The organism is Virgisporangium aurantiacum (assembly GCF_016863635.1).
Taxonomy (GTDB): domain Bacteria; phylum Actinomycetota; class Actinomycetes; order Mycobacteriales; family Micromonosporaceae; genus Virgisporangium; species Virgisporangium aurantiacum.
In genome coordinates, this window is sequence record NZ_BOPG01000083.1 from 57,672 (window position 1) to 103,925 (window position 46,254).

42 protein-coding genes and 1 pseudogene (1 of these 43 cut by a window edge) are annotated in these 46,254 nt (G+C 69.1%); 21 read left to right on the plus strand and 22 right to left on the minus strand.

The genetic code is table 11. The annotated features are described in order from the left end of the window. The 3 genes from Vau01_RS51515 to Vau01_RS51525 form a co-directional block, all read left to right on the plus strand. Positions 1 to 206, plus strand: partial view of an aldo/keto reductase gene (locus tag Vau01_RS51515; RefSeq protein WP_204008709.1) — the 3' portion only. It extends 628 nt beyond the left edge of the window; the window shows 206 of its 834 coding nt (coding positions 629-834); its start codon lies off the left edge, out of view; its stop codon occupies positions 204 to 206. A 22-nt stretch (positions 207 to 228) separates the two neighbouring features. Continuing rightward, complete coding sequence (locus Vau01_RS51520; RefSeq protein ID WP_204008711.1) at positions 229 to 2,154, plus strand: S9 family peptidase; 1,926 nt, start codon at positions 229 to 231, stop codon at positions 2,152 to 2,154. Positions 2,155 to 2,250: 96 nt separating this feature from the next. Further along, positions 2,251 to 2,886: a GNAT family N-acetyltransferase gene (locus Vau01_RS51525; RefSeq protein ID WP_204008713.1), complete on the plus strand. Its 636-nt coding sequence runs from the start codon at positions 2,251 to 2,253 to the stop codon at positions 2,884 to 2,886. 43 nt (positions 2,887 to 2,929) lie between these two features. On the opposite strand, the gene Vau01_RS51530 is transcribed toward Vau01_RS51525, so the two are convergent. The 5 genes from Vau01_RS51530 to Vau01_RS51550 all read right to left on the minus strand — a co-directional run bounded on the left by Vau01_RS51530 (position 2,930) and on the right by Vau01_RS51550 (position 6,432). Then, positions 2,930 to 3,436: a GNAT family N-acetyltransferase gene (locus tag Vau01_RS51530; RefSeq protein ID WP_204008715.1), complete on the minus strand. Its 507-nt coding sequence runs from the start codon at positions 3,434 to 3,436 to the stop codon at positions 2,930 to 2,932. Positions 3,437 to 3,577: 141 nt separating this feature from the next. Beyond that, the gene (locus Vau01_RS51535; protein WP_239152646.1) at positions 3,578 to 4,390 is read right to left on the minus strand and encodes an SAM-dependent methyltransferase; all 813 of its coding nucleotides are present in this window, start codon (positions 4,388 to 4,390) and stop codon (positions 3,578 to 3,580) included. A 30-nt stretch (positions 4,391 to 4,420) separates the two neighbouring features. After that, the gene (locus Vau01_RS51540; protein WP_204008718.1) at positions 4,421 to 5,659 is read right to left on the minus strand and encodes an RNA polymerase sigma factor; all 1,239 of its coding nucleotides are present in this window, start codon (positions 5,657 to 5,659) and stop codon (positions 4,421 to 4,423) included. Then, positions 5,656 to 5,979, minus strand: a complete 324-nt coding sequence (locus Vau01_RS51545; RefSeq protein ID WP_204008720.1) for a YciI family protein — start codon at positions 5,977 to 5,979, stop codon at positions 5,656 to 5,658. The genes Vau01_RS51540 and Vau01_RS51545 overlap by 4 nt, the downstream gene beginning before the upstream one ends. Before the next feature lie 45 nt (positions 5,980 to 6,024). Continuing rightward, on the minus strand, positions 6,025 to 6,432 hold the full coding sequence (locus tag Vau01_RS51550; protein WP_204008722.1) for a ribosomal maturation YjgA family protein: 408 nt from the start codon (positions 6,430 to 6,432) through the stop codon (positions 6,025 to 6,027). Positions 6,433 to 6,523: 91 nt separating this feature from the next. On the opposite strand from Vau01_RS51550, the gene Vau01_RS51555 reads away from it, so the two are divergent. Continuing rightward, entirely contained in the window at positions 6,524 to 7,948 is a 1,425-nt protein-coding gene (locus Vau01_RS51555; protein WP_204008724.1) for a glycoside hydrolase family 43 protein, read from the plus strand. 13 nt (positions 7,949 to 7,961) lie between these two features. On the opposite strand, the gene Vau01_RS51560 is transcribed toward Vau01_RS51555, so the two are convergent. Next, positions 7,962 to 8,129, minus strand: coding sequence for a hypothetical protein (locus Vau01_RS51560; protein WP_204008726.1), 168 nt, complete (start codon positions 8,127 to 8,129; stop codon positions 7,962 to 7,964). Positions 8,130 to 8,215: 86 nt separating this feature from the next. Then, positions 8,216 to 10,801 carry a hemopexin repeat-containing protein gene (locus tag Vau01_RS51565; protein ID WP_204008728.1) on the minus strand — a complete coding sequence of 862 codons (2,586 nt, stop codon included), beginning with the start codon at positions 10,799 to 10,801 and terminating at the stop codon, positions 8,216 to 8,218. A 478-nt stretch (positions 10,802 to 11,279) separates the two neighbouring features. Between Vau01_RS51565 and Vau01_RS51570 the strand changes: the two genes are divergently transcribed. Then, positions 11,280 to 12,314: a helix-turn-helix domain-containing protein gene (locus Vau01_RS51570; RefSeq protein WP_204008730.1), complete on the plus strand. Its 1,035-nt coding sequence runs from the start codon at positions 11,280 to 11,282 to the stop codon at positions 12,312 to 12,314. 96 nt (positions 12,315 to 12,410) lie between these two features. On the opposite strand, the gene Vau01_RS51575 is transcribed toward Vau01_RS51570, so the two are convergent. Next, the gene (locus tag Vau01_RS51575) at positions 12,411 to 14,477 is read right to left on the minus strand and encodes a cellulase family glycosylhydrolase (RefSeq protein WP_204008732.1); all 2,067 of its coding nucleotides are present in this window, start codon (positions 14,475 to 14,477) and stop codon (positions 12,411 to 12,413) included. Between the two features lie 297 nt (positions 14,478 to 14,774). Here Vau01_RS51575 and Vau01_RS51580 point away from each other — a divergent pair, with 297 nt between their 5' ends. The 3 genes from Vau01_RS51580 to Vau01_RS51590 all read left to right on the plus strand — a co-directional run bounded on the left by Vau01_RS51580 (position 14,775) and on the right by Vau01_RS51590 (position 16,752). Beyond that, on the plus strand, positions 14,775 to 14,927 hold the full coding sequence (locus tag Vau01_RS51580; RefSeq protein ID WP_239152649.1) for a beta-xylosidase family glycoside hydrolase: 153 nt from the start codon (positions 14,775 to 14,777) through the stop codon (positions 14,925 to 14,927). Beyond that, positions 14,920 to 15,921, plus strand: coding sequence for a LacI family DNA-binding transcriptional regulator (locus tag Vau01_RS51585; protein WP_204008734.1), 1,002 nt, complete (start codon positions 14,920 to 14,922; stop codon positions 15,919 to 15,921). Before Vau01_RS51580 ends, Vau01_RS51585 begins: the two co-directional genes overlap by 8 nt. A 66-nt stretch (positions 15,922 to 15,987) precedes the next feature. Then, entirely contained in the window at positions 15,988 to 16,752 is a 765-nt protein-coding gene (locus Vau01_RS51590) for an AfsR/SARP family transcriptional regulator (protein WP_204008736.1), read from the plus strand. Here Vau01_RS51590 and Vau01_RS51595 read toward each other — a convergent pair. From Vau01_RS51595 to Vau01_RS51640, 10 genes are all read right to left on the minus strand, one after another. Further along, positions 16,703 to 19,513, minus strand: a complete 2,811-nt coding sequence (locus tag Vau01_RS51595; protein WP_204008738.1) for an AfsR/SARP family transcriptional regulator — start codon at positions 19,511 to 19,513, stop codon at positions 16,703 to 16,705. The genes Vau01_RS51590 and Vau01_RS51595 overlap by 50 nt on opposite strands. Positions 19,514 to 19,687: 174 nt before the next feature. Further along, positions 19,688 to 20,506 (minus strand): HpcH/HpaI aldolase family protein, encoded by an 819-nt coding sequence (locus Vau01_RS51600; protein ID WP_204008740.1) that lies wholly within the window; start codon positions 20,504 to 20,506, stop codon positions 19,688 to 19,690. Then, on the minus strand, positions 20,491 to 21,276 hold the full coding sequence (locus Vau01_RS51605; protein WP_204008747.1) for a fumarylacetoacetate hydrolase family protein: 786 nt from the start codon (positions 21,274 to 21,276) through the stop codon (positions 20,491 to 20,493). Before Vau01_RS51605 ends, Vau01_RS51600 begins: the two co-directional genes overlap by 16 nt. A gap of 28 nt (positions 21,277 to 21,304) precedes the next feature. Beyond that, positions 21,305 to 21,994: a GntR family transcriptional regulator gene (locus Vau01_RS51610; RefSeq protein ID WP_204008749.1), complete on the minus strand. Its 690-nt coding sequence runs from the start codon at positions 21,992 to 21,994 to the stop codon at positions 21,305 to 21,307. Then, positions 21,976 to 22,668, minus strand: coding sequence for an RraA family protein (locus Vau01_RS51615; protein ID WP_204008751.1), 693 nt, complete (start codon positions 22,666 to 22,668; stop codon positions 21,976 to 21,978). Before Vau01_RS51615 ends, Vau01_RS51610 begins: the two co-directional genes overlap by 19 nt. Then, a complete protein-coding gene (locus tag Vau01_RS51620) occupies positions 22,661 to 23,926 on the minus strand; it encodes a DUF3500 domain-containing protein (RefSeq protein WP_204008753.1) in 1,266 nt (421 codons plus the stop codon). Before Vau01_RS51620 ends, Vau01_RS51615 begins: the two co-directional genes overlap by 8 nt. Before the next feature lie 9 nt (positions 23,927 to 23,935). Then, entirely contained in the window at positions 23,936 to 24,988 is a 1,053-nt protein-coding gene (locus Vau01_RS51625) for an amidohydrolase family protein (protein ID WP_204008755.1), read from the minus strand. Then, positions 24,985 to 26,550 (minus strand): sugar ABC transporter ATP-binding protein, encoded by a 1,566-nt coding sequence (locus tag Vau01_RS51630; RefSeq protein WP_204008757.1) that lies wholly within the window; start codon positions 26,548 to 26,550, stop codon positions 24,985 to 24,987. Before Vau01_RS51630 ends, Vau01_RS51625 begins: the two co-directional genes overlap by 4 nt. Further along, positions 26,547 to 27,689 carry a sugar ABC transporter substrate-binding protein gene (locus tag Vau01_RS51635; protein WP_204008759.1) on the minus strand — a complete coding sequence of 381 codons (1,143 nt, stop codon included), beginning with the start codon at positions 27,687 to 27,689 and terminating at the stop codon, positions 26,547 to 26,549. Before Vau01_RS51635 ends, Vau01_RS51630 begins: the two co-directional genes overlap by 4 nt. A 12-nt stretch (positions 27,690 to 27,701) precedes the next feature. Next, positions 27,702 to 28,691, minus strand: coding sequence for an ABC transporter permease (locus Vau01_RS51640; protein ID WP_204008761.1), 990 nt, complete (start codon positions 28,689 to 28,691; stop codon positions 27,702 to 27,704). Positions 28,692 to 28,873: 182 nt separating this feature from the next. On the opposite strand from Vau01_RS51640, the gene Vau01_RS51645 reads away from it, so the two are divergent. The 12 genes and pseudogenes from Vau01_RS51645 (at position 28,874) to Vau01_RS51705 (ending at position 40,533) form a co-directional block, all read left to right on the plus strand. Next, on the plus strand, positions 28,874 to 30,133 hold the full coding sequence (locus Vau01_RS51645) for an FAD-dependent monooxygenase (RefSeq protein ID WP_204008762.1): 1,260 nt from the start codon (positions 28,874 to 28,876) through the stop codon (positions 30,131 to 30,133). Continuing rightward, on the plus strand, positions 30,130 to 30,531 hold the full coding sequence (locus tag Vau01_RS51650) for a YybH family protein (RefSeq protein WP_204008764.1): 402 nt from the start codon (positions 30,130 to 30,132) through the stop codon (positions 30,529 to 30,531). Before Vau01_RS51645 ends, Vau01_RS51650 begins: the two co-directional genes overlap by 4 nt. Continuing rightward, positions 30,528 to 31,379 (plus strand): fumarylacetoacetate hydrolase family protein, encoded by an 852-nt coding sequence (locus Vau01_RS51655; protein ID WP_204008765.1) that lies wholly within the window; start codon positions 30,528 to 30,530, stop codon positions 31,377 to 31,379. The genes Vau01_RS51650 and Vau01_RS51655 overlap by 4 nt, the downstream gene beginning before the upstream one ends. Beyond that, positions 31,376 to 31,756 (plus strand): RidA family protein, encoded by a 381-nt coding sequence (locus Vau01_RS51660; protein WP_204008766.1) that lies wholly within the window; start codon positions 31,376 to 31,378, stop codon positions 31,754 to 31,756. Before Vau01_RS51655 ends, Vau01_RS51660 begins: the two co-directional genes overlap by 4 nt. Next, entirely contained in the window at positions 31,753 to 33,228 is a 1,476-nt protein-coding gene (locus Vau01_RS51665; protein WP_239152651.1) for an NAD-dependent succinate-semialdehyde dehydrogenase, read from the plus strand. Before Vau01_RS51660 ends, Vau01_RS51665 begins: the two co-directional genes overlap by 4 nt. Further along, positions 33,225 to 34,388, plus strand: a complete 1,164-nt coding sequence (locus Vau01_RS51670; protein WP_204008768.1) for a DUF3500 domain-containing protein — start codon at positions 33,225 to 33,227, stop codon at positions 34,386 to 34,388. Before Vau01_RS51665 ends, Vau01_RS51670 begins: the two co-directional genes overlap by 4 nt. Positions 34,389 to 34,568: 180 nt before the next feature. Then, on the plus strand, positions 34,569 to 35,453 hold the full coding sequence (locus Vau01_RS51675) for a helix-turn-helix transcriptional regulator (protein ID WP_204008769.1): 885 nt from the start codon (positions 34,569 to 34,571) through the stop codon (positions 35,451 to 35,453). Between the two features lie 102 nt (positions 35,454 to 35,555). Beyond that, positions 35,556 to 36,590 carry a zinc-binding dehydrogenase gene (locus Vau01_RS51680; protein ID WP_204008770.1) on the plus strand — a complete coding sequence of 345 codons (1,035 nt, stop codon included), beginning with the start codon at positions 35,556 to 35,558 and terminating at the stop codon, positions 36,588 to 36,590. Then, positions 36,587 to 36,967 (plus strand): DUF2255 family protein, encoded by a 381-nt coding sequence (locus Vau01_RS51685; RefSeq protein ID WP_204008772.1) that lies wholly within the window; start codon positions 36,587 to 36,589, stop codon positions 36,965 to 36,967. The genes Vau01_RS51680 and Vau01_RS51685 overlap by 4 nt, the downstream gene beginning before the upstream one ends. A 92-nt stretch (positions 36,968 to 37,059) precedes the next feature. Next, complete coding sequence (locus Vau01_RS51690) at positions 37,060 to 38,076, plus strand: aldo/keto reductase (protein WP_204008774.1); 1,017 nt, start codon at positions 37,060 to 37,062, stop codon at positions 38,074 to 38,076. A 29-nt stretch (positions 38,077 to 38,105) separates the two neighbouring features. Then, positions 38,106 to 38,950: pseudogene (locus Vau01_RS64075) on the plus strand (aldo/keto reductase). Further along, the gene (locus Vau01_RS51705) at positions 38,947 to 40,533 is read left to right on the plus strand and encodes an MFS transporter (RefSeq protein WP_239152653.1); all 1,587 of its coding nucleotides are present in this window, start codon (positions 38,947 to 38,949) and stop codon (positions 40,531 to 40,533) included. The pseudogene Vau01_RS64075 and the gene Vau01_RS51705 overlap by 4 nt, the downstream one beginning before the upstream one ends. Positions 40,534 to 40,741: 208 nt before the next feature. Here Vau01_RS51705 and Vau01_RS51710 read toward each other — a convergent pair whose 3' ends face one another. Continuing rightward, the gene (locus tag Vau01_RS51710; RefSeq protein ID WP_308440522.1) at positions 40,742 to 41,323 is read right to left on the minus strand and encodes an NUDIX domain-containing protein; all 582 of its coding nucleotides are present in this window, start codon (positions 41,321 to 41,323) and stop codon (positions 40,742 to 40,744) included. Continuing rightward, positions 41,263 to 41,688 (minus strand): hypothetical protein, encoded by a 426-nt coding sequence (locus Vau01_RS65100; protein WP_308440523.1) that lies wholly within the window; start codon positions 41,686 to 41,688, stop codon positions 41,263 to 41,265. The genes Vau01_RS51710 and Vau01_RS65100 overlap by 61 nt, the downstream gene beginning before the upstream one ends. Before the next feature lie 179 nt (positions 41,689 to 41,867). On the opposite strand from Vau01_RS65100, the gene Vau01_RS51720 reads away from it, so the two are divergent. Beyond that, positions 41,868 to 42,722: an SDR family oxidoreductase gene (locus Vau01_RS51720; RefSeq protein WP_275424042.1), complete on the plus strand. Its 855-nt coding sequence runs from the start codon at positions 41,868 to 41,870 to the stop codon at positions 42,720 to 42,722. 263 nt (positions 42,723 to 42,985) lie between these two features. Here the strand turns inward: Vau01_RS51720 and Vau01_RS51725 are convergent, their stop codons facing one another. Continuing rightward, the gene (locus tag Vau01_RS51725; protein ID WP_204008782.1) at positions 42,986 to 43,861 is read right to left on the minus strand and encodes a DMT family transporter; all 876 of its coding nucleotides are present in this window, start codon (positions 43,859 to 43,861) and stop codon (positions 42,986 to 42,988) included. A 34-nt stretch (positions 43,862 to 43,895) separates the two neighbouring features. Beyond that, positions 43,896 to 45,041, minus strand: a complete 1,146-nt coding sequence (locus tag Vau01_RS51730) for an NsdA family TPR-like regulatory protein (RefSeq protein WP_506020375.1) — start codon at positions 45,039 to 45,041, stop codon at positions 43,896 to 43,898. Positions 45,042 to 46,254 lie beyond the last annotated feature (1,213 nt).

Sequence of the window (46,254 nt, forward strand, 5' to 3'; positions counted from 1 at the left end):
GGCACGGCCGCACGCCGGCGCAGGTGGTGCTCCGCTGGCACATGGACCTCGGGCTGACCGCCGTCCCCAAGTCGAGCGACCCGACGCGGCTGAAGCAGAACCTCGACATCTTCGACTTCGCGCTGTCGGCCGACGAGGTGGCCGCGATCTCGGCGCTGGACCGGGGCGACGCCGCCGGCGCCGACTCGGACGCGTTCGGCCACTGACCCCGGCACCTATCATGCATTGATGCGACCCGATGACATCGCGAAGTTCCGGGTCCCGGACACCCCCACGATTTCGCCGGACGGCACGGACATGGTGTTTTCGCTCAACCATCTCGAGCTGAGCCCGGACGAGTACCGATCGCAGTTGTGGACGGTACCGGCAAACGGTTCCGCCGAACCGAGAAGGTTGACCCACGGCCCGGCCGATGCGGATCCCGCATATTCGCCCGACGGCCGATGGCTCGCATTCTGTCGGACCGTCGAGGGCGGCGTGCCTCAGCTGTGGGTCATGCCGACCGGGGGCGGTGAGCCCCGGTGCCTGACCGACGCGACACTCGGCGTCTCCTCGCCGTTGTGGAGTCCGGACTCGAAGTACATCGCGTTCAGGTCCCGGGTGCCGGAACCGGGTCGTTACGGAACCGCGGAAGGCGTGACCCCGGACCGGGAGCCTCCGCGGCGGGTCACCTCGTTCACCTACCGTGCCAACGGCACGGGCTTCGTCGTGGACCGACCGGCGCATGTCTTTGTCATCGATCCGCATACGGAAGGGTCGGCTCCGGTTCAGGTGACAGCCGGCTCCTTCGATCACGGACGCGCGGCCTTCAGCCCGGATTCGCAGCGCCTGGTATTCGTCGCGGCCCGCCACGACGGCGCGGGTGACGACCTCCGGGTCGACGTCTGGACCTGCGCCACCGACGGCACCGATCTCCGCGCCCTGACCTCGGGCGGGCTGCGCGCCAGGACCGCGTTGTTCACGCCCGACGGCAGGAACGTCTGCTTCGTCGCGCTGGACCTGGCGCAGGTCGACGGCGAGGCTCCGTCGCTGCGGTCGTACAGCGTCTGGATCGTTCCCGCGGACGGTTCCGGTGCCCCCTCGGAACTGACGGACCCGGCGGATACCCACGTGCTCCGGTGGGCGGCCGAGCCGATCGCCACGGTCGCCGACGGAGTGGTGTACGCCAACGAGAATCGCGGCGCCGTCGACCTCGTGCTGGCTCCCTACGACGGTGGCCCAGCGCGCACGCTTGTCGGAGGACGCCGGCAGGCGTACGGATTCACGGTCACCCGTGACCTGACGGCGGTGGTCGCGGCCGTCGGTAGCGACACCTGCCCCGGCGAGATCGTGGTGCGGGAGGCCGACGGCACCGAACGGACGCTGACCGGGTTCGCGGATTCTCTCCGCGACGTGCGGTTGGCCCCGATGGAAGAGGTGACGGCAACCGCTCCGGACGGATATCCCGTGCACGGGTGGATCGTGCGTCCGGCCGGCTCCGGGCCGCATCCCGTGGTCCTTCTCGTCCACGGCGGGCCGCACACGCAGTACGGCTGGGAACTGTTCGACGAGGCGCAGGTCTATGCCGGCGCGGGCTACGCCGTCGTGATGGGCAACCCGCGCGGCTCGTCCGGCTACGGGCGAGCCCACGGCCAGGCCGGCGCGCGCGATTTCTGTACCGCCTCGGTGGCACCCGACCTGCTGGCGCTCCTGGACGCGGCACTGCTGGACAGCGACCTCGACGGTGACCGGGTGGGCGTGATGGGGGGTTCCTACGGCGGGACGATGACGGCGTGGCTCGCCGCGCACCACGGCGGCCGCTTCCGTACGGCCGTCACCGAGCGCGGTATGTACGCGTTCGACAGTTTTGCCGCGACCTCCGATCACGGCTGGTGCATCGTGAACGACCTGGACGCAAGCAGATGGCCCGAATGCAGTCCGCTCACCTATGCCGGCAACATCGGCATTCCGACGCTGATCATCCACTCCGAGCAGGACCTGGTCTGCCCGCTGGAGCAGGCACAGCGGCTGTTCTTCGCCCTGAAACGGGCCGGAACCGCGGTAGAGTTGATCATCTTTCCGGGGGAGGGGCACGAGCTTTCCCGATCGGGCCTACCGAGTCATCGGATCTCCCGGTTCGAGGTGATCCTCGACTGGTTGGCGCGTCATCTCTAGAGGAGGACCTGTGACAACCACCGCCGAGGCGCCGCTGCGTCAGGCCCGCAACTCCGCGGCGTTCTGGGCCGCGACCGGCCGCTCAGCGGTCACGAGGTGATCCGCCGCCCCGGCTTCCTCGCCGTCGCCGGTGACGAGCGGGCCGGCCTGCGCGTCCTGATCCAGGAGGCGGGCGTCGACACAGACGAGATCACCGACCTGGCGAAACAGGCCGCCGGGCCGGTCGACATCGAGGACCCGTTCAGCTCGACCGACCTGAGCCACCTCGGCCTGCGCAACTGGCAGATGCCGGTGATGCTGCGCCAGGCCGGGCCGGCCCCCGAACCGGACATGGACGTCGTCCGGGTGCGCGACGAGGAGCATCTCGAAGCGGCCGAGCGCGCGGTGATCGCCGGCTTCGAGCTGACCCGGTTCGAGCCCCACCGCGCCGGCGAGATGTTCCCGATGGCGCTGCTGGACGAACCGGGTGTGGACGTGTACGTCGCGCGCATCGACGGCGAGGTCGCCGGTGCGTGCGTCACGGTCGTCGACAACGGACTCGGCAGCCACTACTGGGTCGGGACGCCGGCCGAGTTCCGCTCCCGGGGCGTCGGACGCGCGGTGATGCTCGGCTCCCTCGCCGATCTGGTCGACGTGCCGGTCACGCTCACGGCGTCGCGGCTGGGCCGGCCGCTGTACGAGTCCCTGGGCTTCGTCGCCGCGTCGCCGGCCACGTGGTGGTCGTCGACGTGACTCCCGGCGCCCGGCCATGACCGGGCGCCGGAATCTCACGGCATTATCGCCGCGCGGCGTCGTACCGGGCGGTGTTCGCCTCGATGTCGGTATGTGACCGATCGAAGCCGGCCTTCTCCAACACGCTGACGGAGGCCGGATTCGACAGGTCCACGGTGGCGAAGACCGTGTGGACGCCCGGCGCGGTGAGGGCGTGCGCGGTCAGGGCACGGGTGGCCTCGGCGGCGTACCCGCGCCCGCGCCGGCTCGCCACGATGCCGTACCCGATCTCGATCGCGCCGTCGTCGGGCGGCCAGAACAGGCCGATGGAGCCGACCACCAGGCCGCTGTCGCGCTCGATGATCTGGCGGTGGCCGTAGGGGCCGAGCCACCCGGGATGGTGGGCGAACAGGCCGGCGATGACCTGGTCGCCCTCGGCGGGGAAGTCGCCGGCCCAGTGCGCGGGCCGGGCGGTGTCACCGAGGACGGCGGCGACCTCGCCGGTGGTCCACGGGCGCAGGACGAGGCGGTCGGTGGCCAGATCGGCACCGGTGATGAACGAAGAAGACACGTGACACTCCTGGTCGAATGGGAACGACCCGGACCGCGGCTACCGTCGCGCGGCCCGGACGAGGGCATGCTGAAGACGGCTGGTGGCAGCCATATTCATCAAACTCCCTCGTCCGCGAGTGATCTTGCTGTGCGGGCGACGTTAGCCCCCGGTCGCACCGCCGGCAACCGGTTTGATGGCGACGGCACCGAGCAGTTCGCGTTGCGGCTTCTCGTCGTCGTCGGGACGCCACTCGCTGACCGCGACCAGGCCGGGCTCGACCGGCTCGAACGGGTGGATCAGCGGAAGGACCTGCGCGGGGGTGCGCAGGTGCAGGGGCGTCGGTGTCTTCGTGTAGATCCGGCGGACGGTCTCGGCGTCGGACCCCCTGTCGGTCGGCGGGGTGCCGTGGGAGAGGGCGAGGTAGCTCCCGGCCGGCACGGCGTCGTGGAGGGTGCGGACGATCGCGGCCGGGTCGTCGTCGTCACCGATGAAGTGCAGCACCGCGAACAGCAGGACCGCGACCGGCTGCGAGAAGTCGAGCCGGTCCCGCGCCACGTCGAGGATCTCGTCGGGTTTCCGGAGGTCGCCCTGGATCGCGTCCGCGCCGGGGTTGTCGACGAGCATCGTTCTGCTGTGGGCCACCGCGATCGGATCGGTGTCGACGTAGAGCACGCGCGCGCCCGGCGCCACCCGCTGCGCGACCTCGTGGACGTTGCCGAGCGTCGGTATGCCCGAACCGATGTCGAGGAACTGCCGGACGCCGGTGCCCGCCAGCCACTGCACGACCCGGCGCAGGAACGCCCGGTTGGCGTGCGCGATCTGCCGGGCGCCCGGCATCGCCGCCTCGGCCTGCTCGACGAGGGCCCGGTCGACCGCGAAGTTGTGGGACCCGCCGAGCGCGTAGTCGTACATGCGGGCCGCGTTCGGCCGGTCGACGTCGACCCCGTCGGGCACCCAGTTCGGACGTTCCATCGCACCTCCCATTCATTCAGGAGGACGAATTTATCCCAGTTGGTCGCGACGGCGGGTCAGGTGGGCCCGCTCCGCCGTGTTGCCCGCCAGTTCGATGGCCCGGTCGTAGGCCGCCCGCGCGTCCCGGCCGCGGCCCAGCCGGCGCAGCAACTCGGCGCGGGTCGCGTGGTACGCGTGGTAGCCGGCCAGCGTGTCCGGAAGCCGGTCGACGATCGCCAGCGCCACCTCCGGCCCGTCGAGCTCGGCGACCGCGATGGCCCGGTTGAGCGCGACGACCGGCGACGGGTCGACGCGGACGAGTTGGTCGTAGAGCGCGACGACCTGTGCCCAGTCGGTGTCGCGCACGTCGCGGGCGGACGTGTGCACGGCGTTGATCGCCGCGAGGATCTGGTAGCGGCCTGGCGCCGCCTCGCCCGCGGCCACGGCGGCCAGGCGCTCGCGCACCATCCGGTGACCCTCGGCGATCAGCGCCGCGTCCCAGGCGCCCCGGTTCTGCTCGGAGAGGGCGACCAGTTCGCCGCTGGCCGAGACCCGGGCGGTGCGCCGCGCCTCGGTGAGGAGCATCAGAGCCAGCAGCCCGGCGACCTCGCCGTCGTGGGGCAGGAGGGTGCGGATCAGACGGGTGAGCCGGATCGCCTCGGCGGTGAGGTCGTGCCGGAGGGGATCGGTGTCGGGGCCGGTCGCCAGGTAGCCCTCGTTGAAGACGAGGAAGAGCACGGCGAGCACGCCGGACACCCGTCCCGGAAGATCTTCCGCGGCGGGCACCCGGTACGGGATGCGGTTCGCCTTGATCTTGGCCTTCGCGCGGGTGATCCGCTGGCCCATGGCGGTCTCCTGCACCAGGAACGCACGAGCGATCTCGGCGGCGGTGAGGCCGCCGACCATGCGCAGCGTCAGCGCCACCCGGCTCTCCGGCGCGAGCGCCGGGTGGCAGCAGGTGAAGATGAGCCGGAGCCGCTCGTCGTCGATGGCGCCGAGAGGCTCGGGCGGGTCGTCGTCGTACAAGATCTGAGCCTCCTTCTGCTTGTCGTCGCGCTTGCTCTCGCGCCGGATCCGGTCGATGGCCTTGCGGGTGGCGGTGGTGGTCAACCAGGCACCGGGGTTCGGGGGTATGCAGTCGGCCACCCACCGTTCGAAGGCGGTCGCGAACGCCTCGGCGGCCGCCTCCTCGGCGATGTCGAGGTCACCGAAGCGCTTGGTCAGGGTGGCGACCACCCGCGCCCACTCCTCGCGGTGGGCCCGGGTGACCGCCTCGGCGACATCACTCACAGAAATGGCCGGACCTCGACCTTGCGGTTGCACGCCTTCGAGCCGTCGGAGGCGAGCCTGAGCGCCGCGTCGAGGTCGGGTGCCTCGATGATCCAGAAGCCGATGAGGAACTCCTTCGACTCCAGGAAGGGCCCGTCGGTGATCAGCGTCTCCGCGCCCCGGTTGTCGACGGTGGTGGCCATGTCGGGCCCGCCGAGGCCGCCGGCGAAGACCCACTGCCCGTCGGCCTGGAGGCGCTCGTTGAACACGTCGATGGCGGCCTCTTCCTCCGGGGTCGCCAGGTTGGTGCTGTCGTGGATCACGGACAACAGGTACTGCATCGGATCATCTCCTCCGGTCGGGAACTTCACCCCTGCAACGAACGCCTAGGCCCCGATCCGACGACGTCCCCGGAAATTCTTCAAAAGAAGATGGAGGACGACGAGGGGAGCGATGCCCACGGGGTACCAGAGCAGGTCGACGGCGTCGAACTGGTGGCCGAGCACCAGCCGGAACACCAGGCTCCGCTCGGACAGGTCAGCCGGGATGCCGGTCAGCTGGAAGAACTCCGCCCCCCAGCACCAGGCCAGGGCGATCCCGCCGGCCGTCCACGGCGTGAGGCGCGGCCACAGGAACAGCGCGCCGACGTAGATCATCGAGGCGTACAGCGCGGTCCCGGAGTACTGCTCCAGGCGCCCGTTGCTGTACAGCGCACCCGCCGAGACTGCCCGTATCGCCAACGCCACGCCCAGAAACCCCGCCGCTGCGGCAAGCATGAGAAGCCGAACCCGCATCCCGGCAGCCTAACCGCCCGCGATCTTGGACTCCCAGAGGTGCCACGGCAGGGGTTGACATACGCCGATGTTAGCGATAACAATCCCGGGCATGGCCCGCCGCCTTGGTGTTATCGCCGCACTGGTCGCTCTCGTCGCGTCGTGGACGGTCGTGATGCCGAAAGCCGCACTCGCGCTCGACCCGTTCACCGGCTACCTGATGGCGCACTTCACCGGGGAGTCCTCGACCGGGCAGCAGATCTACCTCGCCCACAGCACCGACGGTCTCCACTGGACCGACCTCAACAACGGCTCGCCGGTGCTGCTGTCCACCGTCGGCACCCGGGGCGTGCGCGACCCCGCACTGGTGCGGTCGCTGGCCGGGGACCGGTACTGGATCGTCGCCACCGACCTGTGCATCGGCTGCGGGCAGGACTGGTCGACGGCCATCAACAACGGCAGCCGCAACCTCGTGGTCTGGGAGTCGACCAACCTCACCACGTGGTCGGCGCCGTGGCTGCTCAACGTCGCGGGCGCCATCCCGGACGGGCGCAACGCGTGGGCGCCGGAGGCGATCTGGAACCCGGCCACCAACGACTACGTCGTCTACTGGGCCACCAACGTGCCGAACAACGGCGCCACCAAGCACCGCGTCTACTACGGCCGCACCACCAACTTCCGGACCATCACCACGGCGCAGCCGTACATCACGCGGCCCGGCAGCCAGGAGATCATCGACACCCAGATCGTGGAGACGTCCGGGACCTACCGCTACGTGCGGGCGTCGGGGGACGGCCAGATCACCCTCGAAGGCAGCAACGCGATCCTCGGCACCTGGACCGCCCTGGGCAACCTGTCGGGCATCGGGCTGACCGGCGCGCAGGTCGAGGGTCCCATGTGGACGAAGTTCAACAACCGCAACGAATGGACGCTCTACCTCGACCAGTACTCGTCCGGCCGCGGCTACCTCCCGGTCCTCACGACGAACCCGTCGAGCCCGGCCGCATTCCGGTTGCCCGCGACGGGCTCCTACGCCATGGGCGGCACCCGCAAGCGGCACGGCACGATCCTCAACCTGACCGCCGCCGAGCAGACCCGCGTGCTGGCCCGCTGGGGCGGCACCACGCCGGTCAACCGGCTCCAGTCGTACAACTTCGCGGACCGGTACGTCCGGCACGTCAACTACGACGTCCGCATCGACCCGAACGTCAGCCCGGCGGCCGACGCGCAATGGCGCCTCGTGCCCGGCCTCAACGGCGCCAGCGGCACGGTGTCCGTCGAGTCGGTGAACTTCCCCGGGTACTACCTGCGGCACGTCAACTACGACTTCCAACTGGTGGCCAACGACGGCACCGCGACCTTCGCCGCGGACGCCACGTTCCGACGCGTCGCCGGGCTCGCCGACGCGTCGGCAAGCTCCTTCCAGTCCTACAACCACGCCGACCGGTACATCCGGCACAGCAACTACCTGCTGCGCCTCGACCCGATCACCGACGCGACGGGACGCAGCGACGCCACATTCCGCGTCGTCACGTGACACCGCTTTGTTGTCAACCGGTGCGCAGACCGATGCGGCGCAGCCAGGCCGCGACGGCCGGTTCGGCGTCCGCGACCTCCTCACGAATACCAGCGCGCTGCTTGAGGCCGCACGCTGGGCGTTTCGCCCGGGCTGCAAGTCGTACGCTCGCGGCATCGTCGGCCTCGAAGCCGGTCGTCACCGGACTCGTCCGTACGCGAGCAACATGCCGCAACGCGCCGACCGGCCTACACCAGGGTTGCCACCGGCTCGCGGGACGCGCCCGGCTCAGCGGACCCGGCCGGGTAGGCCGGGCCAGTTCGGGCCGATCGGAAACGGGTATCCTTCGTCGACCCGGTCGGTGGCGATGTCGTAGCGAACATACTTGTCGTCCCGGAAGAAGTACGCCTTGGCGTTGGGCCAAACTATCGCGGCGTCGATCCGGTCGAACCGTAGCCCGGGCCAGTTACCGGCGATGGGCAGGGGATAGCCGTCGTCGACCCGATCCGCGGCGATGTCGTAGCGCATGTACTCCGAACCCCGGAAGAAGTACACCTTGCCGTTGGGCCACACCACCGCGGCGTCGATCCGGTCGAACCACAGGCCGGGCCAGTTTCCGAAGATGAGCAGGGGATAGCCGGGATCGACCCGATCCGCGGCGATGTCGTAGCGCACATACTCCGAACCCCGGAAGAGGTACGCCTTGCCGCCCGGCCATACGACGGCCGCGTCCACCCGGTCATCCCACACGCCGGGCCAGTTCCCGGCGATGGGCAGCGGATAGCCGTCGTCGACCCGATCCGCGGCAAGGTCGTAGCGCATGTACTGCGAGCCCTTGAAGAAGTACGCCTTGCTGTTGGGCCAGAACACCGCGGCCTGGATGCCATCGTGCCAAAGGCGTGGCCAGTTCTCCGCGATCGCGAGCGGGTACACAGCGTGGATGCGGTCGGCCGCGATGTCGTAGCCCATGTACTGCCAACCCCGGAAGAAGTACGCCCTGCCGTTGGGCCACACCACCGCGCCGTGGATGGCATCTGTCCACAAGCGGGACCAGTTCCCGGCGATGGGCAGGGGATAGCCGTCGTCGACTCGATCCGCGGCGATGTCGTAGCGCATGTACTGCGTCCCTCGGAAGAAGTACGCCTTGTTGTTCGGCCACACCAGTACGGCGTCGATCCGGTCGGTCCACAACCCTGGCCAGTTCCCGAAGATGGGCAGCGGGTAGCCGGGATCGACCCGATCCGCGGCGATGTCGTAGCGCACATACTCCGAACCCCGGAAGAGGTACGCCTTGCCGCCCGGCCATACGACGGCCGCGTCCACCCGGTCATCCCACACGCCGGGCCAGTTCCCGGCGATGGGCAGCGGATAGCCGGGATCGACCCGATCCGTGGCGATGTCGTAGCGGTAGTACCGACCGGAGACGAACAGGTATGCCTTGCCGTTGGGCCAGACCATCGGCGCGGTCAGCATCCGCAGGGCGAGCGCCTCGACGAAGTACATGTAGTTGTCGGCGTTGCCGATGGCCAGTTCCGGGCTGTTGCGGGCGAGTTCTCGCGAATCGACCTGGCCGTAGGCGAAATCTTCGGTTCTGGCCGTGGCGTGGCTCCATTCGTGCACGAGCGTGCCGAATCTCGAATCCATGCCCGTCGGCGGCGCGTTGAAGAAACCGGCGCACAGCCACAGGGTGTCCGATCCGTGGTAGGTGTATGCCCACCAGTCGGGCGCGCAGTCGGTCTGGCTGAGGTCGTAGACGTGCTCGTCGTTCAGCCTCGTCCGGATTCTGGTGACGCGACTCTGCACGATCCCATAGCGGGATGCGTCTCCGGCTCCGAACCAGTCGGCATAGAGTGCGTTCTCCGCAGGCGTGCTCCACGTCGTCAGCGCTCTGATGGCGGCGTCCAACCAGACGATGAGGTTCTGGTGTGCGGCGTAGGTGTCGCGGAACATCTGCTCCACCGACGGGGGCAACGGCGGCGGGAAGCCGAACACCGCCTCGTCGCGGCGCCCGTTCGGACCGAGAGTGAGCCGAAGCGCGCCGGCGGGCGGTGGCTCGTGGCGCGCCCGCTCGCCGGCCGTGAGCCGGGGCTCCCCGTCGGGCAGGAGGTCGAAGCCAGTCGAGATCGGATCGAGGGAGAAGCCCTCATGCTCCTGCCGGGCACGCGCCGTGACAACCCGACCGGCATCTGCGACAGCGTCCCGGAACCGCGGCCGAAGAGTCACGGTGTACGACCCGTGCTCGTCGAAGGCGAACGACGTCGACAGATCGATGACCTCGACAATCGTCTGACCGGCAGCGATCGTGCGGTATGAATCGGGCGTGGGGTCGCCACGCTTCACCAGACGCCCGTCGTAGGGGATGATCCGGTCGCGGTGCCGGACCTCCACGAAGTCGAAGACCTCCCGGTCAAGGGGTGTATCCCAGACCAGGAGCGCATGGTCCCGGTCGCTCACGTTCTCAATCTCGAACCAGAGGAGGATCGGCTCACCGCGACGGTAGGCCGGCTCCATCCGGATCGAGCAACGGAAGTCGTCTCGCATCACAGTGCCCCCTTTCCGGGCGGACGTACCGGTTTCGGTAACGGCAGCGCTACCGGGGTGGTCGATGAGGAAGTCGAACGCCGGGCCGCTGGAGCCCTCGTCGCGCCCGGTGCCGCGCTTGGTGCGGACCGCGCCCTGATGGGGGATCGATCTCGGCGGCGACCTCGCTGCCGCGGCGGCGACGGAGAACCGGTGCTCGAGGTCCATGACCGGTGGCGGGTCGGCGTCGTCGCTGACGCGCCGCGCGGCCCGCAGGTTGAGCTCATGGCCGCCGGTCAGGACCAGGTGCAGATCGCACTGCGGAAACAGAACAAGATCGAGAAGGGGCGTCACGCTGCCTCGCCCTTCATCCTCAGCGGATGATGAAGTCTGTCAATGGACAGATTGCACCGAGCTGGGCTCGGAAGAAGTACCGGGGGTTGCGAGTCCGGTCGGAAGTGGCATCACGAAGATGTGTCTGCGTATGCACTGTGTCTTCACGTGCGGGACGGGGCCGTGGGTCGACATGAGAGTGACCCTGTAAGTGATCTCAGCGGGCGCGCGGCAGACCGGGTCTGGACAAGGCAGCAGAGACAACATCCAATCCTCCTCGTGGCTCTGGAGGCTCCAGGCAGCCGGAGTCTGTATCCGATCGCGCCGGCCTGCCTCGATGCCGCGCTCAAGTGTCAGCACGAGCACCTCGCGCGGTCGTTGGAGCGCAGTGCTCGACCATTGGATTCGGGCGCACACCGTTGCCCGTATCGGGCCGAGCGGTCTGTACGAATAGGACAGAAGGGGTGACACGGCGACAGCGGAGTGGTATGCACTGAGAGTGCCCACGGTCTGGCGCGCGGCCGACTTGGCGCCGTCGGAGCGGGCAGAGTCATTCGTCAGCTTCGTCGGCGACTCGGTCGTTTCCTATGGGAATCCCGCAGGCATGGTGCTGGAAGACCGTGACCAGGTCGGGATGGCGGACGCCGGCGCGTTGCGGATCTTGAGGATCAGCTGGACCGGGGGTAGGGCCGCACGAGGGGTGACGCAGCTTCGTCAGTCCGATCCGGAGTTGTGCAAGATCGACGTCCCGCTGTCCGGGCGATTCGCTGTCGAACAGGCCGATCAGCAAGCAGCCCTCGACGAGAACACGTTCACCTTCGTCGACACCGGCCAGCCACATCGCATCGCAGCGCAACGGCTCGATCTGGCCATCGTCATGTTCCCCCGGGCGCTGCTGCCGCTTCGTGACAAGGACATCAATTCGCTCGCCGGAATGACCTTCGACTCAACGCTGCCGGGTGCTGCGTTGATCACTAGCGTCGTCCGTGAGGTGGCCAGGAACCTGGACGCCTATGACGGGCAGCGAGGAGCGAGAATCGGCACCTCGGTCCTCGACCTGATCACGGCAACACTCGCGACACGAATAGACCGGGCCGCCGCGGTTGCGCCCGAATCGCGACGGAGCGCACTGGTGCTGCACATCCGCGCCTACATCGAAAGCAACCTCGGCGACCCCGACCTCGCACCACCGTTCATCGCGGCCCGACACCACATTTCCCCACGCCACCTGCACAAGCTCTTCCAGGACGAAGGAACCACCGTGGCCGGTCTGATCCGAGCCCGCCGCCTCGCCCGCTGCCGACAGGACCTGATCGACCCTGCCCATGCCGCGAAGCCCGTCAGTGCCATCGCGGCGCGTTGGGGATTGCGCGACGCCGGATACTTCAACCGGGTCTTCCAGGCGGAGTACGGCATGCCTCCAGGCGAGTACCGCCGAAGGGCGGCGATACTTCAGGCCGGTCCTGGCGTTCAGCACGACGGCACCGTCTTGTCACCAGACTCGGTCCGGCCAAGGCGACCGACGCCGCGTTGAATCTGCTGAAGATCCACCTGCGGGACGCGCCCACCTCACCGCGTGTTGCCGCGGATGAGGTCCGCCGCGCGTTCGGCTACCGCGATCGTCGCGGCGTTAGGTGGTGGTGCCGGTGACCGTGGTGCCGGACTTCGTGACGTGGCAGGTCGCCTGCGCGCCGCTCCAGAAGTGGAACGTGAGGGTCACGCGGGCGCCGTCGGTGACCTCCGCGAAGAACTCCGGCTTGAGGATCAGGGTGCCGGCGGTGTAGTCGGGCTGGACGTGGGTCCAGAACTCCTTGTAGGTGGTCCAGTTGAGCGGACCCGCAGGAGTGCCGTCGGCGTACTTCGCCTCCATGGTGGCCAGGATGTCGCCGCGGAACTGGGTGGGAACCGCGAACGCGCTCGTCGTCCCGTTGGCATTGGCCACGATGGGGGTGTCGTAGCTGATGACGCTGATCTGCCACGGCGCACCCTGGGAGAAGCGCGCCTCGACAGCGGCCTTCACGCCGTACGACCGGTCACCGAGTAGCCGGGTCAGTGCGCTCGCGGTGAGGGTGAGCGTGGATCCGGACACGGTGTAGTCGGTTCCGTCGACCAGGTTCGTGTTCCCGTGCCGTAGACCCTGGAACGACGCGCCGTTGAGGTTCAGGGTCAATGACCTGTTGGTGACGGCGGTGCTGCGAGCCACGAACACCTGGTCAGACGAGGCGGTGGCCGACCGGGTGGTCCAACTGGCCTTCATGAGGTCGAACAGGCCCTGGTCGCGCCACTGCAGGGTTTGACGGTTGAGGAACTGTCCCGCGTCCCACAGCATCGTGGTGACGTTACGGATGCGCGCCTGGTACCCGACCGCTTCGAAGAACTTCAGGAGTTCGCCGCGGTTCTGCACACCGGGCCGGTTGTGGTCGTAATTCAGCACCGCCCACTCGCCCATGATGACCGGGATGCGTCGGGCGACGAACGTGTTGTACACCCGGTCGAACGTGCCGATGAGATCTTGTTCGACTTCGGCGTTGTAGCGGGTGAAGCCGGAGTTGTTGACACTGAACGGCCAGAATCCGTAGAAGTGGATGGTGGCGGCGAGGTTGCGGTCGTTCAGCCCGTTGATGGTCGCTAGCAGCGCGTCGAGCTTGGGCTGGTCGGCGTTGGTGAACAGGGTCGGCAGCACGAGCACGCGGGTGGCGTTGTTTCCGCCGGTGCGGCGTACGAGGTTGACGAAGTCGACGTTGAGTTCGTGCAGCAGTGGGTAGCTCTGGTCGTCGGTGCTGTTGGCGAACTGCGGTTCGTTGATGTTCTCGAACGTCAGCCGCTGCGGGTGGTCGCGGAACGTTGTCGAGATCTGCGTCCACAGCGCGCGGTATCTCGCGAGGACATTGGCCTTGTCGCTCGGATAGGTGTTGATCCATTGCCAGGAGTCGTGGTGGAGGTTGAGCAGCACGTACAGGTCCTCGGCCAGGGCCCAGTCGACCACCTGGCGCACGCGTGCCAGCCAGGCGGCGTCGATGGTGTAGTCCGGTGCGGGGCCGTGGTGGTTGGTCCAGGTGACCGGGAGCCGGACGCTGCGGTATCCCTGTGACCGGTAGTGGCGCAGCAGCTCCCGGGTGATGAGCGGGTTGCCCCACGACGTCTCGTCGGGGATGGCGTCGAGGGTGTTGCCGATGTTCGTTCCGGGCTGCATCGCCGCGACGGTGGCCATCGCGTCACCCGGCTGCGGCGGCGTCGACGACGAGGACGACGGGGAGGGCTGGCCCACGTTGCCGGTGCAGGTCACACCGTTGAGGTCGAACGACGTCGGTGCGGCGTTGCTGCCGGCCCACGAACCGTTGAACCCGAACGAGACGCTTCCGTTCGTGGGGATGGCCGGGTTGTAGCTGGCATTCGTGGCCGTGGTGCGCCCGCCGGAGGTGCTGACGCTCGCGTTCCACGCCTGGGTCACCTGCTGGCCCGACGGGAAGGTCCATGCCAACCGCCAGCCGTTGACCGGGTCGCCGAGGTTGGTGACGGCGACGTTGGCGGTGAACCCGCCCTGCCACTGCGACGCGACCGTGTACGCGACCCGGCATCCCGCGGCCGCCGCGCCGGCGTTGACCGCCATCATCACGCCGCCGAGCAGGAGTACCGCGACGGCGGCGGCAATGACGCCGACCCGTCTGCGTGACGTTCGTAGTCTGCGCACACTCATCAGGACACTCCTCGGGGACGGCGGGAGGGGTGGGACCCCTGGCGTGGTGAGCTGTGGGAGGAGCGGCACCGGAGCGCTCGGCCACGGGGAAGTTTCTAGAAACTGGAGCCGAAAGTTTCTGACCCGGAACCGTACGCTTTACCTCGACGACCGTCAATGCGTTGACCGACCGTGCAACGATCCTTAGGCTGTGTGCAGCCGGTCAGGAAAGTTTCTCACCAAATCGGACAGCAGCTTGCGGACTGACATCGCCAACCCGGTGATCCCCGATCCCATCCGGATCCCAGCATCTGCCGGGTGGGGGAGGACTACTACCTCGCCACCCTCGACGGCCGGTACCTGTCGACCGAGGTTGCCGGCGGCTTCACCGGCCGAGTCATCGGCGTGTACGCCACGGCCGGCACCGTCCACGTCGACTGGTTCGACTACGAGGGAGCACGGAGTGACTGACGACGAATCGGTCCGGCCGGTCACCATCGCCTACATCGCCGAGTCCGCCGGCGTATCGGTCCCCACCGTGTCCAAGGTTCTCAACGGACACTCCGGGGTGTCGTCGGACACCCGCGCCCGCGTCGAGGCCCTCATCCACCAGACCGGCTACCGCAAGCCCCGGCCCGTCCTGGGCCGGCGGATGGTCGAACTCGTCTTCGACGAGCTGGAACACATGTGGGGTCTGGAGATCATCCGCGGCGTCGAGCGGGTCGCCCGGGAACACCGCGTCGGCGTCGTGCTCACCGAGTTCGGTCCCCAACGCAGCGCCATCCGCTACTGGATCGACGACACCGTCGCCCGGCGCCCGTCCTGCGTGGTCACCGTGGCCCAACTGTCCGAGGAACAGCGGGAACAGTTGCGGGCCAAGGGAATCCCCTTCGTCGTCCTTGATCCGGTCAACGAGCCACCGGCCGAGAGCCCATTCGTCGGCGCCACCAACTGGACCGGTGGCCGCACCGCCGCCCGTCACCTGCTCGACCTCGGACACCGGCGCATCGCCACGATCGCCGGTCCCGAAGGCTTTCTCTGTTTCCAGGCCAGACTCGACGCCTACCGGTCGGCCATGGAGTCCGCCGGACCCGCCGTGGTGGTGCGCACCGCCGTGACCGTGGACGCCGGCCACGCGGCGGCGCTGGACCTGCTGAGCCGCCCTGACCGCCCGACGGCCATCGTCACCGGCAACGACCTGCAGGCCCTGGGCGTCTACCGCGCGGCCCGGGAGCTGGGCCTGCGGATCCCGACCGACGTCAGCGTGGTCGGATTCGACGACCTGCCCCTCGCCACCGTCGTCGACCCGCAGCTGACCACAGTGCGCCAACCGCTCACCGAGATGGCCGCGGCGGCCACCGAACTGGCGCTGGCCCTGGCCCGCGGCGAACGGGCCCCGCAGACGGGACTCGAATTGGCCACCAGGCTCGTCGTCCGGCAGAGCACCGCACCGCCCCGGAGATGACCCGGGCGGTCGCCATTAACAACTTGTTAGGAAGCTCCCTCAGGTGGGCCTGTGAGGCTCCGGGTCATGAGGATCAACCTGCTCGGAACCGTCGAACTGCTCGACGACCGGACGTCGGTGCCGATCGGGTCGCGTAAGCGGAGACTGCTCCTCGCGGCGCTCGCCCGACGTGTCTGCACCTCGGTCAGCGTGGTCGATCTCGTCGACGTCATCTGGGGCCAGTCGCCGCCACGGTCAGCGGCCTGCAATCTCCGCACGTACCTGTTCGACCTGCGACGGGTGCTCGGCGCCCGGTCCATCGTGCGCACCGGCTCGGGCTACCGCCTCCAGTTCGACACCGCCGACATCGACCTGAACGCGTTCGACCGGGCGGCCGGTCGGGGCGATACAGCGCTCAGCGCCGGAAATCCCCGGCTGGCCCGGCGAGAGCTGGCGCGGGCGTTGAAACTGTGGCGGGGCGACCCGTTCGCCGACCTCGGCGAGGTGGCCGCGTTCACCGGTGACGTACAACGGCTACGGGAGCGACGCCTCCGCGTCCTCGAGCAACGCATCGAAGCCGACCTTCAACTGGGTGCCGCGGCCGACGTCGTGGCCGAGCTGACGGAGCTGGTCGCCGAACACCCGTACCACGAACGCTTCCGCGGCCAGCTCATGCTGGCGCTGTACCGGAGCGGACGGCAGGCCAACGCGCTGGAGGTCTTCCGGGCGGCGCGCGCCACGCTGCACGACGAGCTCGGAATCGAACCCGGCAGTGAACTGCAGGCGACGCACCGGTCCGTGCTCAACCAGGACCATCGCATCGGGTGGTCGACGCCATTGTGCCGGCTGTGACCGTGTCGAGCCGTCGGCTGATCTCGGCTGCTTCAACGAGCCGGTGATATAGGCGGTAGAGGTCGAGCGCCTGCCCCCAGCAGGTTCGGGCTTCCTCGGTCCGGTCGAGCGCCAGCAGCGCCTCGCCGAGTCCTTCGAGGCTCTGCGCCTCGAAGAGGTCGTGGCCGACGCTGCGGTACAGGTCGACCGCCTGCCGGTAGAGGCCGGTCGCCGCCTCGTACCGACCCGTTGCTTGTTCCAGCCGGGCGAGGTTGTCGATCATGGTAGCTCGGCTGTAGGCGTCGTCCGGCCGGGCCAGGGCCAGCGCGGACTGCAGGTGTTCTCGGGCCTCCTCGTACCGGCCCAGTCGGGTCAGGTGACCGCCGAGGTCGTTGAGCAGGTCCGCGCGTCGTGGCGACGACTCGTCCGGTCCGAACAGCTCAATGGCCCGTCGGGTGTGCTCTGCGGCCGCGGCGGCATCGCCGTGCTCGCCGAGTACGTACTGGAGCACACGATGCGTACGGGCCTGCGCCGGCACGTCGCCGGCGTACTCCGCGGCGGCCAGGGCCCGTTGGATGTGTTCGATCGCCAGGTCATGCTGACCAGCCCAGGCAAGAGCGACGCCCAACAGGCGCTGTGCGGTCATGTGAGCCGGTCTGTGGCCGGCGATCCGGGCCGCTTCCAGCGCGGCCCGCCACATCGCCACCTCGTCTTCTGCGGTGCCCCGGCGTTTATGTAGTGGAACCGTGTCGGCCGCGAGCCGCCACACGGCCGGATGCCACCCCTCGGCGGCGGCAAGCTGCTGAGCTGCGATGAGATTGGTCTGCTCCGCCACGAGCCAGGTCAGCGCGGCCTTCTCGTCGGTGAAGGCCGGCGCGACGGCCAGGTCGGGCGGATCGAAGCCCGGCACCAACCTGTTCGGGACGATCTGGTGACCGGCCGCATACGCCGCGGCGACGAAGAAGCCGACCCATCTCCGTAACGCCTCTCGGCGTTCCGGGCCCGTGAGCCGACGGTCGGCCTGCTCCGTGGCGTACAGGTGGATCAGGTCGTGCATCTGCCACCTGCCGGCGGTGTGTTGCTTGAGCAGAGACTGCCGCTCCAGCGATCGCAACAGTGCGGCCAGCCGGGGCACCGGAAAGTCGGCCAGCGCGGCGCTCGCGGCCAGGCCGAAGTCCGCCGCCGGAACAAGGCTGAGCAGGGCGAGCAGACGGGCCTCGGCGTCGCTCAAGGCGTCGTACGACGAGGACAGGACGGCGCGCAGACCCGTTCCCTCGTCGAGGGTGGTCAGTCGGGTGGTGGTGTCGGCCAGTTCTGTTGCGACGACGGCCAACGCCAGCCGGGGGTTGATCTCGGCGCGGGCGGCGGCGATCGCCACCGCGAGCGGCAACCCGCCGCACGCGGACACCATGCCGTCGGCGGCGGCGGGCTCGGCCGTCACACGGTCGGGACCGATCCGGACGGCCAGCAGCCGACGGGACTGCGCGTCGGTGAGGACGTCGAGCGGCAGCACCCGGGCACCGTGCCCGGTGACCAACCCGGTCAACGTGTGCCGGCTGGTGACCACGACGACACAGCTACCCGAGCCGGGCAGCAGGGCGGTGACCTGTTCGGTGTCGCGGGCGTTGTCGAGCACGACGAGCATCCGCCGGTCATTGGTCAGGCTCCGGTACAGGCCGGTACGGGCGTCGGCGTCGGCCGGGATCGACGCGGCCGGAATCCCGAGCGCGTCGAGGAATCCGCGCATCGCCGTCTGCGGTGTCACCGGCTGACCGGACGGGTCGAACCCGCGCAGATTGACGAAGAGTTGCCCGTCCGGGAAGCGCGCACGGTTGCGATGCGCCCAGTGCAAGGCCAGGGACGTCTTGCCGATGCCGCCCGGTCCCGTGACGACGGAGATGGCGACCGCCCCTCTCTCCGCCGCCGCCGTCATCTCCAGCGCAGCCAGTTCCTCCTGCCGGCCCACGAAAACCGGTAGGTCCGCCGGGAGCTGCATGGGTACCGGACGGTCGAGACGGCCTGTGCCGACAGCCGCCGTCACCGGCTCACCGCGCAGGACCGTCCGGTGCAGTTCCCGCAGCTCAAGGCCGGGATCCGTACCCAACTCCTCGGACAGGCGCCGACGCACCGCCTCGTAGTGCACCAAGGCTTCGGCCGAGCGCCCCGCCGCGTGCAGGGCGCGGACGAGCATCGCCGCGACCGGCTCGGCGAGGGGGTACTCGCCGGCGACCTCGGTCAGCCGGGTGACGACCGGGCCCGGCACTCCGCTGCGCAGGACGGCATCTGCCCAGTCCACGACCGACTGAAGGTATTGCTGGCGCAGTGCCTCACGGGTGCGGGCCGCCCACTCTCCGGACAGACCGGCGAGCGGCTCGCCGCGCCACAGTTCCAACGCCTCACCCAGCACCCGACCCCGGTCGGCGTCGGTGCGGTCCGGCTCCCGCGACCGGTTCAACAGCTGATGCCAGCGACCCGTGTCGACGTGGTCGGGTGCGAGGTCGAGCACGTAGCCGCCGGAGCGGCGGCGCAGCACGTCGTCGGCCTGAGCGGGATCGGCCTGCCGCAGCATGCGTCGGATGTGGGCGACCTGCACGTGCAACGTCCGGCGGGCACCGTCCGGAGCCGTGTCCCAGACGCGGTCGATGAGCGTCTCGACGGTCACCGGTCGCCCTGGATGTGCCGCCAAAGCGGCCAGGACGAGCCGCCGCTGCGGTGGCCCCGCGTCGATCGTCCGGCCATCGACGTCGATCTCGACCGGCCCCAGCAGTCGCACCCCGATCATCGCAATGCATACCTCCCGATCCCGGCCACGACCATATCCATCGTCAGCAATGCTCAGCGCGGTCCGGCGGCACGGAGACGGGGCCGATCTGCTGAGGAGTGACGCTGTGGACTTCGCGTTCAACACGAGTTCGGCGTCATCGAGCATCACGACTTGACGATGCCCCGGGGCCGGTCACGTCTCCAGGATCGCGGGGCCGGCCGCACCGGCGGCGTCCGGGGTGTCGAGGTAGCGGGCCGCGAGGGCATCGGAGCCCTGCGCCAGCAGGGTGACGTCGGCACCGACGAGCATGAAGGACGCCCCGGCTTCCAGATACACGTCGGCCACCGTGGGGTCGAACGCGTTCACCCCGACGGCGACACCGGCCGCCCGCGCTGTCGCAACGACGCTCAGCGCGGCCGCGACCACCTCCGGGTGGGCCTGTTCGCCGGGCCTGCCCAGGGAGGCGGCCAAGTCGGAGGGCCCGACCAGAACGCCGTCGACGCCGTCGACGGCCGCGATCTCGGCGGACGCCGCCACGCCGGCCGCGGTCTCGATCTGCACTATCAGCGACACGTGCTCGTGGGCGTCGGTCGGATAGCCCTCGACCCGGTTCCAGCGGGCCGAGCGGGCGAGCGCCGAGCCGATCCCCCGGCCGCCGCGCGGGGGGTAGTGCGCGGCGGCGACGGCGGCCTGCGCCTCGGCGGCAGAGGAGATCATCGGGACGATCAGGGTCTGGGCGCCGAGGTCGAGCACCTGCTTGATGACGACGGCGTCGGTGCTCGGCACGCGGACCACGGCCGCGACCGGATAGGCGGACACGGCCTGCAGTTGGGCAAGCACCGACGGGAGGCTGTTCGGGCCGTGTTCCATGTCGATGAGGATCCAGTCGAGCCCGCTGCCGGCGCAGATCTCCGCCACGACCGGGCTGCCCGAGCACACCCATATCCCGAACAGGGGACGGGTGGCCGTGGCCAGGGCGGCGCGGATCGGCGGGTTCAGACGAAGCGGCATGAGATCGTCCCCATCGAGCCGTAGTCGCACAGCACGGTGTCGCCGCGTGAGACCCACACCGGACGGGTGAACGAGCCCGCCAGAATGATCTCACCCGCCTCCAGGCGGGCGCCGTGCTGGTGGAATTTGTTCGCCAGCCACGCTACGCCCGTCGCCGGATGGTTGAGGATCCCGCCGGAGACACCGGTCTCCTCGATGGACTCGTTGCGGTACAGCATCGCCGGGATCCAGCGCAGGTCGACCTCGTCGGGCCGGCGCGGCGTGCCGCCCAGGATCATGCCGCCGTAGGCGGCGTTGTCGGCGATCGTGTCGACGATCGTGCGGCCCTCGAGTTCGATGCGGGAGTTCAGTATCTCCAGCGCGGGCGTGACGTACTCCGTGGCCCGCAGCACGTCGATGAGCGTGCAGTTCGGACCGGCGAGCGGCGCCGACAGCACGAACGCGATCTCGACCTCGACGCGCACGTTGGAGAACGCGTCGAACGGGATCAGGGCGCCGTTCTCCCACACGGTGTCGTTGAAGATGACCCCGTAGTCGGGCTCGGAGATACCGGTGGCCGCCTGCATGGCTTTCGAGGTGAGGCCGATCTTGCGACCCACCAGCCGGCGCCCGGCGGACAGGTTCCGGTCGCGCCACACGCCCTGGATCGCGTACGAGTCCTCGACGGTGGCGTCCGGGTAGCGGGCCGTGATCCGCGGGATCAGGTTGCGCGCGCGACCGGCGCCGGCAAGCTCCTCCGCGATCGCCGTTATCGTCTCGGCGGGCAGCATCGATTCTCCTCAGTCGCTTGCGAGCCCGTCACAGCGCCGGGGTCTCGTCCGGGTGCTCGTGCGTCAGGAACGCGGCGAGCGTGCCCTTGCGGTGACGCCGCACGGCGTCCTCGATCGTCGTGACCGGTGCGCCGTTCTCGATCAGCGTCACGATCTCCTCGTGTTCACGGACCGACTCCCGCGCCCGTTCCGGGACGAACTCGAAGATCGAGTACCGCATGTGGTTCAGGCGCGTCCACTCGGCGTCGACCATCTCGATCAGGCGTGGGTTGCCGCACTTCGAGTAGAGGATCGCGTGGAACTCCTGGTTCAGGACGCTGAACGTGCGCGGTTCGAAGCGGTCCAGGCTCGCGACCATGACGTCGTTCACGGCCCGGGCGCGTCGCAGGTCGTCGGCGGTGAGTCGGGGCGCGGCGAGCGCCGTGGCCGCACTCTCCACGATCGTGATGACCTGCATCGTGTACCGGTACTGGGTGTCGTCGACCATCGAGACCCGTGCGCCGACGTTGCGCTCGAACGTCACCAGCCCCTCGGCCTCCAGCTGCCGGATCGCCTCCCGCACCGGCACGACGCTCATGTCGAGCTCCTTGGCGATGGCCGGCAGTACGAGCCGGTACCCGGGGGTGAACTGGGAGCTCGTGATCTGGCCCTTGATCCACGCGTAGGCCCGCTGGGACTTGCTGACCGTCTGAACGCTCTTCACCGCTTCTGGCGCCATGACTCGTACCTCGCCCTCCACTCGGCGTTCATCGGGAACAGGTCCCGGACCGGGTTGCCCGCCGCCACCTGCTCGGCGATCCATGCGTCCTCGTCCTCCTGGGCGAGGGCCGCGTCGACGACCTCCTCAGCCAGCCGGGGAGGGAGGACGATCACCCCGTCGGAGTCACCGACGATGATGTCACCCGGTTGCACGGTCGTGCCTCCGCAGGCGATGGTGATGCCGCTGTCCCAGGGGACGTGCCGCCGGCCGAGCACCGCCGGATGGGCGCCTCCGGTGAAGACCGGGATACCCACGGCGGCGACCGCGTCGGCGTCGCGCACGGCGCCGTCCGTGACGATCCCGGCCGCGCCGCGCGCGTGCGCGCGGATCGCGAGGATGTCGCCGAGCGTCGCCGCGGTCGTGTCGCCCCGGGCCTCGATCACGATGACCTCGCCCGCTTCGACCGTGTCGAACGTGCGCTTCTGCACGTTGTAGCCGGCGCCGTGCGCGTCGAACAGGTCTTCGCGGTTCGGCACGAACCGCAACGTCCGGGCCGGGCCGACGAGTTTCGTGCTGGGCACCAGCGGCCGCACGCCGTCGACGGTGACGTTGTTCAGCCCCCGCTTGCGGAGCTGGGCGGACAGCCCGGCCACGGGTGCGGCCCGGAGCTTGGCGAGCAGATCTTCAGGCATGGGTGTCCTGTTCGAGGTACGCGCGGCCGTAGTCGTTGCCGTTCGGCAGGCGCAGGATCGTGTGCACGTGGAAACGCGCCGGGAGCCGGTTGGTCAGCCACACCCCGGCATGGTGGTCGAGTTCGGCCAGGACCACCGGGCTCTGGATCCGGAGGTAGAACGGCTGGGACCCGTCGGTCGCGCCGTACCAGCAGAACCACGTCTCGTCGACGTGCGCGTCGTAGTCGGCCATCGTCGCGTCCCGGTGCGGTTGTCGCAGCAGCAGGTGGAAGTCCTCGACGATGCCACGGAGCAGCCCTCGCTGCACATCGGTGAGCCCCGTCGCGCGGATGCCCTCGTACGGGATCACGCGGTTGTCGCGGAACGCGCCGGCCAGGTGCCGCTCGTCGGCGGGGTGCAGCCGGTCGGCCGGCATCGCCGGGTCGAGCACGGAATGGTAGACGACGGCGTCGGCGCGCTGCTCCTCCGTCAGCGAGGCGGCGAGTTCGAGGGCGCGGGCCTCCCGGGCCGCGAACAGCGGTGGACGCCCGTCCGACAGCGCCGGCTCGCCGCCGATGAACACCGGCGCGATCACGTGCCGGCCACCGACGGAGACGAAGTTGACGGCCACGTGATGCCCGAACAGCTGCCACCCCCACGGCCCGTCGGGCGACGGCGTGCCGAAGAGGGAGACCCAGTAGCTGCGGTCGTTCATCACCGTGGGCAGCCCGACCAGCTCACCGAGGTACCCGTTCAGCGACATCGCCCCGCTGACGAGCGTCCACCCCGCTGGGCTCAGCGACGCCCGCACGACGGCGAGGATCGCGTCGGCCACGTCCGGTTCGAGGTCCTCCAGGCGCAACCCGACCCGGTGGACGACGAACTCCGGGTTGCTCCACGCCCGCCACTCGGGCGCGTCGACCGGGTAGGTGAACCGGTCGCGCTCCGCCGCGGTCAGGAGGTCGAGCGCCGCACGAGCCGCCTCGACCGGCGCCGGGTCGGCCTCGGCCGGACGCAGCGGGTAGAGGCCGCGCCGCGCCACCCCGTCGGACGTGACGCCGACGAACGGCTCCTCGTACAACCCCTTCCAGTACGCCAGCAGGTCCTGCACGAACGGCGCCGAGACGCGGTCGCGCCCGAACTCCTCGTAGGTCATCCCCCGGTACCGGGCGACCTTCGGGTCGTCGGGTTCGAAGAGATACCCGAGGTAGCTGTCCTCCGGGAGGTCGACCGCCGCCTCCCGGCCGCTGGTGCGGTCGGTATGGAGGAACTCGTCCACGTGTGTCCCTCAGCCGATCGGGAGATCGAAGATCCGCTTGGCGTTCCCGGAGAGAACCAGGTCCCGGTCGGCGTCGCTGATCTCGAGGGTGTTCTTCACGAAGTCCACGCCCTGGCTCATCCACGAATAGAACACCGGGAACGACGAGCCGAACAGGTAGTGGTCGGCGCCGTTGACCTTCAGCGCGCACTCGACCTGGTCCTTGCCCCACGAGTGCGGGTGGGTGAGGTCGAAGAAGATGTTGTTCGCCAGGTAGCCGCGGATCTTCTCGCCGCCGGTCGGGTCGAGCCGTTGCAGCGACTCGTTCTTGCCCGACGCGTGCGGGGTGAGCAGCGCGGTGTTGGCGAACCAGTTCCCGCCGAGCATGGTGTGGACGAACCGCAGCCCGGGCATCCGGTCGAACATGCCGCTGAACAGTTCCCGGCCGACGGCGGTGGCCTGGTCGACGATGCGGCCGTACTCGCGCCGCAGGTTGGTGTAGTCGATCACCGACCGCCACTCCACCGGCAGCGGGGTGTGGTGCACGATCACCGGGACGTTCAGCCGCTCGATGACCTTCAGATAGGGCTCGAAGACCTCGTCGTCGAGGTAGAGCTGGCCGTAGTGGCAGGCCAGTTGGACGCCCACCGCGCCGAGTTCGTTCACGCAGCGTTCGAGCTCGTAGGTGTTCTCCTTGCCGCCCCACGGCGGCACGCAGGCGGTCGCGAACAGCCGCCCGTTGGACCGCTTCACGATCGAAAAAGCGTTGTCGTTGACCGCCTTGCAGGTGTCCAACGCCAGCCATTCCTGCCAGACCGGTACCCGCATGATGCCGTAGTCGACGCCGGCGTCGTCCATGGCCGCGAGCTTGGCCTCGGCGGAGTAGTCGCCCTCGACGTAGTTGAGGTTCTGGTAGCCGGCCGGCTTCTCCAGGATCAGGTGCTTCTTGCCGCTGTCCATCGTCTCGACCCGCGCGATCTCGCCGAAGCCGCGCGGCGCGCTGTAGAGGAAGCCGTCGAGGATCTTCTGGTTCGTGAACAGGTCCTCGGGCAGGTGATGGATGTTGATGTCGACGACGGTCATGTCAGTCCCTTCTCAAGGCGGCGCCGCAACGGCGCACGCGTCCCCGTGGCGTAGATGGCGTGGACGATCTCGTCGGGGGTGAGCTCGCCGCTGAGCTCCTTCTGGATCTCGCCGTCGGCGAAGACGAGGACCCGGTCGCACAGCAGCGACAACTCGTTCTCGTCGGACCCGGCCACGACGACGGCGCAGCCGGCGTGGGCCGCCGCCCGGATGGTGGCGACGATCGTGTGCCGGGCACCGACGTCGACGGCCTGGGTGGGCTCGTGCAGCACGAGCAGCGCCGGGCCCAGGGCCAGCCACTTGGCGAGCAGCACCTTCTGCTGGTTGCCGCCGCTCAGGGTGCCCACCACCATGCGCGGCTCGCGCGGCTGCACGTCGAGCCGGGTCATCCAGTCGGCCACCAGGGCCTTCTCCCGCGGACGGCGGACCGGCAGCAGGGCCCGGCCGGCCCGGGCGGTCTGCGGGAACGTGACGTTCTCGGTGACCGTCATCGCCATGGCCAGCCCGGAGTGCTCGCGGCCCTCCGGCACCAGCGCGATCCCGGCCCGGATCGCGGCGGACGGCGTGAGGCCGGCGAGCGGCAGCTCCGCGCCGGACAAGAAGACCGTGCCGGCGGAGGCGGGCGAGGCGCCACTGATGAGGTACGGCACGTCGTCGTAACCGGAACCGCCGAGCCCGGTGAGCCCGACGACCTCGCCGGGCGCCACGGCGAACGAGACGTTCCGGGCCCGCCGGCCGGTCACCGCTTCGATCAGCACCGGCGCCGCGCCGGCGGCGATCTCGGCGGTGCCGCGGTTCTCCAGGTCGATGAGGTTGCGACCGAGCATCATGGCCGTGAGGTCCGCCTCGCTCGTGCCCGCCAGCTCGCGGCCGCCCTCGACCACGGCGCCGTCGCGCAGCACCGTCACCCGGTCGGCCGCGTCGACGACCTCCTCCAGCCGGTGGGTGATCAGCAGGACCGCGGTGCCCGTGGCCACGATCTCGTCGAGGATCGTGAAGAAGTGCTCCAGCGCCGGGCGGCTGAGCGCCCGTGTCGACTCGTCGAAGATGATCAGGCCGGTGCCGGCGTGCACGTCCTGCAGCGCCCGGGCGATGGCGACGGTCGCCCGTTCGTCCTCCCGGAGGGTGCCGACCGGCGCGTCGAGCGGAACGACCCGGCCGAGCCGCTCGAAGACCTCGGTGGCGGCGGCCCGTTCGCGGTGCCAGTCGATCCGGCGCAGGAACCGCGACGCAGTCAGCCGCCCGATGCGCATGTTCTCCACGACGCTGGCGTCGCGGACGAGCCCGAGCGTCTGGTGCACCACGGCGACGCCCCGGGTCCGGATCTCGCCCGGCCGCACCGGCAGGCGCAGGTCGGTTCCGTCGACCGCCACCCGCGCGCCCGGATCGGGCGTGTGGATGCCGGTGAGCACTTTGGCCAGCGTCGACTTGCCGGACCCGTTCTGCCCGATCAGCCCGTGGATCTCGCCGGCGCGCACCTGCAGGGAGACGTCCTTCAGCACGCGGGCGGTGCCGAACGTCATCGACAACGACTCCACCGACAGGCGTGGAGCACCGCTCACGAAACGCCCCAGATCTTCTTGAACTCGTCGGTGAACGTGGTGGGCCCGTACCACTCACCGGACTGTTCGGCTTCCGCGGTCAGCTTCACCGAACCGATCGACTCGCGGGTGAAAAGCCGCACCGGGATCGTGTACTGGGGCAGCTCGGTGCCGAGGATGAGGCGCATCGCCGCGTCGGCGTCGACCCAGCCCTGGAACGCCGAGGCCTGGCCGGCCGCCGCGTTGAGGAAATTCTTGGACGCGAGCGCCTGCAGCCCGCCGAGCTGCACCGAACCGGTCAGGCCCTTCACCGAGCCGATCTTCGAGGCCTGCTGCACTCCGGTCTGCGTCGGCTGCAGGTACTGCTCGAACTGCGACTCGACGTAGGTGATGTCCGGGTTCTTCAGCAGCGCGGAACTGGTCGACGACGGGATCAGCGAGAAGTTCGCCGAGCTCACCTGGTTGATCGTGATCTTGCAGTTCGGGCAGGACTGCTCGTAGACCGCCTTGCCCTGGCCGACGAAGACGGCCGGCGCCGGTCCGTCGGTGCCCTGGTTGATCAGCACCTTCGCCGTGCCGCCCGAGTCGACGGTGACCCATTTGGCCAGCGCCTCCTGCATCGGGCCGCCGCCGGCGGGGATGTAGGCGAGCGTTTTGGAGGCCGGGCGGGCGTTGTCGGGAATCTGGTTGCTGATGATCACCGGTACTCCGGCGGCCTGCGCCGCGCCGAACGCGTTGGCCGCGATGACGTAGGGCACCGCGTCGGTGACGATCGCGGCGGCCTTCCGGTCGGTCGCCTGGGTGATGCAGGCGCTGACGTCGGTGGGCGTCCCCTTGCCGTCGCAGGACTGGACCTTGATCCCGACGGTGTCGAACGCCTTGGTCAGCGTCGACAGGGTCACCTTGAACTGCGGGGACTGCATGGTGATCGGCACGTAGTAGACGGTCTTGCCGGCGAGCGAGCGCGCGTTGTCGATCTTGGCAGTAGGCACCGGGTACGCGTCGAGCGGCCTGGTGAGCTTGTCGACCTCGGCGGCGAGCCCGGTCTTTTCGCCGGCGGGTGTCGACGCCGGTGCGTCGGCGTCGGTTCCGGAGTCACAGGCGGTCAGTGCGGCGGCGATCAGGAGGGTCCCGACGGTGGCGACCATGCGCGGGTTCATGGGGGACTCCTTTCAGTGGGATCGGGATCTCGCGTGCAGCAGGGTGGTGATGGTGACGGCGACGACCAGCACCCCGCCGTAGAAGACGTTGGACACCCACGACGTCGCGCCCAGCAGTTGCAGGCCGAGGACGCCGGTGGCGAGGAAGTAGACGGCGATGAGGGTGCCGAGCGGGTTGAACCGGCCGGGTTCGATGATCGCGGTGCCGAGGAAGGTGGCCGCGAACATCGGCAGGAGGTAGGCGTTCGAGACGTTGGGGTCGAACCCGCCGGTCGCCGCCGCCGCGAGCACACCGCCGACGCCGGCGATCAGGCCGGCGGCCGTGAACGCGCCGATGCGCACCCGCGTCACGCGGACGCCGGCGAGGCGGCTCACCTCGCGGCTCTCCCCGACGAAACGCATGTTGCGGCCGAGCGGCGTAAAGCGCAGCAGGTAGAAGAAGGCGACCATCAGCACGAGGCCGAGGAAGAAGCTGATCGGCAGCCCGCCGACGTCGAGCAGTGCGATCTGCTTGAACGAGGCGGGCAGCCCGCTCACCGGCGTGAGGTCGCTGATCCAGAGGGCGATGCCGAGCAGGAACGTGCCCATGCCCAGCGTGACGACGATGGTGTTGACGCCCAGCTTGACCACGAGCCAGCCGTTGAGCGCGCCCACCGCTGCCGACACCGCGACCGCCAGCAGCGACGCCGCCCAGACGTTCCAGTCGTGGTTGACGTTGAGGACGGTCACCGAGATCGCCGCCAGCCCGAAGTTCGACGCCACCGACATGTCGACGAACTCGCCGACCAGGATCGTGCAGAGCAGCGCGGCGGTGAGGAACACGAGTGGCTGCTGGCTGCCGAAGATGGTGCGGAACGCGCCCGACGTCAGGAACGTGTCGGGCAGCAGCAGCGCGTAGACGACGACGAACAGCAGCCAGACGCCGACGAGCGCGAACCGGGTGCCGAACCGGAGCAGGGTCACGGGCAGGTGATGCGGGGTGGCGGGGGCGTCGACCAGCATGGCGCGAAATCGTATACGTCTTGATGTACGACGGTCAACCACCTGCGGTGCACCGGCAAACGGAGCGACATCCTGTGGAAATGCTAAGAATGGTCTACCAGTGTTGACCGCTCGCGGAGCCCGGAGTTAGATACCGGAATCGTGTACGATCTCGTACACGCCCGCCTCACGGGAGGACACACATGCTCGACATCGCCATCATCGGTGCCGGCCCGTGCGGACTGGCTACCGCGCTGCGGCTCCACCAACGGGGCTTCCGCCCGCGGATCTACGAGGCGGTCGGCGAACTCAAGCCACTCGGCGTCGGCATCGACACCAAGGTCTACGGCACGCGCGAGATCGACGAGCTCGGCCTGCTGGAGGAGTTCCGCGCGGTGTCGGTCGACGCCCAGGAGTCGATCTTCTACAACAACCACGGGCAGGAGATCTACGCCGAGTTGTGCGGTGTGCACATGGGCTACCTGCACGAGCAGCGGTTCGTCCGTCGTGGGGCGTTGCAGATGCTGTTCTACCGGACCGTCCTGAAGCGCCTCGGCGCCGACTCCGTCGTGCTGGGTGCCCGGTGCACCGGCTACACGCAGAACGCCGACTCGGTCACCCTGCACTTCGACGGCGCGGCAAGCGACGTGACCGCCGACGTGGTGATCGCCGCCGACGGCATCAAGTCGGCCGTGCGCACGCAGATGCACCCCGAGAGCGCCGAGCCGAAGTACTCCGGCATCACGATGTGGCGCGGTACCACGCTGATGGAGCCGTTCAAGGGCGGCCACACGATCCTGCACATCGGCGACCCGCGGGTGTCCAGCATGATCGTCTACCCGATCGCCGACGACTTCGAGGGTTCCGGCCTGACCCTGGTCAACTGGGTCGTCGAAGCGGTGCGGGACGCGTCGGTGGAGGACTGGAACCAGACCGGCGGCGTCGACGAGATCATGCACCACTACGACACCTGCACGCTTCCGTTCCTCGACGTGCAGCAAATGATGCGCAACGCCCGCGAGGTCTACCTGATGCCGCTCATCGACCACGAACCGCTCGACAGCTGGGTCGACGGGCGCGTCGCGCTCGCCGGCGACGCCGCGCACGCGATGTACCCGCGCGGCGGGAACGGCTGGTGCCAGGCGCTCGTCGACGCCGGGGTCATCGCCGACAGGCTGGCCACGATCGACGACCCCGCCGAGGCGCTGCGGGCGTACGAGAGCGCCCGGTTGGCGACGGTCAACCGGATCGTGCTGGCCAACCGCGGCGAGGGCTACGAGGTGATCCGCCGGATCGTCGCCGAACGCACCGACGGCAGGCCGTTCTCGAACGTCGAGGAGGTGCTGCCGCTGGCCGAGGCCGACGGCATCTTCAGCCGGTACCACGCGCTCGTCGGGCAGCCCCGGCCGGGACACGAGGCGGGCGAGACCACCGGCTTCCGGTCCCCGGACGCACTCGTATGAACGCCGAAATCCTCGCCGTGGAGGAGCGCCGGCGCCGCGCACTGATCGCCGGTGACCTCGCCGCGCTCGACGACCTGTTCGACGAGTCGCTCGTGCACATCCACGCCCCCGGCGTGACTCACGACAAGGCCCAGTTGTTGGAGCACGTCGCCACGAACCAGGCGTACCTCGACGTCGTCCGGGGCGAGCTGACGATCCGGGTGTTCGGCGACGTGGCGGTCGTGACCGGTCCGCTCACCAACCGGCTGCGCACCCGCGACGGCGGCGAACGGACGCTCGACGGCGTCGCCACGCAGGTGCTGCGGCGCTGCGACGACGGGGCGTGGCGGTTCGTCAGTTTCCAGATGACGCCGCTGGGCGAACGCGCGTGGCCGGCGCTCGCCTCGGAGGGTTCATGAGACTCGCCCGGTTCCACGTCGCCGGCGGCCCGGCCCGGCTCGGCCGCGTCGACGGCGACCGCGTCACCGACATCTCCGACGGTTTCGGGATCTCGTTGCGCGCTCTTCTCCCCGACCTTTCCGAGCTGAGGGACGCGATCCGCGCTTTTGACGGTCCCACGTACCCGCTCGCGGACGTCACCCTCGACGCGCCCGTCGACGACCCGCAGAAGTACCTCGGCATCGGCATGAACTACCGGGAGCACGCCGAGGAGGCGCGGCGGGCCGGCATTCCGATCCCCACCAGCCAGTTCTGGTTCAACAAGCAGGTGTCCTGCGTCGTCGGGCCCCACGACGATGTCCACAAGCCGGTCGTCTCTGACCAGCTCGACTACGAGATCGAGCTCGGCGTGGTCATCGGCCGCCGCTGCCGGCACGTGCCCGTTGAGGCGGCCCGCTCGGTGATCGCGGGCTACCTCATCTGCAACGACTTCTCGGTGCGCGACTGGCTGCAGAAGCGGTCGCCCACGTTCACGCTCGGCAAGTCGTTCGACACCCACGGGCCGATCGGGCCGTGGCTGACCACCGACGACGAGATCGCCGACCCGCTCGCGCTCGGGATGACGCTGACCGTCAACGGCGAGATCCGCCAGGATTTCACCACCGGCGACATGATTTACGACATCTACGCGCAGATCGCATACCTCACGCAGGTGATGACGCTGATGCCGGGTGACATCCTGGCCACCGGCACGCCGTCCGGGATCGGCGCACCCACGGGTCGCTTCCTGAAGGTCGGCGACGTCGTACGGGCCGAGATCGCCGGTCTCGGCGCCATCGAGAACCGCATCGTCGAGGAGCCCGCATGAGGGTCAGCGTCGAGATCGAAGGGTTCGCCCACGCGAACCCCATCCCGGCCGCGAGCCGGATCGGGAACCTGCTCGTCTCCGGCCTGCTCACCGGCCGTGACCCGGCCACCCGCGAGCTGCCCGCCGGTCTCGACGCGCAGTGCGCGAACGTCTTCACGCACGTGCGCGCGCTGATGGCCGCGGCCGGCGCGAGCACCGACGACATCATCAAGATGACGTTCTGGCTCGCCGACCCCCGCGACCGCGCGGCGCTCAACCGGGAGTGGCTCGCGATGTTCCCCGACCCGGCCAGCCGCCCGGCCCGCCAGGCGATGGCGGCGCTGCTCGACGGGGGCGTGCTGGTGCAGTGCGACCTCATGGCGATGCTCCCGTCGTGAACGAGGCCGACCTGTTGGCGGCCGTCCCCGACCGGTTGTTCATCGGTGGACGGTGGCGAGCCGCCTCGACCGGCGCCACATTCGGTGTCCACGACCCCGCGACGGGCGCCGTCGTCGCGGAGGTCGCCGACGGCTCGGTCGCCGACGGCCTCGCGGCGCTGGACGCCGCCGACCGGGCGTTTCCCGGCTGGGCGGCGACACCGGCCCGGGAGCGCGCGGAAGTGCTGCGGCGCGCGTTCGACCTGCTGCGCTCGCGGGCGGACGACGTCGCATTGCTGATGACGATCGAGATGGGCAAGCCGCTCGCCGAGGCGCGCGGCGAGGTCGCCTACGGCGCGGAGTTCCTGCGCTGGTTCAGCGAGGAGGCGCCGCGGATCCAGGGTCGCTACGACCCGAACCCGGAGGGCACCGGCCGGATGATCGTCACCCGGCACCCGGTCGGGCCGTGCCTGCTGATCACGCCGTGGAACTTCCCGCTCGCGATGGCCACCCGCAAGATTGCACCCGCCCTTGCGGCCGGCTGCACCGTCGTGGTCAAGCCGGCCGAACTCACGCCGCTGACGACGCTGTTCCTCGCCACGCTGCTCGCCGAGGCGGGGGTGCCGGACGGCGTGCTCAACGTGATCACGACCGCTGACGCGGGCACCGTCGCGGAACCGCTCCTGCGCGACCCGCGGCTGCGCAAGCTCTCCTTCACCGGTTCCACGGCCGTGGGTCGCCGGCTGCTGGCGCAGGCGGCCGACGGCGTGCTCCGCACGTCGATGGAACTCGGGGGCAACGCGCCATTCGTCGTCTTCGACGACGCCGACCTGAACCGGGCCGTCGACGGCGCGATCGCGGCGAAGTTCCGCAACATCGGGCAGGCGTGCACCGCCGCGAACCGCTTCATCGTGCAGCGCTCGATCGTCGAGGAGTTCACGCGCCGGGTCACCGGGCGCGTGCGCACGTTCGTCACCGGGCGCGGCACCACCCAGGGCGTCACGATCGGTCCGCTGATCGACGACCGCGCGGTCGCGAAGGTGGACCACCTCGTCCGCGACGCGGTCGGCCGGGGCGCGACGGTGTGCACCGGCGGCGCGCCGGTCGAAGGACCCGGAGCGTTCTACGCTGCCACCGTGCTCGGCGACGTTCCGCCCGACAGTGCCCTGCTCCGCGCGGAGATCTTCGGTCCGGTGCTGGCCGTCGTTCCGTTCGACGACGAGGACGAGGCCGTTCGCGTCGCCAACAACACCGAGTACGGCCTGGTGTCGTATGTGTACACGGAGAACCTCGCACGCGGGCAACGCATGATCGAGCGGCTGCGCACCGGGATGATGGGGCTCAACGTCGGCGTCGTGTCGAACGCGGCGGCGCCGTTCGGCGGCTGGCGGCTCTCCGGCCTCGGCCGGGAAGGCGGCGCCGAGGGCATCCACGAGTACCTGCAGACCAAGTACACGCTGACGCCCGACCCGCACGAGGGGGTTCACCGGTGACATCCGATCCGCACCTGACCTACCGGGCGCCGACGGCGATCCGCGACATGCTGTTCACCACCTGGTCGCTGCTGGGATCGTTCACCGCCGACCAGAAGTCGCGCGCGCAGTTCCCGTTCGACGACCCGGCCCGCGTCGACTGGGACTTCATTCCCAAGCCCGACCGCACCGGCGTCCCGCTGTTCGAACTCGACCGGCACCAGAAGGCCCTCGCCCACACGCTGATGCGGGCCGGGCTCAGCATCCGCGGGTACAGCCAGGCGTTGGCGGTGATGGCCACGGAGAACGTCCTCCGCGCCACCGAGGTGATCGACCGCGGATTCGGTGTGTACGCGGCCGACTTCCGCGATCCCGAGAACTACCTGTTCAGCTGGTTCGGGAGACCGGCGTTCGAGGACACCTGGGGCTGGCGGGTGATGGGTCACCACCTCTGCCTCAACTACACCGTCGTCGGCCAGGAGTACCTGACCGTGACCCCCACGGTGCTGGGCGCGCAACCGTTCCCGGCCGGCGTACTCGACCCGCTCGGCGCCAGCCAGCGGATGGCCTTCGACCTGCTCGGCCGCCTGAGCCCCGAACAACGCGCCACGACACACATCCACGACGTGGCCCCGGCCGACTTCACCACCCGCCAGGTGCCGAAGGTCGGCGACGTCGAGCTGCCCGACCACGTCGACCTCGGCATCGAGACCTACGAGACCACCGACGACGACCGCTGGGCACTGCGCTTCGAGAAGGCGTCACCGTCGGGCTTGAACGGTGCCGAGCTGAGCACCGACGACCTCGCGCTGGCCCGGGACCTGCTGCTGCATTTCGTCGGCACTGGCCCGGATGAACTGGCCCGGCAGTACCGCCTCGCCGTCGAGGCCGAGCCGGCCGACGGGTTGACGTTCGCCTGGGCCGGCGGCCTGCGCCCGGACACCTCCTACTACTTCCGGGTTTCGACCCGGCGCCTGCTCGTCGAGTCTGACAACGCGGTCGCCGCCGGCAACCACATCCACGCCATCTGGCGCGACCTCGACAACGACCTGGGCCACGACCTCCTGCTCGGCCACTACGCCAGGCACGATCACCGCCGCGGCGCCGGGCATCTGCGGCGCCGCGTAGTGTCGAGCACAGTCGCCGACGCGGACTTCATCGCCTCGCGTTCGCAGGTCTGACGTGTGCCAAGACCTTGTGCAGGGGTCAACTCCCGAGGGATTCGCCGCACCAGAGCTGTGGCCGGGCCGCTGGGCCTGCACGTCGCACGCCGGCCTGCCCGTGTGTCCCAGGCAGTGTCCGCTGTTCCAGGTAATGGCAGACCCTCCCTGACCGTCCGGGCTGGTCGTAGCGTCAAGGGCGTGAACAGTCGTTCCGAGGTCCGTGACTTCCTGACCACCCGCCGCGCCCGGCTCAGCCCGGAGCGGGCGGGTCTGCCCGCCTACGGCGGCGGTCACCGTCGGGTGGCCGGGCTGCGTCGCGAGGAGGTGGCGTTGCTGGCCGGGGTGAGTGTCGACTACTACACCCGGCTGGAGCGCGGCAACCTGGCCGGTGTCTCCGACAGCGTCCTGGAGGCCCTGGCCCGGGCGTTGCAACTCGACGAAGCCGAACGCGTCCACCTGTTCGACCTGGCCCGGGCGGCCAACACCAGCGCCACCACGGCACGGAGACGGCGCCGGCCCGGCCCCACCCTGCGGCCGGGAGTTCATCTGCTGCTGGACGCGATGACGATGGCGCCGGCGTACGTCCGCAACGGCCGCCTCGACGTGCTCGGTGCGAACGCGCTGGGCCGGGCGGTGTTCGCGCCGCTCTTCGATACCGCGGCGCCGGTGCCGAACATGGCCCGGTTCCTCTTTCTCGACCCGGCCGCGCAGACCTTCTACGTCGGCTGGGAGACCGTGGCCGCGGACTCCGTGGCGTTGCTGCGGGCCGAGGCGGGCCGCGATCCGTACGACCGCGCCCTCACCGATCTGATCGGTGAGCTGTCCACCCGCAGCGAGGTGTTCCGGACCTGGTGGGCGGCGCATGACGTGCGGTTGCACCGCAGCGGCGTCAAACGCCTGCAGCACCCGGTCGTCGGCGAGCTCACCCTGGCCTACGAGTCGCTGGAGCTCGTCACCGATCCGGGTCTACGGCTCAACGCCTACACCGCCGAACCCGGCAGCCCCGCCCGCGAGGCCCTCGACCTGCTGGCCAGCTGGAGCACGGCGCCACATGAGCGGCCGGCTCGCCGGTCGGTGGAGTAGACCGCCGTCGCGCGGGAAGTACCCGCACAGACCCGGACGTGAAGACCCGTGCCACGCATTCCGCGTGGGCGGTATCCCATGTGTGTAAAGGATTCAATGCTGATGCGAGCAACCATGATCTACGGTGCCGGTGATGTCCGGGTGGAGACCGTTCCGGACCCGGTCCTACGGGAACCGACCGATGCGCTGGTGCGGGTGGTGCGGTCGTGTATCTGCGGCAGCGACCTGTGGCCCTACGGCTCGATGCCGGCCGGCGAGCAGGGCCGGCGGATCGGGCACGAGTTCATCGGTGTCGTCGAGGACACCGGCGCCGAGGTGTCCGGCCTGTCCCGTGGCGATCTGGTGGTGGCGCCGTTCGTGTGGGCCGACAACACCTGTGACTTCTGCCGGGAGGGCCTGCACACCTCGTGCCGGCACGGCGGCGGCTGGGGCTCGAACGGTGTCGACGGTGGCCAGGGCGAGGCCGTACGGGTGCCGCAGGCCCAGGGCACCCTGGTCAAGCTGCCGGTCGCTGAAGACTCGGCGCTGCTGCCGTCGCTGCTGAGCCTGTCCGACGTGTTCCCGACCGGTCACCACTGCGCGGTCACCGCCGGAGTCGGCCCGCGCACGACGGTCACCGTCATCGGTGACGGCGCGGTGGGGCTGTCCGCGGTCCTCGCGGCGAAGCGGCTCGGCGCGGAGCGCATCATCCTGATGGGCCGGCACAAGGACCGCACCGATCTCGGTCGCGAGTTCGGCGCCACCGACGTCGTCGCCGAACGCGGCGCCGAGGGCGTCGAGCGGGTCCGGGAGCTGACCGGCGGCGACGGCACCCACACCGTGCTGGAGTGCGTCGGGTTGAAGCCCGCCATCGAGACCGCGTTCGGCGTCGTCCGGGCCGGCGGCACCGTCAGCCGGGTCGGCGCGCCCCAGTACCCCGACGTGCCCGCCGACTTCGGCGTGTTCTTCCGCAACATCACGTTGACCGGCGGAGTGGCACCGGCGCGCGCCTACATCGAGGAGCTGATGCCCGACATCCTCGAGGGCCGCGTGCAGCCGGGCAAGGTGTTCGACCGCACGGTCAACCTCGACCAGGTACCCGACGGCTACCGCGCCATGGCCGACCGGACCGCCCTGAAGGTCCTGATCCAGCCATGACCGTGACCTGGACCGATGATGAACTCGACCGTGTCGGCGACGCCGAGGAACTCCAGCTCGCATCCCGGCGCGACGACGGCACGCTGCGCCCGTTCGTGACGATGTGGGTGGTCCGCGCCGGCGGCGACGTGTACGTGCGGTCGGCGCACGGCCCGGACAACCCGTGGTACCGGCGGGCGACGGCCAGCGGCGTCGGTCGGATCCGCGCCGGCGGAGTGGAACGCGACGTCAGCTTCGAATCCGCTGCGTCCGACGTCCATCCGGCGATCGATAAGGCCTACCACGCCAAGTACGACCGCTACGGCCCGGCCATCGTCGGCACCGTCGTCGGGGCAAAGGCCGTCCCGGTGACCATCCGCCTGGTCCCGACCTCCTGAAAGGCGACCCAGCTGCTGCCGTTCATCGGCTATCCCCGCACCCTCAACGCGATCCGGCTCATCGACGACGTCATCCCGAACGGAGCATGAGAATGGAACACCGTCCACTCGGGCGCACCGGCGTCTCGGTCAGCACACTGTGCCTGGGCACCATGATGTTCGGCGACTGGGGCACCAAGGACCACGACGAGAGCGTCCGCGTCATCCACCGGGCCCTCGACGCCGGGATCAACTTCGTCGACACCGCCGATGTCTACTCGCAGGGCGAGTCGGAGGTCATCGTCGGAAAGGCGTTGAAGGGACGCCGTGAGGACGTCGTCCTCGCCACGAAGTTCTTCATGCCCTTCGACGACGACCCCAACCACCGCGGCGGCTCTCGCCGCTGGATCATGACCTCGGTCGAGAACTCGTTGCGTCGGCTCGGTACCGACCACATCGACCTGTACCAGATGCACCGCTACGACCCGGCCGTCGACCTCGACGAGACGTTGGGTGCGCTGACCGACCTCATCCGTGCCGGCAAGGTCCGGTACATCGGCCACTCGACGTTCCCCGCGTCGGCGCTCATCGACGCGCAGTACGTCGCCCGTGACCGGGGTCGGGAACGGTTCGTCACCGAGCAGCCGACGTACTCGATCCTGACCCGCAACATCGAGCACGAGATCCTCCCGCTGACCCAGCGGTACGGCATGGGTGTGCTGTCCTACAGCCCGCTCGCCGGCGGCTGGCTGTCCGGCCGTTACCGCAAGGACGAGCACTCCGGTCCGACTGCGGCTGCCCGCCCTGCCGTCCGCTTCGACATGTCGTTGCCGGAGAACCAACGCAAGCTCGACGCCGCCGACGCCCTGGCTCAGTTGGCCGACAAGGCCGGAATCAGCCTGATCGAGCTCGCCATCGCGTTCGTCCTGCGCCACCCCGCCGTCACGAGCGCCATCATCGGCCCGCGCACCATGGAACACCTCGAATCACAGTTGGCCGCCGCAGACACGGTCCTCACCGATGACGTCCTCGACGGCATCGACGCGATCGTCCCGCCGGGCCTTACCCTCAACCCGGCCGACAACGGCTGGGCCAGCCCGTTCCTGCAACCGTCGGCCCGCCGCCGCTGACGCACATCCCGACCCGAGGAGAAACCGTCATGCTGACCGACACCTTGACCCTGAGCAACGGTGACCGGATCCCGAAAATCGGGTTCGGGACGTGGCTGCTCAAGGACGGCGACGAGTGCTACAACGCCGTCGCCGACGCGCTGCGCCTCGGCTACCGTCACATCGACACGGCCCGCGCCTACGACAACGAGGCATCCGTCGGCCGGGCGGTGCGTGACTCCGGCATCGCACGCGAGGATCTCTACATCACCTCGAAGTTGCCGGCCGAGGCCAAGGACTACGACACGGCGGTCGAGGAGTTCGAGACCACCATGGCCGAGATCGGCCTGGACTACCTCGACCTCTACCTGGTGCATGCGCCGTGGCCGTGGGACGAGATGGGCAAGGACTGCCGCGAGGAGAACCGGCAGATCTGGAAGGCCATGGAGGAGTTCCTGGCCAGCGGACGGGTCCGGCCATCGGCGTGTCGAACTTCGACCCCGACGACCTGGACAGCCTCCTGCCGGCGTGCACCGTCAAGCCGATGGTCAACCAGATCCGCTGGTTCATCGGGCTCGACCCGTCCGACACCGTTCGCACATGCGCCGAGCACGACATCGTCGTGGAGGCCTACTCACCGTTCGCCCACGGCCTCATCGTCAACCATCCCGAGATCGAGCAGATCGCGGCGCGATACGGCGTCAGCGCACCGCAGTTGTGCATCCGCTTTCTGCTGCAGAAGGGTGCCGTGGTGCTGCCGAAGGCGACAAGTACCGCGCACATCGAGCAGAACGCGGCCCTCGACTTCGAGATCTCCGCCGACGACATGGCCGTGCTGGACGCCATGCGCGACACCGACAAGCACGAGGACGCGATGCAGTTCCGCTGGTCGTGACGTCACTCCCTGCCGGTCTGGAGTCTTCGCCGTGGGCGCCGCTGCGGCGGCCGGTGTTCGCCTGGCTGTGGATCGGTGTGCTGATCTCCGGCATGGGCACCTGGATGCAGACGCTCGGCGCGCAGTGGTTGCTCGTCGACGTTCCGAACGCCGCCGCCGTCGTGGCCCTGGTGCAGGCGGCGAACACGTTGCCGATCATGCTGCTGGCCATGCCGGCCGGGGTGCTCGGAGACAGCTTCGACCGGCGCTGGTTGCTGTTCGTCGTCCAGGTGTACTTCCTGGTCGTCGGCGTTGCGCTGCTCGCGCTCACTCTGGCTGGGCTGATGCCGCCGGTGCTGCTGCTGGTGTTCACGTTCCTGCTCGGCGTCGGCGGCGCGGTCCAGCTTCCGGCCTGGCAGGCCAGCACACCGGAACTGGTGCCGCGTCACCAGATCCGGGCGGCCGCCCGGCTGGAGATGGTCGGCATCAACCTGTCCCGCGCGGCCGGGCCCGCCGTGGCGGGGCTGATCATCGCGAGCGCCGGGGTGCCGACGGTGTTCGCCCTCAACGCGTTGTCGGTGCTCCCGTTGGCGGTCGCGCTGCTGTTCTGGCGCCGCACGCCCACCGTGACCGCCGTTACTCGGGAACGGTTCTCGCCGGCGTTACGGGCGGGCGGTCGGTACGTGTGGCACGACACGTCCGTTCGGCGGATCCTGGTGCGGCTGTCGGTGTTCATTGTGCCCGCGGCGGCGATGTGGGCGCTGCTGCCGCTGGTCGCGAGCCGGCGGCTCGGCGTCGGTGCCGGCGGTTACGGGGTTCTGTTCGCCGCGCTCGGTGTCGGCGCGATCGTCGGTGCGCTGGTGCTGGGCCGGGTCAACCGGTTCCTGTCGACAAACGCGACCCTGTCCGTCGCCGGGGTGGCCCTGGCGGCGGCGTTGGCCCTGCTTGTTCTCGTGCCGAACGTCGTCGTGGCGGCTGGGGTGCTGGTGCTGGCCGGTGTCTCCTGGACGGCCACGATCTCCGGGCTGGTCGCCGATCTGCAGTTGTTCCTGCCGCGGTGGGTGATGGCCCGCGGCATGGCCATCTGGACGATGGTCTTCACCGGCTGCCAGGCGCTCGGCGCGTTGGCGTGGGGCGTGGTCGCCGAGCAGGCCGGCCTCACCGCCACCTTCGTCGCGGCGGCTGTCCTCGAACTCGGTGCCGTCGGGGTTGGGCTGGTCTGGCCGGTAGCGGACGCCGGTGAGACCGATCCGGACCCGGTCGTCTACTGGTCCGAGGCACGGGTCAGTCTCGACCCCGATCCCGCGACCGGACCCGTCCAGGTGACCGTCACCTACACCATCGCACCGGAGAAGGAGCAGGCCTGGCTGGCGGCGATGCGGCACCTGCGCCGCTCGCGGCTGCGCACAGGAGCGACCAGGTGGGAGCTCTACCGCGATGCCGACCGCCGGGACCGGTTCGTCGAACAGTTCACGGTCTCCACCTGGGAGGAGCACCTGCGCCAGCACGAGGGCCGGCTCACCGCCGCCGACCGGACCGTCGAGCAAACGGCGCTCGGCTTCTCCGACCCACCGGCCACCGCCGACCATCTGATCCCACCGTGACGCAAAGGGTCAGCGGGTCAGCTGGCCAGTAGGTGGGTTTCGACACTGCAGCGGGCCGCTGAGGTGCGTCAATGGCGGTCGACTCGGCGGGCTCCCGATCTCGTCAAGGTGGGTGACGACGTCGGAGCCGTTCGATGCGCGCAGCAGCGTCGGCGAGAAGGTTGTTCGTGGTCGCACCAGGTTGACGCAGCGCCCTGGGGCCGCATTCTTACAACCGTCGGCCATCAGCCAGGTAGGAGGGGATACCTGATTCCTTGGCTTCCAGCGCCGCCAGGACGCGTCGCCATACGTACGGACGTAGACGAGCCTCGACCTGGTCCCGGTCGCAGAGCTCGAATGCGGAGATCTCGGTGTCGTCAAATTGAATGCTCGATATCTGCTCGTCTGAGATGGGCGCGCTGTCGAACACCATTGACAACAGGTCGTCCCATTGCCCGTGCGGTGACACCCAGTCGATCACCAGGAGCTGCCGGACCTGGACATCCAGTCCAAGTTCTTCCCTCAGCTCCCGGCGAGCCGCCGCGTGGGGTGGCTCGTTGGCTTCGACCATGCCACCGGGAACATCCCAGTCTGGCTTGTAGCTGGGATTCACCAGGAGTATTCGGCCCGCTGAGTCACAGACAATTACGTCGGCACTGACCCTTTTCCTCGGCTGCTTCGCATTCCCTTCTGCCAAATAAGCTTGCCAGGCTTCAGGATCCCGCTCGTATAGCGGAGCACCCTCGGGCTCTACCATGAATCCGCATGGTTGGTCGTTGTTGCGCCCGTGCCTGATCCGCGGAACATCCATGCTCGTCGCCTAAGCTGTTCCTCGAGCTGAAGGGTAAAGTCTGAAACGATCGAGCTACTCCGGTATGGGCCGAGTTGACCTTTCAGGACCTCGAGCTGACGAAGAACGATATATGAGCCGAGTTGCCGCGACGTTGTCGGCGGCGATACGGTCCTCGTCGCGCCAAAATCGCGGGCGCCAGCGAGGTTGTCGCGTTCGAGTTGGGCGTAGTACTCGACGCTGACCCCGGCGAGGTCGGCTACCTCGCTGCGGCGTAGGCCGGGGACCCGACGGTTGCGGTTGTAGCTGGTCAGGCCGGCCCGTTCGGGGGTAATCCGGACGCGGCGGGAGCTGAGGAAGGCTTTCACCTCGTCGCGGTTGTCCACGCTTTCCAGGCTAGGTCGGATCGCGGTGGCGAGTGGTGGGCTATCAGTACACCCTCCAGCAGCATCTTCTTCGCGTTCGAGGGAAGTGGTTCCCTGGATGACGTCGCCGCTTCCCGGTCTTTCGGCACGGTCGGATCTGCCTCGGTGCGGTGTTCCTACTCGACAGGGACGTGAGCAGCATGGCTGAGAAGAAGGTTCTCCTCGTCACCGGCGCCGGCCGGGGCATGGGCATGGACATCGCGAAGGCCGCCCTGGCCGCCGGGTACGCCGTGGTCGCGACCGGCCGCGATCCGGGCAAGGTCGCGCAGGCTGTCGGCGTCACCGGCAACCGGACCGACGACCTGCTGACAGTGCGGCTCGATGTGACCGACCTCGCCGGCGCGCAGGCCGCCGTCCAAGCTGCGGTGGACCGGTTCGGGCGCATCGATGTGCTGGTCAACAATGCCGGCAACTTCATTGCCGGGTTCTTCGAGGAGATCACTCCCGAGGATTTCCGGGCTCAGGTCGAGACGAACCTGTTCGGCCCGCTCAATGTCACCCGCGCGGTGCTGCCGGTGATGCGCGGCAAGCGTTCCGGACTGGTGGTGTCGATCTCGTCGGTGGCCGGCTTCCTCGGCGCGGAGTTCACCTCGGCTTATGCGGCGGCGAAGTTCGGCCTTGAGGGCTGGATGGAATCGCTGGCTCCGGAGATCGCACCGTTCGGCATCCGCACCATGATCGTGGAGCCCGGGTTCTTCCGCACCGACCTGCTCACCCCGGAGTCGACCAGCTTTGCCGAGCCGAGCATCGATGACTACGCCGAGCGGACCCGGCGGACCGTGACCGCGTGGAGCGGCATGAGCGGCCGGCAGGGCGGCGACCCCGCAAAGCTCGCGGCGGCGTTGATCGAACTCGTTGGCTCCGACGAGCCGCCACTGCGCTGGGCGGCTGGCGCCGACGCGGTCGGCGCCCTGGAGCAGAAGGCAGAGACCCTCTTGGAACAGGCCGACACCTACCGCAAGCTGTCGTCCTCGCTTGCCCACGACGACGCCTGAGCTTAGCCGCGATCCACCGGTGATCTTGGTCCGAGGGCTGTCCGCGTCCGGGTGATTGATGGTGGCGGATGGTCTGGCTCTGGGGGGCGTGGATGACCTGCCGGACGGTCCGGCTTTCTCCGTGCTGAGGCTTGAAGGCGCGGGGTTTAGGCGGCTGGTGACGGGGCGTGGATCCGGTCGAACAGGGTCTGCCAAGCCTGCTGCCAGGGCCAGTGCGACGGTTGGTGAAGCATGATGCGTGAGTCCCAGCCTGGCAGTCGGCGTCACGGTGGCGCCGGCTCGGTGCGGTGGGCGGCGAGGATTGAGCCGGCGATGATGGCTACCAGTCCCACCAGCGCGGTCGGGCTGACACCTTCATGGAGAAAGGCCGCGCCGAACGCGACGGCGAAGGCAGGGGAGAGGTAGAAGGCCAGAGCCGCCCTGGCGGGTCCGCTTCGCGCGATCAGCGTGTAGAAGAGGACCAGGGTGGCGCCGGTGCAGAGGAGTCCGAGGACGAGCAGGGCGATGCTCGCTTCGATGCTCGGGGGACGGGGAGGCAGCGCGAAACTCGCGGGAATGGCGGTGGCTGCCGTGGTGACCAGCATGGCGGAGGTGGCGACGCCGAGGGGCTGGGCATCGGCGTGCCGGCGGTGGATCATGATTGCGCCGGCGGCGTAGCCCAGCGCAGCGGCCAGGACGAGCGCGCCGCCTAGGAGCGTCTGCCAGCCTCCGCGAAGGTCGACGCCGAAGAGCATGATGAGGCCGGCCAGTCCCGCGGCGATGCCGATGATGCCGCGGCGACCCTGGGGGCGTTCGTCGGGTGCGTACCGGATCGCCAGGAGAGCGACGAACAGAGGCTGTGCGCCGACCAGGATTCCAGCCAGTCCGGAAGAGACGTAGCGCTGTCCGTGGGTCAGTAGCAGCAGCGGGGCCGTCGACTGCACAAGGACCGTCTCGATGATCGCTCGTGGGTGGCGCCACAGCGGTCGGAGCGCCGCGCGTCGGATCGCCAGCGGGACGAGGAGCAGCGCCGCCAAGGAGACTCGGCCCAGGACGACAACGCTCGGTTCGAGATCACGCAGTGCGACCTCGATGAGCGGGTAGACGGCACCCCACAGTGCGGAGAGCAGGATGAGCTCAGCCCAGGCCCGGCGGGTCACAGGCAGTGGGGCTGGTTGGCGCTCGGCACGCCCTCTAGTTAAGCAGGACCTGTCGGTACAGGCGCTGGACGCAGTCGAGCGAGGTCCAGGGCAGGAGCTCGACGAGGAGCGTTCGGAGACGTTGCCGGTTGCGTAGGGACTCCGTTCGGCGGGCTAAACCGTCGGCTTGGCGTGCCACGTCGCACGCCTGCTCGATCTCCTTCAGCTGGATGTAGGCCAGGGAGAGGTCGATCAGCGTTCCCGAGCGCTCCCGGACGAAGCTGTTTGGTAGCAGCGTCAATCCCTCGTGCAAGGCGCGTATGGCGTCCTTCGGCTGGTGGAGGCGTGTCAAGCAGCGGCCCTTGAGTCGCGCGGCGTGGCAGGACGAGTTGAAGAAGCTGAGCCAGGCCGGGGTGTTCTCGGGCGTTATCCGGTCGAAGGCGCGCTCGGCCTGGGCGAGTGCCGCGAGTCCGCGACTTGACTGGTCGAGCAGGCCGTAGGCCTCCCCGGTGGCTTCGCGTAGCCAGGATCCCACGGCTGGAGGCAGCCCGCGTCCCGCCATGTCCCTTGCGTTGTTCAGTTCCCGGAGGGCTGCTTGCCCGTCGCCGGCGTGCAGGTGTATGTAGCCGACGATGCCGATCCCGTAGGCGAGTAATGTGCGGTCGTTGGCCCTCTCGGCGAGGGACATCGCGAGCTGGCAGTACCCGCGGGCGTGGTCGTAGCGCTGCGCATCGATCGCGAGCCACGCGGCGAGCTGGGCAGCATCGCCGGTCGCGCTCAGCATCCGGCGGTGCGTGCTGCTGCTGACGGTGCGGTTGCTGGCGTCGAGCATCGAACGGAGGTGAGCTACGACGTCTGCGCTCACTCGTCGCGAGCCGTCGCGGTAGTCGGCTTTTCGATACGTGTGAGTCAACTCCTCCAGGTCTGCAACGACCGGGTCGGTGACGCGTGAAGTGGTGCTTCCTGCCACGGGTGATTGCCGTTTTAGTTTGGCGGGATCAAGGTCACCGACGCCTGCGGCCGACAGGCAGGCGGAGTCAAGGTGGCTGTAGTCGGCACCGTCAAGCAGATCGCCAGCGCTGCACCGGTATAGGAATGCGAGCCCGGTCCAGCGTCTCGGCCGATGGTGCCCGGCCAGCCGGGCCGGGCCAGATCTCCCAGTATGAAATGTGCTTGCCGGTCTTTGGAGCGTCCGAATCAGGCCACTGTTCGTTCCAACGTTGTGCCACGTCGGCCTGGGTCATGCCATGCGCGAGCCGGAACGCCACGCGCGAATTGAATCCATGCCGATCCCGCCATCGAGCGACGATCTCCCGATAGGTCCAACCGTGGGCGCGTAGCTGCTCGGCCTCCTCGTGGTAGCTACGTGCGCTTCTGGCCATCCGATCTCTCCGGCGAAGTAGTTGGCAGCTTCCTACGTGCACGGTATCCACAATCCGGGTTGAGTTGGAAGTTCATAGTTGCTTCTCCCCGCATGGCGGGGAGAAGACTCTCAGCCTGTAGTGGTCGACGTCGATGGCGCTTACCGTCAGCGCGGCGCAGAGGTGGTTCTCCCCACTCGGCGAGGAGAAGTCGTTTCTGATGATCCCCAGCTGTTGGGGTCGATCATTTCGGGTTCTGGCACCACGCTCAACACCGAACGAGTTCTGGCGTGCGGCGGGATGTGGCAGGCATATTCCTGGCCAGAACACTCGATTGTTGGGTGGGATGGTATGCGCAGGGGTTCATCCGTGAAGGCGCGCCGGTTCGGCGCTGCTGCGCCTGTCTCGGTATGTGCGGCAGTGGTAGGCAGGGTGATTCGGCTTCCGGTTCGCCAGCGTCCCTGCGTCGCGCCGCAACGCGGTGGGTTCCTCGGAGCCCTGACGTCGGCGGGTTCATGACGGTGGGAAATCGGTACATCGCGTCTGGTGGACGTGGCGATCCAGCGCGGAACTGTCGCAATATGCTTCAGCGCTTGAGCGAGGAGGTCGAGCGGCATACATCCCTTGGTACGCCGCGAGGCACGAAGCGCTTGTTCCTTCGTCCCGTCGGGGATCGTTGGCTCCTGAGGGTCACGATCGGCGGGTCGGAAGTCCATGCGGATGCTCTATGCCAGGTAACAACGGCATCTCCTCTTCCGCGTGTGCAGATGGTGGCAGCCGTACGAGCACTTCGCGTTGTCCACACGAGTACGACTGAGCCACGTTGGCGTCAAGTCGGTGATGCCTGGACTGCTGTCCTGGAATAAGCCTCCTCGTCCGCCGTGCCTGCCCGGCACCGTCCTCGTCTCACATATACCGCGCCGAATACGCCGGCCTATGTCCCGGCCAATGAATGCTGCCCGCCGAGCGGTTCGGTGGGTTCCAATCCCTTGAACGGAGAGCCATGACCACGACGACTACCGACACTTATGCCCTTGACAATGGTCGGGCTGG

Bases quoted from the DNA above. Each gene is read 5' to 3' on its own strand.
- Vau01_RS51520 (WP_204008711.1), top strand. From the start codon at position 229: ATGCGACCCGATGACATCGCGAAGTTCCGGGTCCCGGACACCCCCACG.
- Vau01_RS51535 (WP_239152646.1), bottom strand. From the start codon at position 4,390: ATGGAACGTCCGAACTGGGTGCCCGACGGGGTCGACGTCGACCGGCCG.
- Vau01_RS51545 (WP_204008720.1), bottom strand. From the start codon at position 5,979: ATGCAGTACCTGTTGTCCGTGATCCACGACAGCACCAACCTGGCGACC.
- Vau01_RS51550 (WP_204008722.1), bottom strand. From the start codon at position 6,432: ATGCGGGTTCGGCTTCTCATGCTTGCCGCAGCGGCGGGGTTTCTGGGC.
- Vau01_RS51555 (WP_204008724.1), top strand. From the start codon at position 6,524: ATGGCCCGCCGCCTTGGTGTTATCGCCGCACTGGTCGCTCTCGTCGCG.
- Vau01_RS51575 (WP_204008732.1), bottom strand. From the start codon at position 14,477: ATGAGTGTGCGCAGACTACGAACGTCACGCAGACGGGTCGGCGTCATT.
- Vau01_RS51590 (WP_204008736.1), top strand. From the start codon at position 15,988: ATGAGGATCAACCTGCTCGGAACCGTCGAACTGCTCGACGACCGGACG.
- Vau01_RS51595 (WP_204008738.1), bottom strand. From the start codon at position 19,513: ATGATCGGGGTGCGACTGCTGGGGCCGGTCGAGATCGACGTCGATGGC.
- Vau01_RS51600 (WP_204008740.1), bottom strand. From the start codon at position 20,506: ATGCCGCTTCGTCTGAACCCGCCGATCCGCGCCGCCCTGGCCACGGCC.
- Vau01_RS51605 (WP_204008747.1), bottom strand. From the start codon at position 21,276: ATGCTGCCCGCCGAGACGATAACGGCGATCGCGGAGGAGCTTGCCGGC.
- Vau01_RS51610 (WP_204008749.1), bottom strand. From the start codon at position 21,994: ATGGCGCCAGAAGCGGTGAAGAGCGTTCAGACGGTCAGCAAGTCCCAG.
- Vau01_RS51615 (WP_204008751.1), bottom strand. From the start codon at position 22,668: ATGCCTGAAGATCTGCTCGCCAAGCTCCGGGCCGCACCCGTGGCCGGG.
- Vau01_RS51625 (WP_204008755.1), bottom strand. From the start codon at position 24,988: ATGACCGTCGTCGACATCAACATCCATCACCTGCCCGAGGACCTGTTC.
- Vau01_RS51635 (WP_204008759.1), bottom strand. From the start codon at position 27,689: ATGAACCCGCGCATGGTCGCCACCGTCGGGACCCTCCTGATCGCCGCC.
- Vau01_RS51640 (WP_204008761.1), bottom strand. From the start codon at position 28,691: ATGCTGGTCGACGCCCCCGCCACCCCGCATCACCTGCCCGTGACCCTG.
- Vau01_RS51645 (WP_204008762.1), top strand. From the start codon at position 28,874: ATGCTCGACATCGCCATCATCGGTGCCGGCCCGTGCGGACTGGCTACC.
- Vau01_RS51650 (WP_204008764.1), top strand. From the start codon at position 30,130: ATGAACGCCGAAATCCTCGCCGTGGAGGAGCGCCGGCGCCGCGCACTG.
- Vau01_RS51655 (WP_204008765.1), top strand. From the start codon at position 30,528: ATGAGACTCGCCCGGTTCCACGTCGCCGGCGGCCCGGCCCGGCTCGGC.
- Vau01_RS51660 (WP_204008766.1), top strand. From the start codon at position 31,376: ATGAGGGTCAGCGTCGAGATCGAAGGGTTCGCCCACGCGAACCCCATC.
- Vau01_RS51680 (WP_204008770.1), top strand. From the start codon at position 35,556: ATGCGAGCAACCATGATCTACGGTGCCGGTGATGTCCGGGTGGAGACC.
- Vau01_RS51685 (WP_204008772.1), top strand. From the start codon at position 36,587: ATGACCGTGACCTGGACCGATGATGAACTCGACCGTGTCGGCGACGCC.
- Vau01_RS51690 (WP_204008774.1), top strand. From the start codon at position 37,060: ATGGAACACCGTCCACTCGGGCGCACCGGCGTCTCGGTCAGCACACTG.
- Vau01_RS51710 (WP_308440522.1), bottom strand. From the start codon at position 41,323: ATGGATGTTCCGCGGATCAGGCACGGGCGCAACAACGACCAACCATGC.
- Vau01_RS51720 (WP_275424042.1), top strand. From the start codon at position 41,868: ATGGCTGAGAAGAAGGTTCTCCTCGTCACCGGCGCCGGCCGGGGCATG.